Origin of the sequence: Mesorhizobium sp. M1396 (assembly GCF_040317725.1) — a bacterium.
In the GTDB taxonomy this organism is placed as follows: domain Bacteria; phylum Pseudomonadota; class Alphaproteobacteria; order Rhizobiales; family Rhizobiaceae; genus Mesorhizobium.
The window spans coordinates 1-45885 of the sequence record NZ_JAMYLA010000055.1; the positions used below are offsets into that span (position 1 = coordinate 1).

General features: G+C 62.6%; 41 protein-coding genes, 1 tRNA gene and 1 pseudogene. 20 read left to right on the top strand and 23 right to left on the bottom strand.

Annotated features, from left to right (window positions below; translation table 11 throughout):
- Positions 1 to 132: 132 nt before the first annotated feature.
- The 6 genes and pseudogenes from glyA to NKH02_RS27825 form a co-directional block, all read right to left on the bottom strand.
- Positions 133 to 1446, bottom strand: coding sequence for a serine hydroxymethyltransferase (gene glyA, locus NKH02_RS27800; protein WP_352882908.1), 1314 nt, complete (start codon positions 1444 to 1446; stop codon positions 133 to 135).
- A gap of 178 nt (positions 1447 to 1624) precedes the next feature.
- Positions 1625 to 1828, bottom strand: a pseudogene (locus NKH02_RS27805) (Na+/H+ antiporter); the annotation flags it as partial.
- Positions 1829 to 1918: 90 nt separating this feature from the next.
- On the bottom strand, positions 1919 to 3172 hold the full coding sequence (locus NKH02_RS27810; protein ID WP_352872860.1) for a L,D-transpeptidase family protein: 1254 nt from the start codon (positions 3170 to 3172) through the stop codon (positions 1919 to 1921).
- A 355-nt stretch (positions 3173 to 3527) separates the two neighbouring features.
- Positions 3528 to 4043, bottom strand: coding sequence for a transcriptional regulator LdtR (gene ldtR, locus NKH02_RS27815; protein WP_008875359.1), 516 nt, complete (start codon positions 4041 to 4043; stop codon positions 3528 to 3530).
- 238 nt (positions 4044 to 4281) lie between these two features.
- Positions 4282 to 4704: a DUF6163 family protein gene (locus tag NKH02_RS27820; RefSeq protein WP_352882909.1), complete on the bottom strand. Its 423-nt coding sequence runs from the start codon at positions 4702 to 4704 to the stop codon at positions 4282 to 4284.
- Positions 4701 to 5744, bottom strand: coding sequence for an enoyl-CoA hydratase/isomerase family protein (locus NKH02_RS27825; RefSeq protein ID WP_352882910.1), 1044 nt, complete (start codon positions 5742 to 5744; stop codon positions 4701 to 4703). The genes NKH02_RS27820 and NKH02_RS27825 overlap by 4 nt, the downstream gene beginning before the upstream one ends.
- 344 nt (positions 5745 to 6088) lie before the next feature.
- Here NKH02_RS27825 and NKH02_RS27830 point away from each other — a divergent pair, with 344 nt between their 5' ends.
- The 4 genes from NKH02_RS27830 to NKH02_RS27845 all read left to right on the top strand — a co-directional run bounded on the left by NKH02_RS27830 (position 6089) and on the right by NKH02_RS27845 (position 9241).
- Positions 6089 to 6919 carry a DUF2066 domain-containing protein gene (locus NKH02_RS27830; protein ID WP_352882911.1) on the top strand — a complete coding sequence of 277 codons (831 nt, stop codon included), beginning with the start codon at positions 6089 to 6091 and terminating at the stop codon, positions 6917 to 6919.
- An 86-nt stretch (positions 6920 to 7005) separates the two neighbouring features.
- Entirely contained in the window at positions 7006 to 8037 is a 1032-nt protein-coding gene (gene hemB, locus NKH02_RS27835; RefSeq protein WP_352872856.1) for a porphobilinogen synthase, read from the top strand.
- A gap of 47 nt (positions 8038 to 8084) precedes the next feature.
- Positions 8085 to 8381, top strand: a complete 297-nt coding sequence (locus NKH02_RS27840; RefSeq protein ID WP_352882912.1) for a nucleotidyltransferase family protein — start codon at positions 8085 to 8087, stop codon at positions 8379 to 8381.
- 215 nt (positions 8382 to 8596) lie between these two features.
- Positions 8597 to 9241 carry a dihydrofolate reductase family protein gene (locus NKH02_RS27845; protein WP_352882913.1) on the top strand — a complete coding sequence of 215 codons (645 nt, stop codon included), beginning with the start codon at positions 8597 to 8599 and terminating at the stop codon, positions 9239 to 9241.
- Positions 9242 to 9519: 278 nt separating this feature from the next.
- On the opposite strand, the gene ppk2 is transcribed toward NKH02_RS27845, so the two are convergent.
- Positions 9520 to 10440, bottom strand: a complete 921-nt coding sequence (gene ppk2, locus NKH02_RS27850) for a polyphosphate kinase 2 (RefSeq protein WP_352882914.1) — start codon at positions 10438 to 10440, stop codon at positions 9520 to 9522.
- 281 nt (positions 10441 to 10721) lie between these two features.
- Here ppk2 and NKH02_RS27855 point away from each other — a divergent pair, with 281 nt between their 5' ends.
- Positions 10722 to 11765, top strand: a complete 1044-nt coding sequence (locus tag NKH02_RS27855) for an aldo/keto reductase (RefSeq protein ID WP_352882915.1) — start codon at positions 10722 to 10724, stop codon at positions 11763 to 11765.
- 121 nt (positions 11766 to 11886) lie between these two features.
- On the opposite strand, the gene NKH02_RS27860 is transcribed toward NKH02_RS27855, so the two are convergent.
- Positions 11887 to 12858: a glycosyl transferase family 90 gene (locus NKH02_RS27860; protein WP_352882917.1), complete on the bottom strand. Its 972-nt coding sequence runs from the start codon at positions 12856 to 12858 to the stop codon at positions 11887 to 11889.
- 319 nt (positions 12859 to 13177) lie between these two features.
- On the opposite strand from NKH02_RS27860, the gene NKH02_RS27865 reads away from it, so the two are divergent.
- A complete protein-coding gene (locus tag NKH02_RS27865) occupies positions 13178 to 13330 on the top strand; it encodes a hypothetical protein (protein ID WP_352872849.1) in 153 nt (50 codons plus the stop codon).
- Positions 13331 to 13396: 66 nt separating this feature from the next.
- Here NKH02_RS27865 and NKH02_RS27870 read toward each other — a convergent pair whose 3' ends face one another.
- On the bottom strand, positions 13397 to 13630 hold the full coding sequence (locus NKH02_RS27870) for a DUF982 domain-containing protein (protein WP_244506945.1): 234 nt from the start codon (positions 13628 to 13630) through the stop codon (positions 13397 to 13399).
- Between the two features lie 123 nt (positions 13631 to 13753).
- A complete protein-coding gene (locus NKH02_RS27875) occupies positions 13754 to 14419 on the bottom strand; it encodes a GntR family transcriptional regulator (protein WP_352882919.1) in 666 nt (221 codons plus the stop codon).
- A gap of 192 nt (positions 14420 to 14611) precedes the next feature.
- Here NKH02_RS27875 and NKH02_RS27880 point away from each other — a divergent pair, with 192 nt between their 5' ends.
- Positions 14612 to 15868: a multidrug efflux MFS transporter gene (locus tag NKH02_RS27880; protein WP_352882920.1), complete on the top strand. Its 1257-nt coding sequence runs from the start codon at positions 14612 to 14614 to the stop codon at positions 15866 to 15868.
- A gap of 40 nt (positions 15869 to 15908) precedes the next feature.
- Positions 15909 to 16277 carry a DUF423 domain-containing protein gene (locus tag NKH02_RS27885; RefSeq protein ID WP_352882921.1) on the top strand — a complete coding sequence of 123 codons (369 nt, stop codon included), beginning with the start codon at positions 15909 to 15911 and terminating at the stop codon, positions 16275 to 16277.
- A 62-nt stretch (positions 16278 to 16339) separates the two neighbouring features.
- On the opposite strand, the gene NKH02_RS27890 is transcribed toward NKH02_RS27885, so the two are convergent.
- Complete coding sequence (locus NKH02_RS27890; RefSeq protein ID WP_352882922.1) at positions 16340 to 16744, bottom strand: hypothetical protein; 405 nt, start codon at positions 16742 to 16744, stop codon at positions 16340 to 16342.
- 105 nt (positions 16745 to 16849) lie between these two features.
- On the opposite strand from NKH02_RS27890, the gene NKH02_RS27895 reads away from it, so the two are divergent.
- Positions 16850 to 17929 (top strand): LacI family DNA-binding transcriptional regulator, encoded by a 1080-nt coding sequence (locus NKH02_RS27895; RefSeq protein WP_352882923.1) that lies wholly within the window; start codon positions 16850 to 16852, stop codon positions 17927 to 17929.
- Between the two features lie 14 nt (positions 17930 to 17943).
- Here the strand turns inward: NKH02_RS27895 and NKH02_RS27900 are convergent, their stop codons facing one another.
- Positions 17944 to 19155, bottom strand: a complete 1212-nt coding sequence (locus NKH02_RS27900) for an OpgC family protein (protein ID WP_352882924.1) — start codon at positions 19153 to 19155, stop codon at positions 17944 to 17946.
- A gap of 232 nt (positions 19156 to 19387) precedes the next feature.
- Here NKH02_RS27900 and NKH02_RS27905 point away from each other — a divergent pair, with 232 nt between their 5' ends.
- Positions 19388 to 20056 carry an alpha/beta hydrolase gene (locus tag NKH02_RS27905; protein ID WP_352882925.1) on the top strand — a complete coding sequence of 223 codons (669 nt, stop codon included), beginning with the start codon at positions 19388 to 19390 and terminating at the stop codon, positions 20054 to 20056.
- Between the two features lie 176 nt (positions 20057 to 20232).
- Here NKH02_RS27905 and sthA read toward each other — a convergent pair whose 3' ends face one another.
- On the bottom strand, positions 20233 to 21621 hold the full coding sequence (sthA, locus tag NKH02_RS27910) for a Si-specific NAD(P)(+) transhydrogenase (RefSeq protein ID WP_352882926.1): 1389 nt from the start codon (positions 21619 to 21621) through the stop codon (positions 20233 to 20235).
- 210 nt (positions 21622 to 21831) lie between these two features.
- Between sthA and NKH02_RS27915 the strand changes: the two genes are divergently transcribed.
- The 3 genes from NKH02_RS27915 (at position 21832) to NKH02_RS27925 (ending at position 24233) form a co-directional block, all read left to right on the top strand.
- Positions 21832 to 22302 (top strand): RDD family protein, encoded by a 471-nt coding sequence (locus NKH02_RS27915; RefSeq protein WP_352882927.1) that lies wholly within the window; start codon positions 21832 to 21834, stop codon positions 22300 to 22302.
- Between the two features lie 140 nt (positions 22303 to 22442).
- Complete coding sequence (locus NKH02_RS27920) at positions 22443 to 23207, top strand: arginyltransferase (protein ID WP_352872835.1); 765 nt, start codon at positions 22443 to 22445, stop codon at positions 23205 to 23207.
- Positions 23208 to 23336: 129 nt separating this feature from the next.
- The gene (locus NKH02_RS27925) at positions 23337 to 24233 is read left to right on the top strand and encodes a DMT family transporter (RefSeq protein WP_352872834.1); all 897 of its coding nucleotides are present in this window, start codon (positions 23337 to 23339) and stop codon (positions 24231 to 24233) included.
- A gap of 15 nt (positions 24234 to 24248) precedes the next feature.
- Here NKH02_RS27925 and NKH02_RS27930 read toward each other — a convergent pair whose 3' ends face one another.
- Positions 24249 to 25466 carry an AI-2E family transporter gene (locus NKH02_RS27930; protein ID WP_352872833.1) on the bottom strand — a complete coding sequence of 406 codons (1218 nt, stop codon included), beginning with the start codon at positions 25464 to 25466 and terminating at the stop codon, positions 24249 to 24251.
- 334 nt (positions 25467 to 25800) lie between these two features.
- Positions 25801 to 28053, bottom strand: a complete 2253-nt coding sequence (gene parC, locus NKH02_RS27935) for a DNA topoisomerase IV subunit A (protein ID WP_352872832.1) — start codon at positions 28051 to 28053, stop codon at positions 25801 to 25803.
- Positions 28054 to 28380: 327 nt separating this feature from the next.
- Here parC and NKH02_RS27940 point away from each other — a divergent pair, with 327 nt between their 5' ends.
- The gene (locus NKH02_RS27940; RefSeq protein WP_352882928.1) at positions 28381 to 29571 is read left to right on the top strand and encodes an aq_1923 C-terminal domain; all 1191 of its coding nucleotides are present in this window, start codon (positions 28381 to 28383) and stop codon (positions 29569 to 29571) included.
- A 113-nt stretch (positions 29572 to 29684) separates the two neighbouring features.
- Here NKH02_RS27940 and aspS read toward each other — a convergent pair whose 3' ends face one another.
- Positions 29685 to 31562 (bottom strand): aspartate--tRNA ligase, encoded by a 1878-nt coding sequence (aspS, locus tag NKH02_RS27945; RefSeq protein WP_352882936.1) that lies wholly within the window; start codon positions 31560 to 31562, stop codon positions 29685 to 29687.
- A 198-nt stretch (positions 31563 to 31760) separates the two neighbouring features.
- Here aspS and NKH02_RS27950 point away from each other — a divergent pair, with 198 nt between their 5' ends.
- Both NKH02_RS27950 and rnd read left to right on the top strand, forming a co-directional pair.
- The gene (locus NKH02_RS27950; RefSeq protein WP_352872830.1) at positions 31761 to 33005 is read left to right on the top strand and encodes an MFS transporter; all 1245 of its coding nucleotides are present in this window, start codon (positions 31761 to 31763) and stop codon (positions 33003 to 33005) included.
- A 75-nt stretch (positions 33006 to 33080) separates the two neighbouring features.
- Positions 33081 to 34232: a ribonuclease D gene (gene rnd, locus NKH02_RS27955; protein WP_352872829.1), complete on the top strand. Its 1152-nt coding sequence runs from the start codon at positions 33081 to 33083 to the stop codon at positions 34230 to 34232.
- Between the two features lie 62 nt (positions 34233 to 34294).
- Here rnd and NKH02_RS27960 read toward each other — a convergent pair whose 3' ends face one another.
- From NKH02_RS27960 to guaB, 3 genes are read right to left on the bottom strand one after another with little or no spacing between them, the layout of a single operon-like run.
- Complete coding sequence (locus NKH02_RS27960) at positions 34295 to 34714, bottom strand: MAPEG family protein (protein ID WP_352882929.1); 420 nt, start codon at positions 34712 to 34714, stop codon at positions 34295 to 34297.
- Positions 34715 to 34751: 37 nt separating this feature from the next.
- The gene (locus NKH02_RS27965) at positions 34752 to 35375 is read right to left on the bottom strand and encodes a hypothetical protein (RefSeq protein WP_352882930.1); all 624 of its coding nucleotides are present in this window, start codon (positions 35373 to 35375) and stop codon (positions 34752 to 34754) included.
- Positions 35326 to 36828 carry an IMP dehydrogenase gene (guaB, locus tag NKH02_RS27970; protein ID WP_352874037.1) on the bottom strand — a complete coding sequence of 501 codons (1503 nt, stop codon included), beginning with the start codon at positions 36826 to 36828 and terminating at the stop codon, positions 35326 to 35328. The genes NKH02_RS27965 and guaB overlap by 50 nt, the downstream gene beginning before the upstream one ends.
- A gap of 287 nt (positions 36829 to 37115) precedes the next feature.
- On the opposite strand from guaB, the gene NKH02_RS27975 reads away from it, so the two are divergent.
- A complete protein-coding gene (locus tag NKH02_RS27975) occupies positions 37116 to 38537 on the top strand; it encodes an MFS transporter (protein WP_352882931.1) in 1422 nt (473 codons plus the stop codon).
- Positions 38538 to 38543: 6 nt separating this feature from the next.
- Here NKH02_RS27975 and NKH02_RS27980 read toward each other — a convergent pair whose 3' ends face one another.
- Both NKH02_RS27980 and NKH02_RS27985 read right to left on the bottom strand, forming a co-directional pair.
- Positions 38544 to 39290 (bottom strand): RlmE family RNA methyltransferase, encoded by a 747-nt coding sequence (locus NKH02_RS27980; RefSeq protein ID WP_352874033.1) that lies wholly within the window; start codon positions 39288 to 39290, stop codon positions 38544 to 38546.
- Positions 39291 to 39460: 170 nt separating this feature from the next.
- Positions 39461 to 40900 (bottom strand): Ppx/GppA phosphatase family protein, encoded by a 1440-nt coding sequence (locus NKH02_RS27985; RefSeq protein WP_502913866.1) that lies wholly within the window; start codon positions 40898 to 40900, stop codon positions 39461 to 39463.
- Positions 40901 to 41201: 301 nt separating this feature from the next.
- On the opposite strand from NKH02_RS27985, the gene NKH02_RS27990 reads away from it, so the two are divergent.
- Together NKH02_RS27990 and NKH02_RS27995 are read left to right on the top strand one after the other, a co-directional pair.
- Positions 41202 to 42134 (top strand): lysylphosphatidylglycerol synthase domain-containing protein, encoded by a 933-nt coding sequence (locus NKH02_RS27990; RefSeq protein ID WP_352882934.1) that lies wholly within the window; start codon positions 41202 to 41204, stop codon positions 42132 to 42134.
- A 172-nt stretch (positions 42135 to 42306) separates the two neighbouring features.
- Positions 42307 to 42380 (top strand) — tRNA-Gln (locus NKH02_RS27995).
- Positions 42381 to 42793: 413 nt separating this feature from the next.
- Here NKH02_RS27995 and NKH02_RS28000 read toward each other — a convergent pair.
- Together NKH02_RS28000 and NKH02_RS28005 are read right to left on the bottom strand one after the other, a co-directional pair.
- Positions 42794 to 42997, bottom strand: a complete 204-nt coding sequence (locus NKH02_RS28000; protein ID WP_352882935.1) for a hypothetical protein — start codon at positions 42995 to 42997, stop codon at positions 42794 to 42796.
- A 634-nt stretch (positions 42998 to 43631) separates the two neighbouring features.
- The gene (locus NKH02_RS28005; protein WP_352869546.1) at positions 43632 to 44318 is read right to left on the bottom strand and encodes a D-lyxose/D-mannose family sugar isomerase; all 687 of its coding nucleotides are present in this window, start codon (positions 44316 to 44318) and stop codon (positions 43632 to 43634) included.
- 272 nt (positions 44319 to 44590) lie between these two features.
- On the opposite strand from NKH02_RS28005, the gene NKH02_RS28010 reads away from it, so the two are divergent.
- The gene (locus NKH02_RS28010) at positions 44591 to 45649 is read left to right on the top strand and encodes a D-TA family PLP-dependent enzyme (RefSeq protein ID WP_352882937.1); all 1059 of its coding nucleotides are present in this window, start codon (positions 44591 to 44593) and stop codon (positions 45647 to 45649) included.
- Positions 45650 to 45885: the final 236 nt, after the last annotated feature.

The window sequence follows — 45885 nt, forward strand, 5'->3', positions numbered from 1 at the left end:
GGCGTCCACACCCCCACCGAGGCCATGGTCGGCGACACTAAAAATTCTTATCATCACGGCTCGTGGCGCAGCCACGGGCGTTGCCGCCAGGGGGGTTGGGGGGGCGGCAAGACGATGAGACCTCCTATCGCGTCAACCGAGATAGGGATAGAGCGGGAAACGGTCGGTCAGCGCCACGACCTTGGCCTTGACCGCCGCTTCGACAGCGGCATTTCCCTCGTCGGAATTGGCGACCTTGAGACCATCCAGCACTTCGGCGATCAGCTTGCCGATCTCGCGGAACTCTGCCTGGCCGAAGCCGCGCGTGGTGCCGGCCGGGGTGCCGAGACGCACGCCCGAGGTGACGAAAGGCTTTTCCGGGTCGAACGGAATGCCGTTCTTGTTGCAGGTGATGTTGGCGCGGCCGAGTGCCGCCTCGGCGCGCTTGCCGGTGGCGTTCTTGGGCCGGAGGTCAACCAGCATCAGATGGTTGTCGGTGCCGCCGGAGACGATGTCGAGACCGGTTTCCTTGAGACTGGATGCAAGCGCCTTGGCGTTGGCGGCGACGCTTTCGGCATAAACCTTGAAGCTCGGCTTCAGCGCTTCGCCGAAGGCCACCGCCTTGGCGGCGATGACATGCATCAGCGGCCCGCCCTGCAGGCCGGGGAACACCGCCGAATTCATCTTCTTGGCGATGTCCTCGTCATTGCACAGGATCATCCCGCCGCGCGGGCCGCGCAGCGACTTGTGCGTCGTGGTCGTCACGACATGCGCGTGCGGCAGCGGCGACGGATGCACGCCGCCGGCGACTAGGCCAGCGATATGCGCCATGTCGACCATCAGATAGGCGCCGACCGCATCGGCGATCTCGCGAAAACGCTTCCAGTCCCAGACGCGCGAATAGGCGGTGCCGCCGGCCAGGATCAGCTTCGGCTTGGTCTCATGCGCGGTCTTCTCGATGGCGTCCATGTCGAGCAGATGGTCGTCCTTGCGCACGCCGTAGGATACGACCTTGAACCATTTGCCGCTCATGTTGACCGGCGAGCCGTGGGTCAGGTGACCGCCGGAATTGAGGTCGAGGCCCATGAAGGTGTCGCCGGGCTGCAAGAGCGCCAGGAACACTGCCTGGTTCATCTGGCTGCCGGAATTCGGCTGGACGTTGGCGAAGTTGCAGCCGAACAGCTTCTTGGCGCGCTCGATCGCCAGTTCCTCGGCCACGTCGACAAACTGGCAGCCGCCATAATAGCGCTTTCCCGGATAGCCCTCGGCATATTTGTTGGTCATGATCGAGCCCTGCGCTTCCAGTACGGCGCGCGAGACGATGTTTTCCGAGGCGATCAGCTCGATCTCGTGGCGCTGGCGGCCGAGTTCGTTGCGGATGGCGCCGAAAATCTCCGGATCGGCATCTTCCAGCGTGGTTTCGAAGAAAGATTCGAACTTGTTCGACACTGCCGCTGCTGTTGCCATGGGCTGAAATCCTCGGGGTTCGGGGGCAATTTTTGATTTATGCAAGTCGTTGTCCCAAAACCGCTGCACACTTTTGGGCGACTTGCATTTGCCGGGCCATTAACACAGTTGTTTTCGCCCCGCCACGTTTGCGGCGCGAAATTTGCTGGTCGGATTGCGCCAGCGAGGCAACAGGGGGCTATTTCCTCGCCTTGCGACCTTTCAGCAAGGCCTCGGTGAGCGTGATCTCGGTAAACAGCGCCCGCGACGTATGGTCGTTGATCTCGCCGACGCGAAACATGTCACGCACGGCTGCGCGCTCGGCCTCGATGCCGGCGAGCCGCAATTCCAGCTCCAGCCTTCAGGATTCGCGGGCCTCAGCGCGAGCCTCATCCGCTTCATCCCGCGAAAAGCGCAGCGGGACCCGAGCAACGAAAAGGCCGCCCTGAACGGCTGCCCTGAACGGCGGCCTTTTTTTAAAAAAATCAGCTGCTTAAAGCGACGACGTGATCTGCAGCTCGTTGGCGCCGTCGAGCGCGTAGACGTCGTCACGGAACTGCACGACGCCCGGACCAGTCGACCAGGCCGAAAGATAGAGGAAGTGGACCGGCACCGGGTTGGTGACCTGGACCGGCGTGTTTTCGCCGGTCTTGATCGCCGCCTCGAAATGCTGGCGGTCCCAGCCGGGCGTGTCGCGCAGGATCCAGGTGACGAGGTCGCGCACATTCTGCACGCGAACGCAGCCCGAGGAATCGAAACGCATCATCTTGCCGAATAGGCTCTGCTGCGGGGTGTCGTGCATATAGACGCCGTCGGGGCTCGGGAAGTTGATCTTGACCGAAGCCATCGCGTTGCCCGCACCCGGGTCCTGGCGGAAGCGATATTTGGCGGCATCGTCGGTCGACCAGTCGACATTGAGAGGATCGACCTCGCTGCCGTCCGGCGCGAACAGGCGGATGTGGCTGTCCTTCAGGTAATCGGGATTCTTCCGCATCAGCGGAATGATGTCCTTGCGCACGATCGAGACCGGCGCGTTCCAGTACGGGTTGACGATGATCTCGTTGATCTTGGAATTGACGATCGGCGTCTGGCGATCGATCTTGCCGACGATGGCGGTGTGGCGAAGCACGACGCGGTCGTTCTCGACGGCTTCGATCTGTGCCGCCGGAATGTCGACCAGCACGTAGCGGTTGCCCAACGTGCCGGCCTTTTCGCGCAGCCGCTGCAGATTGGTCTGCAACTGGCCAAGCCGGATCTGCGCCGAAACGTTCATCGCCGCGTACGTGTATTTGCCGAGCGCACCGTCGGCAGGCAGGCCGTGACGCAACTGGAAACGCTTGACCGCCGAGTCGACATAGGAATCGAAGGCCGTCGAAATGCCGGCGCCTTGTGCCAGGTCGCCGGAAACCATCAACCGCTTGCGCAACGGCACCACATCGGGATCATCGACGCCAAGCTGCAGTTTCTTGGTCGCGGGAACCTCTACCCAGCCGCCCTGCCCGACGATGTTCTGATATTGCGCGACCGCCTGCTCCGTGAAGGCGACGGTCTGCAGGCTGAAGATCGGCAGCGTCGAGGCCACCTTGCCGCCCTCGCTGGCGCGGGCGTCGAACTGATCGTCCCAATTGCCGCGCGCCGAGGACTTCAGGATATCACCGATCACATCCTGCGCATTGGCGCCGCCGGCAACCATCGCGGCTGCGAGCGCGGAGGCTCCGGAGAGGAAAAAACGACGGCTGGTTCTCATAGACATTCCAGACATTTGTAGCAGTTCGATCACTTGCTGCGTTGATCACCGGGCGATCTCGCCCGCACTCTAAAATTGGCAATCTTAACAATTAGCCAACCATGGTCCGTATCCCCTTGGCGTGACAACGCACGGGCGCGATACGGATTGCGGGTGAACGCATGGTCTTCACCACAGCATCACTGCCACTCTCGGTTCCATTGGAATATGGCGGCAACGTGGCCTTGCTCCCAAATCCGACCGGCCGGCATTCCGAAAAGAAACGGACCGATGCTTTTCGGCACCGGCCCTGACTGAAGGTCGATATTTCGGCCGCGCTTCTGTGGCGCGGGCCGTATCCGACGCGCCGGATGTCCTACATCCGGTAGGCGATGGTGTCGTTCCAGAAGCGGTCGAGCCGCTGCAGGGCACGATTCATCTGCTTGAACTCGTCGGTGTTGATGCCGCCGACCTGCTCGATCGAGCCGACATGGCGCTCGTAGAGACCGGCGACGACCTCCGCCACCTCGTTGCCCTTCGGCGTCAGCGAGACGCGGACCGAACGGCGGTCGATGCGCGAGCGCTGGTGGTTGATGAAGCCGAGATCGACCAGCTTCTTCAGATTGTAGGAGACGTTGGAGCCGAGATAGTAGCCGCGCGAGCGCAGCTCGCCGGCGGTCAGCTCGGAATTGCCGATGTTGAACAGCAGCAGCGCCTGGATGGCATTGATGTCGGAACGGCCGTTGCGGTCGAATTCGTCCTTGATCACATCAAGCAGGCGGCGGTGCAGCCGCTCAACAAGCTGCAGCGATTCCATGTACAGGGAACGGATAGCCTCGCGGCGATCGTCGGATACGTTGGCGGTCTTCGCCGCCGGACGCGAATTGATCATTGTCTTTGCCTCTCGTTTGTCGCCCTGGTGATTTTTTGTTTTTCACCTTGATCGCGACACTATCGAATACTCATAAAATTCGACTTAAACGCTAGGGCTAACAAGAGCTTACCGGTAATAGGTTTCGAAAGAGCCTTAACGAACGGTCACCCGAGCAAGGACAATTAACCTAAAGATTTCGGCAATGATTTCGCGGCTGAATTCATGCAGCCGCCGGGTCGCCAATGTGCTCAAGGGCTTAGTGGCGGACAGGGCGCTTCTGCAGGTAGATGACGACGCGGAAGACAATGTAGAGCACCGCCACCGCTGCATGCGAGACGACAATCAGCAGGCGATGCCCGAAAAGCTCGGGAAAGCCGGCATACATGACCGTCTCGGTCACCGCGCAAATGAACCAGATCACCGGCCCCCATGACGCCAGCATCCACAGGCCGGCAGCCGCGAAGGGAAAAAACACGGCGAGCACCACCGCGGCCACCTGCCAGTGCACGGGCATCAGGTCGAAACGCCACAGCGAGCCCGGATAGAAGCCGATCAGCTTGATCCAGTAGAGAATGCCGAACAGCAGGCAGTAACCGGCGATGACCCGCTGGAACCAGGCGAAAATCACCTCCACCCCGGAGGGCTGCAGCACGACGCGTCTCGAGGTCACCTCGCTCATATCAAGAGCTCCCGTTCGCCCAGCGGAGCGAAATAGGCGTCGACATCCGCCTCGCTGACCGCATCGAGGCTCGCCGGACGCCATTGCGGTTTTGAGCCCTTGTCGATCATGGCGGCGCGGATGCCTTCGTAGAAATCATGGCCGAGAAGCATGCGGTTGAGGATGCGAAACTCCATCTTCATGCAAGCGTCCATGGACAGTGTCAGCCCGGCACTGATCTGGCGCCAGGCGACGTGCAGGCTGGTCGGCGAGCGGGTGCGGATCGTGGCCAGCGTCTTTGCGGCGAACTCGTCGGCGTCCGCGGCGCGCTCCAGGCTGTCGATGACGCGTTTGAGGGATGGTTGTGAAAAATGGCGAACGATCGCCTCCAGCGTCGGCCTGTCGGTCTCTCGCCTTGCCTGAACGAAGAAGCCGCGCAGTACCGATTCCGGGTCGCCGGTCAGCGTCAGCCGGTCGAGGAAGCCGCCCTGGTCCTCGGCCTTGATGGCGTGGGTGGCCAGCCCCGACCACAGCGCATCGCCATAGCGGATGCGATTGCCGGTCAGCGCCAGATACATGCCGAAGGAGCCGCCGAGATCGGATAGCAGGTGGCTGGCGCCGACATCGGGGAAAAAGCCGATGCCGACCTCCGGCATGGCGAACTGGGCATTCTCGGTCATCACCCGGTGAGAGCCGTGGAAGGAAATGCCAACGCCACCGCCCATGACGATGCCGTCGATCAGGGCGACATAGGGTTTGTTGAAGCTGTTTATGCGGGCGTTGAGCCGGTATTCGTCGGCGAAGAACTCGACCGGCGGTTTTCCCGCCCGGCCGGCCTCATAGACGTGCAGGATGTCGCCGCCGGCCGAAAAGGCCCTGCCCTCGGCCTTGACGACGACGACATCGACGCCCTGGTCGGTCTCCCAGGCGGAAAGGGCAACGTCGAGCGCCCTGATCATGCGGTGCGTCAAGGCATTGAGCGCCAGCGGCCGCGTCAAGGTGACGACGCCGGCCCGGCCCAGATGTTCGAAGCGGATCTCGTCGCCTCCGCCAAAATCCATCGTGAAAGAATCCCTCCCCCGCGCCGCCGGGATTGAAGTGCTAAAGGGTGGCGCATGGGTGCGTCAATGCCAAGCCCTGCCGGGCGTGTATCAGTTTGGGCTCGGAAGTGGAAAGACGCCATCCTTTGCGTCCCGGCCAAATGGTGCGGGAGAAAGGCGCTTGCCGCGCTGTCACGCCAAGGCCTTCCAGCGGCGGGCATGGTCAGGAACACCGGCGGGCGAGGCCTGCCCACAGACAGCCGCTTCCTAGATCGCAGGCTTGAACTGAGCTTCGCACGATCTTGGCCGCCAGCGGCACTCGGTGTTAGAGATTGGCCGCCAAGCCTCGAACCGGATGGTGAGCCATGCCGCACTTTTTGCGCCTTGCCTTTGTTCTGGGTGGCTTCCTGGCCATCTGCTCCGCCAATGGCCTGGCCAGGGCGGCCGATGTCGAGGATCTCTACAGATCCCAGACCATCGTCACCGGCCAGGGCGAGCCAAACCGCCAGGCAGGTTTCAAGATCTGCCTCGACGCGGTCCTGGTCCGGGTTTCCGGCGACCAGCGTCTGCTGGCAAAACCTGAGCTGACAGCGCTGCGCGACAAGGCCGGCAGCTTCGTCACCGGCTTCCGTTACCGCGACCGCATGGAAGGCATTCCAGTGCATGACGAACAGGGCACCCATGACAGGCCTCACGATCTCTTTTGCCAGTACACGCCGGCGACGATCGACCCGGTTCTGGCTTCGCTCGGCAGCAAGCCCTGGCTGGCCGAACGGCCGACGCTCTCGGTCATCCTGGCTGTGGACGACTCGCGCCGACATTTCGTCCTTGCCAATGATGGGGACGAAAATCCGTACATGATAGAGTCTTTTCAATCGGCCGCTGACCCCATGGCGATGTCGATTGTCGTTCCGAACAAGGCCACGCTCGCCAAGGCCGGACTCACTTTCGAAGAGGTGGGGCCTATCTCACCCGAACTGCTAGGCAGTGTTGCAAGAAGTACTGGCAGCCGCCAGGTCTTGGGCGGCAGCCTCATGTGGAGCGACAAGGAGTTGGGCTGGATCGCCGACTGGCGGCTGGCGATGGCCGGCAAGACATATCAGTGGCAAGTGCGCGGCGTCAGTTTCGACGAGGCGTTCCGCGTTGCTGTCAAAGGCGCGGCGCAGATCCTGTCGGGCAACGGCCAACCGGAATAGAATTGGAACGGACTGCTGGCACAAACGTATCGCATTGGTCAGCGGCAAGGGCTCGTGATAAAAGCCGCCGATCTGGAGTTTTGGCGATGAACAAATTCACCCCCGCAAAGCCAGCCGGCGCTCGCAGCGTCGACGACATCACCGGCAGCCGCCGCCTGCGCCGCATGCGCAAGGCAGACTGGTCGCGCCGTCTGGTGCAGGAGAACCGGCTCTCGGTCGACGATTTGATCTGGCCGATCTTCGTCGTCGACGGCAAAAACGTGCGCGAGCCGATCGCCGCCATGCCGGGTGTCTTCCGCCTGTCCATCGATCTCGCCGTCAAGGAGGCCGAACGCGCGGCAAAGCTCGGCATTCCCGCACTCGCCACCTTCCCGAATGTCGACATTTCGCTGCGCGACCAGACCGGCTCGCACATTCTCGACCCCGACAACGTCATCAACCGCGCCACCCGCGCGATCAAGGACGCGGTGCCGGAAATCGGCATCATCACCGACGCCGCGCTCGACCCGTTCACCAGCCATGGTCATGACGGCATCCTGCGCGACGGCATCATCGTCAACGACGAGACGGTGGAACAGGTGACCGCCGCGGCTGTCATCCAGGCGGCGGCCGGCGCCGACATCATCGCGCCATCCGACATGATGGACGGCCGTATCGGCGCCATCCGCGACGCGCTCGACGCCAACGGTTTCCAGGACGTGGCGATCATGTCCTATGCGACCAAATTCGCCTCGGCCTTTTACGGCCCCTATCGCGAAGCGGTGGGCACCGCCGGCCTGCTCAAGGGCGACAAAAAGACGTATTACATCGACCATGCCAATTCCGACGAGGCGGTGCGCGAAGCCGAACAGGATATCACTGAGGGCGCCGACATGCTGATGGTCAAGCCGGGCCTGCCCTATCTCGACATCATCCGGCGGCTGAAGGACGAGTTCCAGATGCCGACCTTCGCCTACCAGGTGTCGGGCGAATATTCGATGATCAAGGCCGCCGCCGCCAATGGCTGGATCGACGGCGAGAAGGCGATGCTGGAATCGCTGCTCGCCTTCAAGCGCGCCGGTTGCGACGGCATTTTGACCTATTTCGCCCCCGAAGTGGCGATGATGCTGAAGGGATAGGCCACCAGGTCGTTTGGAATTTTAGCGCAATCCGCTAGAATGAATTCATGAGCAGGAATGAGGTCATAGAGCGATTGCAGAGAAATGCAGATGCCATCAAAGGCATGGGCGCGACTTCGCTTTATCTCTTCGGATCGACTTTGCCGGGCGACGCAGGGGCCGACAGCGATCTCGACCTCTTCATCGATTATGATCCTGGAAGGCGCTTTTCGCTGATCGATCTGGTCGGCATCAAGCAATTTCTTGAAGAGAAGATGTCAGCGGAGATCGATATCATCACCCGCGACAGCCTCAATCCCATGTTGAAGGCCGATATCGAACGATCTGTTATGCGCATATTCTGATGGCAGTGCGCCGGATCGAACCGATTCGCCGGATCTTTCTTCTCCGCACATGTAACTAGCGCGGCAGCAACGGCGGGTTCTCGCCGGCGAGGCTGCTGGCTTGTCTTCAGAGCCGACAGTCCGATCGTCGCTCTAAAAATACCGCTTGCAATTCGCAATCAGTCTGCTACGAAACAACTGCTTGCAAAATACAACTGGTTATCGAGGAGGCTCGCATGTCCAAACTACGTGTCAACGCTTTCAGCCTGTCGCTTGACGGCTACGGCGCGGGTCCTGATCAGGACCTGCAAAATCCGCTCGGTGTCGGCGGGGAATCCCTGCACAAATGGGCCTTTAGCACCCGCACCTTCCGCAAGATGTTTGGCGAGGAAGGCGGCGCGGACGGCACTGACGAGGACTTCGCGGCGCGCAGCTTCGAGAATGTCGGCGCCTGGATCCTCGGCCGCAACATGTTCGGGCCGATCCGCGGCGAATGGCCTGACGATAGCTGGAAAGGCTGGTGGGGCGACAACCCGCCCTATCACGTGCCGGTTTTCGTGCTGACCCACCACAAGCGCGAACCGATCGTCATGGAGGGCGGCACGACCTTTTATTTCATCACCGACGGCATCCATTCGGCGCTTGAACAGGCAAAAGCAGCGGCGGACGGCAAGGACGTGCGGGTGGGCGGCGGCGTCGCCACCATCCAGCAATATCTCCAGGAGAGGCTGATCGACGAGATGCATCTGGCGATCGCGCCGGTGCTGCTCGGCGCGGGCGAGAACCTTTTTGCCGGCCTCGACATGGTCAAGCTCGGCTATGTCTGCAGCGAGCAGGTTGCGACGCCGCTCGCCACGCACGTCGTCATCAAGCGTGCTTGAGCCTCGTGGTTATCAAACGGGCTTAGGTGGCGAAAGCTTCGGTGCAGGCCCCTTTCTCCCCGTCACTATACGGGGAGAAATGCCCGGCAGGGCAATGAATGGGCGGCGCAACCGGTCGAATATTGTGTTGCCGAGAATGCCACCGATGGCAATATGGGGGCAGAATAAGTTTCGCCCATGCAGCGATTTCACCGAGTTCAACTGTCTAAGTCAGCGCCGCCCCTGATCCGCCTGCCGGCACCTTCTCCCCGTATAGTGACGGGGAGAAGGGAGAATCTTCAGTACTTCTCCGGCACGTAGAGCTCGCGCGGCAGGGTCTGGCGCTCGTATTCGGGGTTGAAGACGCGCTCCGGCAGCGTGATCTCCTCGTGCGGCACCTCTTCATACGGCATCTGCTTGAGCAGGTGATCGATGCAGTTCAGTCGCGCCCGCTTCTTGTCGTTGCCTTCGACGATGAACCAAGGGGCTTCCGGGATGTTGGTGCGGATGAAGGTCTCTTCCTTGGCCTTGGTGTACTGTTCCCAGCGGACGCGCGACTGCAGGTCCATCGGCGACAGTTTCCACTGCTTCATCGGATCGTGGATGCGCATCAGGAAGCGCATCTGCTGTTCCTCGTCGGTGATCGAGAACCAGTATTTGACCACGGTGATGCCCGAGCGGACCAGCATGCGCTCGAACTCCGGCACGTCGCGGAAGAATTCTTCCACCTGATCGGGCTGGGCAAAGCCCATCACCCGTTCGACGCCCGAGCGATTGTACCAGGAGCGGTCGAACAGCACGATTTCGCCGCCGGCCGGCAAATGCGGGACATAGCGCTGGAAATACCATTGCGACTTCTCGCGTTCGGTCGGCGCCGGCAGTGCCACGACACGGCAGATGCGCGGATTGAGCCGCTGGGTGATGCGCTTGATGACGCCGCCCTTGCCGGCCGAATCGCGCCCCTCGAAGATCACCACCAGCTTCTTCTTGTGGTAGGCGACCCAGGACTGCAGCTTGATCAGTTCGGACTGCAAGGTGATCAGGTCGCGAAAATACTGCATGCGATCGATCGAAGGCGGATGCGCGTTCTTGTAGATCTTGGCGATCTCCATCGACAGCGCCGGCTCCGACATTTCGAGCTCATAGTCCTCGTCGAGCGTGTCGGCGAGCTCGGCCTCAAGCCAGTCCCTGGCTGGGGAATTCTGTTTTAGCTCGGTCATATCAGCTGCTCCACCTGCAAGCCCTGTCGATCCACGTCCGGCGCCCCAAACCCCTGGCTTACGTCTCGGAGCGCCAACACCTGAGCCGACTTCAATATAGGCCGGCAATGACGGTTTTATTGCAGCCTGGAACATGACGTCGCCGCTGCAAATCCCGTGAGGCATGATGGATCCGTTGTCTTGGCATGGCGACAAACCGCTCAAATTGTCCTACAAATAGCGGCCACATTCGGGGCGGCCTTCCCCAACGCCCCTTCCCCAATGCAATAGCGAGGGCTGACATGGAATACCGCACTCTCGGCCGTTCCGGCCTGAAGGTTTCGACGCTGACCATGGGCACGATGACTTTCGGCGGCGCCGGCGTGTTTTCGGCTGTCGGCAAGACCGATCTCGACGAGGCGCGCCGGATGATCGATCTCTGCATCGATGCCGGCATCAACGTCATCGACACCGCCAATGTCTATTCGAACGGCATTTCGGAAGAGATCATCGGCGAAGCGCTCGGCGGCAAGCGCAAGGGCGACGTGCTGATCGCCTCCAAGGCGCGGATGCGGATCGGCAACGGTCCGAACGATGAAGGCCTGTCGCGTCATCACCTGATCCGCGAATGCGAGAAGAGCCTGAAGCGGCTCAAGACCGACGTCATCGACATCTACTTCCTGCACGAATGGGATGGCGTGACACCGCTGGAGGAAACCATCGCCGCGCTCGACACGCTGGTTGCCCAGGGCAAGATCCGCTATGTCGGCTGTTCCAACTATTCCGGCTGGCAGGTGATGAAGGCGCTCGGCATCAGCGACAGCCATCACCAGCCACGCTTCGTCACCCAGCAGATCCACTACACGCTGGAAGCGCGCGAGGCGGAATATGAATTGCTGCCGATTTCCGTCGACCAGGGGCTAGGCGTTCTGGTCTGGAGCCCGCTTGCCGGCGGATTGCTGTCCGGCAAATACCGCCGCGACAGCCCCACCGCCCGCCAGCTCGCCGGCTGGTCCGAACCGCCGATCCGCGACGAGGACCGGCTGTGGCGGATCGTCGACGTGCTTGTCGAGATCGGCACGCAGCGCGGCGTTTCGGCGGCGCAGGTGGCATTGGCCTGGCTGCTCGGCCGACCTGCGGTCTCCTCGCTGGTGATCGGCGGCAGGACCGAAACGCAGTTCAGGGACAACATCGCGGCGGCAAGCCTGGTGCTCACCGGCGAGGAACGCGGTCGCCTCGACGCGGTCAGCCGGCCGCCTTTGCTCTATCCCTACTGGCACCAGCAGCTGACGGCAAAGGACCGCTTCGGCCCCGCCGATCTGGTTCTTGACCGCAGCGGCATCTGACGAGCGGGCGCCGAGGCACGCGACGTCCTAAAGCGCGTCGCGCTTGAGGCACCGCGCTTTAGATCTTCGTTTTCATGCATGTCGTTCTCCCAAAACCGGGACCACTTTTGGGCGACATGCATTAACCCTGGATAAATCGCCAGACCTCGGGATCAGGGTCGATCTGGCCGCTGAGGACAAAGTATTTGTAGAGGACGAGCAGGGAAATCGCCTCTTCGGCCTGCTCGTTGGAGAATTGGCGGCAATAGGCGTTGGCCGCGGCGATAATGCGTTCCGCCTCGGCCGGATGCCGCTCGAAATATGCCACGCGTTCCGCAAGGTTGGAGAAATCCGCTTCGAGCGGCACATAGTGGACACCAGCCTCAAGTTGCTTTTCCGCGAACCATGTCTCGTATGTCGGCGACGGCATCAGGCAGAGTGAATTCGAATTCAGGATCCATTTGAGGTTGGTCGCAACGTCGTTGCCTTCGAGCGAGACGATGTAGCGGTAACGCAGCTGTTGGCTGATGCTGAGAAAAGGCTTGCTGTACTCAGCCGGCGCGTACGACTTGTGTGACCCGGCGTCGCAGAACGGCAGATCGCGCACGGCGTCCAGGAACCTCGTCCGTTTCGGATTGTTGAGATCGCCGCGCCAGACCACCACCGGGCGCTTGTCGGCGAAGGCAATTGCGTCGGCCGGCATGTGGAAGTGCCGGAACTTGTTGAATTTCATGATGACCGCATCGCCGTTGTCGGCGCGGATCGGCCGATCCTTGACGAGCGTCGGCACCTTCGGCACCTCGATGACGTCGCCGAATTCGACGTCGACGAGCAACGCCGGGTCAAAATAGCGGGCGAACTCCCTGAGGTCGTAATAGTACATGGTCGGCGTGGGGGGCAAATTGTCGAGACGCACCGCCGCCGGGCTGGGCGAAAACGCGTCCTGCAGCTCGTTATAGTAATTCAGCCGCCGCCGCACCGCTTCATCCGAGAGCCTGGCCCGTTCGAGACGGCCCGCCAACCTCCAACGGAAGAGAGCCTGCGGTGCGATATCGCGCAAGACGTTTCGCGCATAGTAGAAAACCCTTGCCGTCGTTCGTTGTATGGTGGCCATAATTCACTATCAAAACAAACGGCAGATCGCGCCATCTCAGCGCCCCGGCTCCCCCTACACCATTGTGCCGCGCATCTTGCAAGCCCCGGACCATCATCGACGCCAACGGCCGGCACTATCGCTTCAGCTGTTGTGTTTGACGGCTAATGCTCCTAGGCAGGGTCAGAGCCGCTAAAAGCAATTCCAGGAAAAGTGTGAAACGGTTTTCCCGGGAAAAGCGCGTAGCGCTTTCCCTAGGGGATTGCGTCAAACAAAGAGATGGAGCGATTCTGCGTTTCCGTGAAACGACGAACCGGTCCAGCAGTGAAAAGGAGCCGATATGGCGCGACCACCAAATTACGATCAGGAACGCAAGGAACGCGACCGCCAGAAAGCGGCCAAGAAGGCCGAGAAGCAGGCGGCCAAGGTTGCGGCGAGGGAACGTTCGAAGCCCGAGGACGACACCGAAGGCGAAACCGAAACGGCAAAGTGACGGCAAAAGGCCCGCCGATGCGGGCCATGCCTCACTCCAGATCGCCGCCCAGATGGCCGGCTTCTGTCAGGCGGGCGCCTTGTCGCTGACAAAGACGTCCACTTCGCGTGCTGCCGCGATGAAGGCGCGCCTGGCGTTCATGGCCGGCTTGTCGCCGGCCAGCGCGTCATGGCAAGCCTGCAAGGCAGCGCGATGCTTGGGGCTGCGCTTGCCGGGCCAGCTGTTGAGGAGGTAGTCGGAAGCCTCACGCGCCGTCCGCAAGAGCTGAGTGCTTCCCGCCGCGACTGACTTCACAGTCACAGGTGTTTCAAATCGGTTGTTTTCCATCGCCGCTCCTTACGCCATCGGCGTCTGTGAAGCGAGGCCGAAAGTGCGCGTAGGGCGAGACGCCGCCTTTTGAGCGACCCGTGCCCTGTAGGCGCTTTAACCGGCGACGACGGCAAAGCCTCTGGCGCGAAGCCCACGGCGATCGTTGGCGAGCGACGTCACCAGCCGGTCGCGGCTGCCGACAATGTGGCCCGAAAGCAGGCGGGCGGCTTCATCGGCATCGCCGAGGCGTGCCGCCGCCAGAATGGCGCGATGTTCGGCCCAGGCGCGGTTGAGGGCCGCTTCGTCGCGAACCTCCAGCCAGCGCGCCCGCGACAGACGCGTCATCGCATCGCGGACAGCCCGGAACAGGAATTCGTTGCCCGACAGGCGCGCCAGTTCGATGTGAAAATCCATGCCGACACGATGCCATTCCTCGCGCGGCGTGTCCTTGTCGCAGGATTCGAGCATCGCCTCGATGACATCGACGGCGCTGCGGTCCGCCAAGCCGCATGTCAGGCGAACTGCCGCAACCTCGACCGCCTCCCTGTAGACGGCGATCTGCTCGAGCTCGGCCAAGTTGATGGGCGACACCGTCCAGCCACGTCCGTCCCTGCCGACAAGGCCCTCGGTCTCTAGCCGTAGAAGTGCTGCCCTGACCGGGGTTCGCGACGCGCCGAAGCGGCTTTCGATCCAGCGCTCGGTCAGCTTCTCGCCAGGACCGAGCTCGAGGCCCAGAATCATTTGTCGAAGCTGTTTTTCGACGCTCTGCATCTGCGACATTGTCGTTTCCATTTTCGGGCCGTTACGGCTTTGAACCGTTTGCGGGGCTTGCCGACTGCGTTTCCCGTTCACGTTTGACAGGGTTGCATTGACAGCGGCCAGGCTTGCGTCCATGACGGGTACCATCTTGGTATCCCAAATTGGTATCCGCAGCAACCCGCGGTTCGGCGTTGCCCGGACAGGACATATGACATGCAGGACACGCCTCCGGCGACCGACAGCACCTACAACATCCACTGGCGGCGCAATCTGTTCGTGTGTTTTGCCGGTTCGTTTTCGACGCTTGTCGCCATGACGCTGCTCCTGCCGTTCCTGCCGCTCTATATCGAGCAGCTCGGCGCCGAGGGCCACGCGGCGATCGTGCAATGGTCGGGGATCGCCTATGGAGCGACCTTCTTCGCGGCGGCACTGGTGGCGCCACTCTGGGGACGTCTCGGCGACCGCTATGGCCGCAAGGTGATGCTGGTACGCGCCAGCTTCGGCATGGCCATATGCATGTCCCTAACGGGCATGGTGCAGACGGTCTGGCAACTGGTGCTGCTTCGGCTGCTGATCGGTTTTGCCGGCGGCTATTCCTCGGGATCGACCATCCTCGTCGCCATGCAGACACCAAAGGAGCGTTCCGGCTGGGCGCTGGGCCTGCTGTCGGCCGGCATCACCGGTGGTGCACTGGTCGGCCCGCTGGTTGGCGGCGCCCTGCCTCCGCTGATCGGCATCCGCGCCACCTTCCTCTTGTCCGGCGGCGTCATCTTCCTGGCGTTCCTGGCGACCACCTTTCTGATCAAGGAAAATCCCCGGCCGAAAACAGCAGATGCGGCTGCGAAGCGGAAGCCGAAAGGCGGCTGGGCACAAATACAGGACAAGCGTCCTGTTATCGCCATGCTGGCGACTGGCATGCTGTTGAGTTTCGCCACCATGTCGATCGAGCCGATCATCACCGTTTATGTGCAGCAGCTCATCGAAGACCAGAGCCGCGTGACGCTGATCTCAGGCGTCGTCATGTCGGCGGCCGCGCTTGGCGCCATCCTGTCGGCTTCGCGTCTTGGCAAGCTCGCCGACCGCATCGGTCACTGGAACGTCGTCATCGGCGCGCTTGCCGTCTCGGCGCTGCTGCTGATCCCGCAGGCCGTCGTGACGCAGAGCTGGCAACTCATCGGCCTGCGCTTCCTGATGGGCCTGGCGCTGGGCGGGCTGTTGCCCTGCATCACCAGCGTCATCCGCCACAATGTTCCCGACGGTGTCGGCGGCAATGTGCTCGGGCTGTCGATCTCCGCCCAATATGTCGGGCAGGTCGCCGGCCCCTTGCTGGGCGGCTTTGCCGGCGGCCATTTCGGCATGCGCTCGGTGTTTCTGGGCACATCCGTCTTGATGGCGGGCGGCGCGGTGTATAACTGGCTGGCGCAGTCACGCCGCGAGCAGGACATGCTCGCCAACGTCGGCAAGCCCTGACGGGGTTGGCGTATCTCTCTGATCTCACGGAGCCCTGGACATGGCCGAGCAATCTTCCGTCAACAGCGGCCGTATCCTCGTCCTGGCCGGCGGCCTCTGCGGTGCCGCCGGCGTGGCGCTGTCAGCCGCGGCGGCGCATCTGGGCGGTGCCTTCGTCGGCACCGCCGCTTCCTTCCTGCTCATGCATGCGCCGGTCTTCCTTGCCGCCGGATTGCTTGGGCCGAACCGGATCCTGCGCACCGGCAGCTTGGTCCTGCTGATCGGGCTTCTGTTGTTCTGCGGCGATCTGCTGGCCCGCGATTTCCTCGGCTCACGGCTGTTCCCGCTGTCGGCGCCGATCGGCGGCACCTTGCTCATCGCCGGCTGGCTGGCGATCGCTGCCTCGGCGCTGGTGCGGGCGCGTTCCTGACGCCTCTCGGCGCCTGCCCGATACCCGAGCCTGCGCCCGTCAAACGTCGTTCTGTGATGCGGTTAGTCCTGCCGGCGCCCGGGTTGGATGAGCAATTCGCGATTGCGCCGCCGCAGCCTCGCCAACCGACGCCCCTCCGGCCGCTCGGAGGCCGGCGCGATGCCCCAGTAGTTGCGATAGATGTCTTCGAACAGATAGCTCACGGGATGCATGATGTGCACTCCTTTCAAAACTTGAATCGATCCAATCCGTCGCCACGAAAATGCAGCGCCGATCAGCTCCACTTGCGCTCCACGAGGAACCGCGGCTCGCGAACCCATGGGCTGGCCTTGCCACGGCGCCTCCGCGTCGCGGCGCTTGACGAGACGCTCCAGTCGTTGCGGTAGATGTCTTCGAATAGAAAATTGACGGGATGCATGATACGTCTCCCTGGGGATTGAATCGATCCAATCGAGCAGCAGAGTCATTCATTTGGATCGATTCAAACATACACCTCGCCTGGCCTGCTTATCAAGCCAAAATTTGAACCGATCCAACGAAAGTGTTAGATGGGATGGAGTCAGGAGACGAAGATGGCGCCATTGACCTCTGCAAAGACAAGACCGGTTCGGCTGGCGGACATTGCAAAAGCGGCCGGCGTGTCGCACGGCACCGCGTCCAATGTGTTTGCCCGCCCGGAGATCGTGCGCGAGGAGGTTCGCGAACGGGTCAAGGCGGCAGCCGAGGCGATGGGATATGGCGGACCCGACCCCAAGGGTCGGCTGCTGCGCGCCGGCAAGGTCAACGCCATCGGTGTCGCCACCGCGGAACCGTTGTCGTATTTCTTCGACGACCCTTTCGCCCGCGTGATGATGGCCAGCATCTCGCAGGCTTGTGACGCCACCGGCGCGGGGATCTCGCTGGTCTCGGCCGCCAACAGCGAACAGCTCGCCTGGAACATCCAGAGTGCGCTTGTCGATGGCTTCATCGTCTTCTGCGTCGAGGGCGGTTCAAAGCTGGTCGAACTGGCGCGCGACCGCAAACTCCCCTTTGTCGCACTCGATCTCGATTCAGACGACGACGAGGCGGTCGCGGCGATCGGCGTGGACAATATCGCCGGGGCAAGCCTGGCGGCGCGCCATCTGACCGAGCTCGGGCATCGCCGCTTTGCCGTGCTTGCCCTGCCATGCGCCGATTCCGGCTTTGGTCCGACCACGCAGGAGCAGATGGAGAAGGCCCTCTATTCCGGGACGCGCGACCGCCTGCGTGGCTACTTCGCGGAACTCTCGCGCGTCGACATCGACGTCTCGCGTGTGCCGATCTACGAGACGGAAAACAACGAGGAGAGTGTGTGGGCCGGCCTCGATCATATTTTCGCCGGCGCCGAGACACCGACCGCCATCCTGGCCATGTCGGACAGGATCGCACTCCATGCGCTGGACTGGCTGCGGCAGCATGACATCACGGTGCCGGGCGACGTTTCGATCGTCGGCTTCGACGGCGTCCCGGAAGGAGCGGTTTCCAAGCCGCCCCTGACCACAATCGTCCAGCCGATCGCCGAGATGGGCCGCCTTGCCGTCAAGGCGATCCTTGAAAATGACGGCTCGTTCAGCCGGCGATTGCTGCCGGTCGACCTCGTGGTGCGGGCCTCATCCGGCCCCTCACCCGCCTGACGCCTCGAGCCCCATCACCGGCCCATTCTTGCCGCCATCGACATACCGAAGGACGGATGGACGGGCGGTGCCGCGTTGCGAACCGGCCTGCTTTTGCCGGACCAGCCAAGGCCCGAAATCCATTCGAGATAGTAGGCAAGCGCGAACTGCATGGCGATGCCGGCTGATATCAGCAGGCTGTCATAGGCAAATCCGCCCGGATTGATCAGCTTCAGCACCTGCGCCGCCATTGCAAGCACCGTGCCGGCAATGAAAACCGGCAGCGATCGTTTGCCCAATATGGCAAGCGGATGATCGCGGCCGGTGCGGAAAAGGTTCGAAACGACCGGGAACGCAACGATCAGGTAGCTCACAGCCAAAATATGAAGCAGCCTCGGCAGTGACAGGAAGGTCTTGTCGAAGCCGGTCAGCACCGGGGGCAGGCCAAACCAGGAGATATGGCCCCAGAGCGGGCTGTGCACCCAGACCAGCGCCACAAAAGTGTAAGCCAAGGCAGCGCCGACCAGCCAGCGATTGACCGGAATTGTGCCACCGCGACGCACATGCAGCGTGCCTGCCAGGCCGATGTTGAAAAGGAACTGCCACGACAGCGGGTTGAGGAACCAGAAGCCGGGCTCCGGATAGTTCGCCGGAGCGATCTGGTAAATCCCCGCGACCAGCCACAGCGCGCCGGATGCGACCAGCGCCAAGACCGGCCGATAGCTGACGCAGAGCAGGAAGACCGGCGCCAGCAAGAGCAGCACCGCATAAACCGGCAGGATGTTGTTGTAGCCGAGCTGGTGGCCAAGCGTCACGATGCCGATCAGCACTTGCGGCGCATTCTTGATCAACGGCTCGATGTTGATCATCGTCAACAGCTCCGGTCGCCTGGCGAACACCGCCGCCGCGCAGAAGATCGCCATCACCACCATGGTGGTGACGATGTGGGCGGTATAGAGCACACCGGCGCGGCGCCACATCTTCAACGTCGCCAGCAGCCGGTTTCCAGGCTGGAATTTCTTGCCATAGGCAAGCGCGACCGCCATGCCGGATATCAGAACGAAGACCTCGGCCGCATCCGAAAAGCCGAAATTCTTGTAAGTCAGATACTCGAAAGCGGTACCCGGCACATGATCGACGAAAATGGTCAGCAGCGCGAGAGCGCGGAACACATCGATACGCGTGTCGCGCTCCGAGATGCGCTCAGCGCGATCCGGCACACGCGAATCGCGGTCTGGGACACGCATATGGCGGTCCGGGGAAATCTGGGTGGTCATCGGAAAAAAGGCCTCAAAGCTGGTTGTTCATACCGGCAATGCGACCCCCGGCGCACCGCATCGATTCCTCCCGGAGAATGTTATCGGCGAGGAAACGGACTGTAATGCGCCCGGTTCAATCAACTTTCGCGGAGCTTGAAAATATTGCGTTTTGAAGCCGGCAAACTGACCGAAGTCACCATGAAATCAAAAGGATGAGGCCATGACTGGAGAGACCTCACAGGATGGTGCGTTACAGCGTGATCTTGCCTTCCGCTACCGCCTTTACTGCCCGGCGGATTCTACCGGCGAATGCTTCTTCCTGCTGCATGGGTCGGGTGTCGACGAGACGACATTGGTACCGCTGGCAAGAGAGATCGCGCCGCGTGCGATGCTGATCGCGGTGCGCGGCCGCATTGTCCAGGATGATGGTTTCCGCTGGTTCGCACGCATCACGCCGACCCAATTCGAGCAGCACAGCATCCGCACCGAGACCGATGCCTTTGCGGGCTTCGTCACCGACGCGGCCACGCGCCACCATCTCGACCTTTCCCGCACGAATTTCCTTGGCTATTCGAACGGCGCCAATCTGGTTTCGAGCCTGATGCTGCTGCATCCCGGCCTAGTCGAACGCGCCGCACTGCTGCGGCCGATGCCGGTGCTCGATGACGTGCCGGCGGCGGATCTGTCAAAGGCGCGGGTGCTGATCATCGCCGGTGCCGCGGATCTCACCTACGCGCCCTTCGCGCCGGCACTCGTCACGCTCCTCAGCAAGCACGGCGCCGAGATCGATGCCCGGATTGTCCCATCGGGTCACGAATTCGGCAGCGCCGACGCGGCAATCGTCAGGCAGTGGCTGGCGAAATCGGCGGCGGTGGCGAAGGCAGGCTGATGGGCCCTCGAAAACGATTGCGGGTCTCGATCAGCGGGCGGTCGCCATCCGGGCCATCCCCGCCGATAGTGCTGCCCAAGTGTCCACGATCCTGGCTACACAAGGGGCCGGTGTGCCGCCACTCGCCGCCGGGCCGCGCCGGTGGGTACATACACCTGCCGCCGAATGGAGGTTGCTTACGCCCGTCCCATCCTGTTCCAGGCATCCAGCCCGGCGATCTTGTAGGCTTCGGCGAGCGTCGGATAGTTGAAGGTGTTGTTGACAAAAAAGTCGACCGTGCCGCCGAGATTGATCACCGCCTGGCCGATGTGAATGAGTTCGGTGGCGCCCTCGCCGACGATATGCGCTCCGAGCAGGCGGCGCGTCTCGATCGAGAACAACAGCTTCAGGAAGCCGGTGTTGACGCCCATGATGTGGCCGCGCGAGGTCTCGCGAAAACGCGCCACGCCGACCTCATAAGCCGCACCGCTCTCGCGCACTTGTTCCTCGGACTGGCCGACCGTCGAAATTTCCGGCACTGCGTAGATGCCGTATGGAAAGGTCTCCGGCGGCGGCGGCAAGGGCACGCCGAAAGCATGGCAGGCCGCCACCCTGCCCTGCTCCATCGAAGTCGAGGCTAGGCTCGGAAAGCCGATGACGTCGCCGGCGGCATAGATGTTGGGCACGCTGGTCTGGAAGGATTGCGAATCGACCTTGATACGCCCCCTGGAGTCGGCCTCGATACCGACGATATCCAGACCAAGGCTGCCGACATTGCCGGTGCGGCCGGCGGCGTAGAGCACGACCTCGGAACGGATGGTGCGGCCATCGGCCAGTTCCACCTCGGCAGCGTCCGGCTTGGAGCGGATTTCCTTCACCGCGCTGCCAAGCCGGATGGTCATGCCGCGATCGCGCATCTGGTGGATGAAATCATCGACGATCTCGCGGTCGACGAAATCGAGGATGGAGCTGCGCGGCTCGACCAAGGTCACCGGCACATCGAGCGCGGAAAAGATCGTCGCGTATTCGACGCCGATGACGCCGGCGCCGATCACCGTCAGCGTGCGCGGCAAGCGGTCAAGCTCCAGCATCTCGTCGCTGTCGAAGACGCGGGCCTTGTCGAAAGGCACTTCACTTGGCCGGTGCGGCCTTGTGCCAACCGCGATCAGTGCATTGGCAAAACCGACCTCACTGTAATCGCCTGTGTCGGTGGTCAGGCTGACCTTGTTGGGGCTGAGAAATTTTACCGCGGCGCGGGCGCTCTTGACCGTGTTGCGCATGAACTGGTGCTGCAGCACCTCGACCTCGTGGTCGAGCGTCTTGTGGAGGCGCTCGACCAGATCGCCGACCGAGATATCCTGCTTGACCCGGTAGCCGCGCCCGTAAAAGCCACGCTCGCGCCAGCCGGACAGGTTGAGCACCGTTTCACGCAGTGTTTTCGACGGAATGGTGCCGGTATGCACGGAGACACCGCCCAGGCGCCGGCCGCGGTCGACCACCAGAACCGATTTGCCGAGCTTGGCCGACTGCACCGCGGCGCGGCGGCCGGAGGGGCCGCTGCCGATGACCAGCATGTCGTAATCCATATTGCCCCGTTCCCCCGCCCCTGAGCGCTTTGTTGCGCCGCAGCAAGCTAATGCCATCCGCACCGCAAATTCAACCAATTCGGATTGCATCTGACGCCGAATGAGCTTGCGCGCCGCAAAAAGCCCGATCTTGATTCCGCTACAAGTCTTCACCATTTCATTGGTGAGCGGCCCGCACCCTATGCCTGGCCCCTATTACGAGGAAATGACATGAACGCGCGCGTTCTCGACGGCGAAATCATCACCAGCAGGCTCGACGATGTCAGGGCCTATGACGGCGTGCGCACGAAGCGTATCCTGGCCTTCGTGATCGACTATATCATTGTCGCGCTGCTTACCATTCCGTTTGCCATACTGGTGTTCTTCCTCGGGCTTTTGACGCTCGGCCTTGGCTGGATGCTGTTCGGCATCCTGGTGCCGGCCGTTGCCATCCTCTACATCTGGAATACGCTGGGCAGCGCCGACCAGGCCACCACGGGCATGAAGTTGATGGGCATCCGGCTCGACCGGCTCGACGGCAGGCCGATCGACGGTCTCACCGCGGTCGTCCATTCGGTGCTGTTCTGGGCCGGCAACGTCATCCTGTCGCCGCTGGTGCTGCTAGTGACGCTGTTTTCCGACCGCAAGCGCACCTTGCACGACCTTTTGCTTGGTACCGTCGTCAGCCGCACCGACCGCTGAAACGGCCCTCTGAAGAGCAGTCGCAATCGATTAAGCGCAAATGTGAAGGCGTCGAGTCGACCACGCCCTCACAATCCTGTTGAATTTTTCGCCGTCCGCGCCAAAGGTAGAGCGATTCGAAGGAGTGTTTCCAAGGCTCGATGACGCAGCATCCGACCCAGTCGCCGCAGTTCTTCCTGACCGCGCCATCGCCGTGCCCCTATCTCGACGGCCAGTTCGAGCGCAAGGTGTTCACGCATCTGGTCGGCGACAAGGCCGCGGAGATGAACGACCTGTTGACGCAAGGCGGCTTCCGGCGCTCGCAGAACATCGCCTACAGGCCAGCATGCGAGACCTGCCGCGCCTGTGTCTCGGTACGCATCCTCGCCCAGGAATTCGTCGCCAGCCGCAACATGAAACGCGTGCTGCAGCACAATTCCGACCTCGTCGGCCACATGCACAATGCCGAGCCCTCGACCGAACAATATTCCCTGTTCCGCAGCTACCTCGATGCCCGCCACCGCCGTGGCGGCATGTCCGACATGACGGTGCTCGACTATGCCATGATGGTCGAGGACACCCATGTCGACACCAAGGTGATCGAGTATCGGCGGCGCGGGCCCGACACGTTCATCACCGGCAAGGGACAGGGCGAGCTGATCGCGGTGGCGCTCACCGACAAGATGGCCGACGGCCTGTCGATGGTCTATTCCTACTTCAATCCCGATTTCGAGGAGCGGTCGCTCGGCACGTTCATGATCCTCGACCACATCGCCCGCGCCAGGGCGATGGGCCTGCCCCATGTCTACCTCGGCTACTGGGTCAACGGCTCGCGCAAGATGAATTATAAGATGCGCTTCATGCCGCAGGAGCATCTCGGCCCGAAAGGCTGGGAGCGCTACACCAACGAAGCGGTTTTACGCTAGTTACTCTTTCCCAAGTCCGGGCCTAAACATTTCAACCGAGATGATGCTGGGTCTTTCCGCTGCTTGGCGGAGAGTGTGCAATTGCGCCGATCCGCCATCCGCTCACGAATTCATTGCGAAAGCCGCCGCATGTCGTCTCATGATGCTCACACCAAAGGACTTCTGCTCACCGCGCTTGGCGGGCTGACGCTGACCGTGGACATCCCGCTGATCCGGCTCGCCCACGGCGAGGCGTGGACGATCTTGCTGCTGCGCACCGCCTGCACCTTGGCCGCCGCACTGATCGTGTGGACCATCTGGCGCTCGTTCAGCAAAAATGCGCCACAGCTCATTCCGGGCTGGTCGGGCCTGATCGTTTCCGCGATCTACGGGCTCGGCGCGATCGCCTTCATCACCGGCGTCTACAACACCTCGACCGCCAACCTGGTTTTCATCCTGGCCTTCACCACCATGTTCGCCGCGCTGCTGTCGTGGGTGTTCCTGAAAGAACGGCCGCGGCCACTGACCCTTGCGGCATTGGCAACGATGATAGTCGGCGTCGCCATCATCGTCGGCGATTCCGTCGGCACCGGATATCTGTTCGGCGACCTGATGGCATTGTGTTCGGCCTTCCTGATCGCTTGCGCCATCACCATCTCGCGTGCCAGCGGCAAGGACATGGGCTTTACCGCGCTGATCGGCGTCATCCTGCCTTTCGGGCTGGCGGCGTTCATGGTCTCCAAGACCGGCTTTCAGGTGGAGGCGCCATGGTGGATCATCCTCAACGGCGCCGTCATCATGCCGATCTCGTTCTTCTGCCTCGCCAACGGGCCTAAATACATTTCGGGACCTGAAGTGGCGATGTTCTACCTGCTCGAAACGGTGCTGGCGCCGGTCTGGGTGTGGATGATCTTCGACGAAACACCGACCCGCAACAGCCTGATCGGCGGCGGGATCCTGATCGTCACGTTGATCGCGCATTCGTTCTGGCAACTGAACGAGGGCCGCAGGCGTCGTAGTGACCTTGCGGTGCATCATCCGGTGTAGCGCAACCTTTCGGGATCAGCCGCTGGCCTTCTTCTTGGCCAGGTCGGGTTCCGGCAGGGCCTCGATTTGCGGGCCAGCTTCGATTTCGGCCGGCGAACCAAGCGCGATTTCGTCGGCCAGTTCCACCTCGCGCAGCCATTCGCGCCAGATTGCGACCAACAGGGCCATCAGCACGGGGCCGATGAACAGGCCGAGGAACCCCATGGTCTTGACGCCGCCGATCAGGCCGAAGAACGTCGGCAGGAAGGGCAGTTTTATCGGCCCGCCGACCAGCTTCGGACGCAGTGTCTTGTCGACGATGAACAGTTCGACCGCGCCCCATAGAAACAGCGCCAGCCCGGCCATCGGCGATCCGCTGGCGGCGAGATAGATCGAGACCAGCGTGAAGGACAGTGGCGCACCGCCGGGGATCAGCGCCATGACGCCGGTCAGGGCGCCGAGCGTTACCGGCGACGGCACGCCTGCCAGCCAATAGGCAATACCCAGCACCAGCCCCTCGCCGATGGCGATGACGGTCATGCCGGTCACGGTCGACGATATCGTCGCCGGCACGACGCGCGAGATCCGCTCCCATCTGGTCGGCAAGATGCGTTCGCCGAGGCGGTCGACCTGGCCGGCAAAGTGCTCGCCGTCGCGATAGGCGAAGAACAGCGCGATCATCATGAACAGCAGCGTCAGGAGCAGGCCGAAGGCACTGCCGCCAGCCGCCAGCACGCCGCGGTAGATGCTGCCGATGTTGGCGCCGCTGACCAGCTGGATCAGCTCACCAATGCCGCCGGGATGGCCAAAATTGGTCGTCCATTGCTCGTTCAGCCACTCGCCCACGACAGGCATGGTGGCGATCCAGTGCGGCGTCACCGCGCCATGCCGGTTGGTCTCGATCGCCCAGGCGACCCACTCGCGGACCTCGTTGATCGCATAGGTGCCGGCGAAGGCGATCGGAATCACCAGGAAGGCGAGGATGAAGAGGATGGCAAAGGTCGCGGCGATGGTGCGGTTGCCGCCGACCGCGACAAGCAGACGGCGGTAGAGCGGCCAGCTGGCGAAAGCGATGACGAGCGCCGCCAGCACCGGAAACAGGAAGCCGTGGAAGAAATAGACACCGGCGGCGACGATCAGCACCAGCAGCCAGCGCGCCGCTGACAGCGGCGGAATGACGGCGGCCCGCAGCGGCGTCGACAGGCCGAACAGGCGCTGCTGCCGTTCCGGTTTCTGGATTTTTGCTTCCTTCAAACGCCTGCCTCTCCCAAACACCCTTCCCGCTTATGCACTGACATAGTGCAGCAATCGTGACGATAGTCCAAATGGTTGGGATCTCCCCCCTTGAGGGGGTGAGCAGCCGGTTCGCCGAAGGCGAATTCATCGTGCCGGTGGCACGATGAAAGGCCCGCGAACGCCGGGACGCTGCAAAGCAGCGGGGACCCGGCAGGGCTCTGTCAGTTGGCGATCCAGCCGGCCCTCGGCTATGGCCTCGGGCGTTCGAGCCCTTTGAAAGGTCCACTGGACCTTTCAATTTGCCTTCGGCAAACCGGACTCTCACCCCCCTCGAGGGGGGAGATCAGCAGCGTCATCCAAACTTCCCAGTCCTCGGAAACCCCTTCGGCACCATGCGGCCGGCCGAGGCGCGGGCGCCGATCCATTCGGCCAGTTCCTCACGCGACCGGGTGAAGGTGCGGTCGGCTGAATCCTGCCAGGTGAGACCGCTCTCCAGCGTGAACGGCTTAAGGTCGAGAAGGCCGCCGTCCTTGTATTTCTGCAGGCGTACGCCCTTGCCGCGGCCCATCTCCGGAATTTCGGAGAGCGCGAACACCAGCATCTTGCGATTCTCGCCGACGATGGCGAGGTGATCGCCCGTAACTGGAATGCAGCGCTTGGCCTCGTCTGGCGACTTGACGTTCATCACCTGCTTGCCCTTGCGGGTGTTGGCGACGACTTCCTCCTCGGGCACGATGAAGCCGTTGGCGTCATGCGAGGCCAACAGCAGCTTGCGCTTCGGATCGTGAACGAAGGCGGTGACGATGTCCTGATCATTGTCCATGTCGACGATGATGCGGATCGGCTCGCCATGGCCGCGCCCACCTGGCAGCCGGTCGGCGCCGATGGTGTAGAACTTGCCGCCGGTGGTGAAGACCAGCACCTTGTCGGTGGTCTGGGCATGGAAGGCGAGCTTGAGGCTGTCGCCCTCCTTGAAGGTCAGCGTCGAGAGATCGGCCAGATGCCCCTTCATCGCCCGCAGCCAGCCCTTTTCCGAGACGACCACGGTGACCGGTTCGCGCTCGATCATGGCATGGGCAATGTCGGTCAGATCGTGCTCGGGCGCGTCGGCGAACTGGGTGCGGCGTTTGCCGAGTTCGGTCTCCGGACCGAACTTGTCGCGGATGTTGGTGACTTCCCACTTGATCGTCGCCCACTGCTTCTCGTTCGAAGCAAGCAGCGCCTCGATCTGCTTCTTCTCGGCGCTCAGGCCGTCGAATTCCTTGCGGATCTCGAATTCTTCCAGCTTGCGCAGAGCGCGCAGCCGCATGTTGAGGATGGCTTCGGCCTGCGTGTCGGTGAGCGACCAACGGGCCATCATGACCTGCTTTGGCTCATCCTCCTCGCGGATGATCCTGATCACCTCGTCGATGTTGAGGTAGGCGATCAGGTAGCCGGCAAGGATCTCCAGCCGTCTTTCGATCTCGCCAAGCCGATGTTTCGAGCGGCGGACCAAAACCTCGCGGCGGTGCTCGAGCCACTCCTGCAGCACGCCCTTCAGCGACAGCACGTTGGGCACCTTGCCGCGCGACAGGACGTTCATGTTGAGCGGGAAGCGGCTTTCGAGTTCGGTCAGCTTGAACAGCGATTCCATCAGGATGCCGGGATCGACCGAGCGGCTCTTCGGCACCAGCACGACACGGATGTCTTCCGCGCTCTCGTCCCTGATATCCTCGAGCAGCGGCAGCTTGCGTGCCATCAGCAGCTCGGCGATCTTCTCGATCAGCCGTGCCTTCTGCACGCCATAGGGAATTTCGGTGACGACGATGCTCCAGGTGCCCCTGCCCTGGTCCTCCTGGATCCATTTCGAGCGGACGCGAAAGCCGCCGCGACCGGTTTCATAGGCTTCGAGGATCGAGGCGCGGCTGTCGACGATGATGCCACCGGTCGGGAAATCCGGGCCCTGGACGAAATCCATCAGCTTCGCCACCGGCGCGTCGCGATGCTCGATCAGGTGAAGGGCCGCGTCGCAGAGCTCGGCCGCGTTGTGGGGCGGGATCGAGGTCGCCATCCCGACCGCGATGCCGGACGAGCCATTGGCCAGCAGGTTCGGGAATGCGCCGGGCAAAACCACCGGCTCCTCGTCTTCTTCATTATAGGTCGGCCGAAAGTCGACGGCGTCCTCGGTGATGCCGGACAACAGTTCGGTCGCCACATCGGTCATGCGCGCTTCGGTGTAGCGCATGGCGGCGGCGTTATCGCCGTCGATGTTGCCGAAATTGCCTTGCCCGTCGACCAGGGGATAGCGCATCGAAAAATCCTGCGCCAGCCGCACCAGCGCGTCATAGATCGACTGGTCGCCATGCGGGTGGAACTTGCCCATCACCTCGCCGACGATGCGGGCGCATTTGGCAAAGCCCTGGTCCGGATTGAGGCGCAGCAGGCGCATGGCGTGCATGATGCGGCGATGGACCGGCTTCAGTCCGTCGCGCACGTCGGGCAGCGCCCGGTGCATGATGGTCGACAGCGCATAGGCAAGATAGCGCTCTTCCAGCGCCTTCTTCAGATCGACCGGCTCGATATGATCGCCACCGCCATTTTCAGGCGGCAAAAGCCTTTTTCCCATGGGCTGGGACTAGCCGAGCGGGTGATTCGCGGCAAGAGGCAGACGGCTATGCCGGACCTTCTGCAACATGAAACCGTACGCCAAGGGATGTCGACCAACATCAGCCTGTTACATGCGGGTTCTAAGGCCAAGCGCGATGATATCCGGCAGCCGGCTCTTCATGACAAATTCACCGGTTTGCGCAAAGACGGTGGGATCGGGTTTGCCTTTCGCCGGGATTTTCGACCAATGTGCCGGGATACGCCTTTTTCCGGTCCAGTTCGTCACGGAATGGTGATGGCGCAAAGAATTGAAAAAGAATTTCAGAACACTCTCAGGGACCTTGCGATGACAATCAAACGCTCAACTCTCCAGAAATTTGCCTTTTCGACCTTTTTGCTCACGCTGCCGCTGAACGCCGCCCTTGCACAGGACGCGGCAGTCGCCGACCGGCTGAAGGCAGCCCTTGCCGCCCAGGGTGTCGACATTTCCTGGACCGGGGTGACCGGTGACAACGCCAGCATGGTGCTGCAGGGCGTTGCCATCAAGCCGGCGGCGGAAAAGGAAGCCCTCACCATCGGCGACGTCAAACTCGAAGGCATCACCGAGGCCAATGGCGGCTATGACATCGCCACCGTGTCGACGGCCGCCTTCGAACACAGCAAGGACGGCGTCACCCTCGATCTCAGCCCGTTCGTCATCCACGACATGACCGTTCCGGCCGACGGCGCGACCAGCCCCTTGGGCTCGCTGATGATGTACAAGTCCGCCGAACTCTCGAACATGACCGTCAAGGTCGCCGACAAGACCGCCTTCTCGATGGACGGGCTCGCCATCGAGATCACTCCGCCGGCGGACGGCAAGGCGATGGAATTCAGCGCCACCACGGAAAAGTTCAACGCCGACCTGACGCTGGTCGACGATCCCAAGTCCAAGGAAGTCATCAACGCGCTCGGCTATCAGAACATCGCGGGCAATCTCGAAATGGCCGGTACCTGGCAGCCCTCGGACGGCAAGATGGAACTGTCGAAATACGACATCTCGGTCGAGAATGCCGGCACGTTCGGCATGACCTTCGATCTCGGCGGCTACACTATGGACTTCATCAAGTCGCTGCAGGAAATGCAGAAGAAGATGGCGGCACAGCCGGAAGGCGCCGACAATTCGGCGCAGGGCATGGCGATGCTCGGCCTGTTGCAGCAGCTTTCGTTCAACAGCGCCTCGATCCGCTTCGACGACGATTCGCTGACCAACAAGGTGCTGGACTATGTCGGCAAGCAGCAAGGCATGTCCGGCAAGGACATCGCCAACCAGGCCAAGGCGATCGTGCCGTTCGGCATGGCGCAGCTCAACAACCCGGAGCTGACGGCACAGGTGACGGCCGCGGTCAGCAAGTATCTCGACGATCCGAAGAGCCTCGAGATCTCGGCCGAGCCGCCGGCATCGGTGCCGTTCGCGCTTATCATGGCGGGCGCCATGTCCAACCCGCTCGACCTGCCGAAGACGCTCGGCGTCACCGTCAAGGCCAACGAAGACTGATCGAAGCGATCTCAATATGCGAAAAGCCCGGCAGCGATGCCGGGCTTTTTATTGGGATTAGCGAATCGAAAGAACCGGTTCGGGCGGTTCTTTAAAGCATCGCCCGAGCGCGATCAGGCGTCCTTCTTGGGCACAGCAACGCGCAGCGCCAGATCGCGAAGCTGCTGCGGGCTCGCTTCCGACGGCGCACTCATCAACAGGTCGTAGGCCTGCTGGTTCATCGGGAACATGGTGATCTCGCGCAGGTTCTTCGCCCCGACCAGCAGCATGACGACGCGGTCGACGCCGGCAGCCATGCCGCCATGCGGCGGCGCGCCATACTGGAAGGCGCGGTAGAGGCCGCCAAAGCGCTCCTCGACCGTGGCGCGGTCGAGCCCGACCGTCTCGAACGCCTTGACCATGGTTTCGGGCAGATGGTTGCGGATGCCGCCGCTCGCGATTTCGAAGCCGTTGCAGACCATGTCGTACTGGAACGCCTTGATGCCAAGCAGATCCTCGCCATTCAGCGCGTCGATGCCGCCTTGCGGCATCGAGAACGGGTTGTGGGCGAAGTCGATCTTCTTCTCTTCCTCGTTCCACTCGAAGAACGGGAAGTCGACGATCCAGCACAGTTCGAAACGCTCGCGGTCGACAAGGTTCAACTCCTCGCCGGCACGGGTGCGCGCGGCACCCGCGAAAGATACGAACTTCTTCGGATCGCCGGCGACGAAGAAAGCGGCGTCGCCATCGGCAAGGCCTAGCTGAAGGCGGATCGCCTCGGTGCGCTCCTCGCCGATGTTCTTGGCGAGCGGGCCGGCGCCTACAATATGGCCGGTTGTAGCGATCATACTCTCAGCTTCTTCCTTGGTGAAAGGACCTGGACCGAACGCAGGATCGCCAGGGTTGGCCACGTGAACCGCCGACTCCTTGCGCCAGAAAATGTAGCCCAGCCCCGGCTGGCCCTCGCCCTGCGCCCAGGAGTTCATGCGATCGCAGAAGGCGCGCGAACCGCCGGTCTTGGCGGGAATCGCCCAAATCTCGGCCTTCGGATCGTTGGCCAGGATGTTGGCGAACACCTTGAAGCCGGAATCGCGAAAATGGTCGGAGACGGCTTGCATCTCGATCGGGTTACGCAGGTCCGGCTTGTCGGAACCGTATTTGCGCATGGCGACATCATAGGGGATGCGCTGGAACTTCTGCGTCACCGGCTTGCCGTTGGCGAAGGTCTCGAACACCCCACGCATGACCGGTTCCATGGTCGACAGCACGTCGTCCTGCTCGACGAAGCTCATTTCAAGGTCGAGCTGGTAGAATTCGCCCGGCAAACGGTCGGCGCGCGGGTCCTCGTCGCGGAAACATGGGGCGATCTGGAAATAGCGATCGAAGCCCGACACCATGATCAGCTGCTTGTACTGCTGCGGCGCCTGCGGCAGCGCGTAGAAAGTGCCGGGATGAATGCGCGACGGCACCAGGAAGTCGCGCGCGCCTTCCGGCGACGAGGCGGTCAGGATCGGCGTCGAGAATTCGGTGAAGCCGACCTCGCCCATGCGCTTGCGCATCTCGGCGATGATTTTCGTCCGCGCGATGATGTTCTTGTGCAGCGTCTCGCGACGCAGGTCGAGGAAGCGGTATTTCAGCCGGATATCCTCGGGATAGTCAGGCTCGCCGAACACCGGCAGCGGCAATTCCTTGGCCGCCGACAGCACTTCGATCTCGCGGGCGAAAATCTCGATCTCACCGGTCGGCAGGTTGGCGTTCGCCGTCTCGGCCAGGCGCGCCTTGACCTCGCCGTCGACGCGGACGACCCACTCGCCACGCACCGTCTCGGCAACCTTGAAGGCCGGCGAATCCGGATCGGCGACGATCTGGGTCAGGCCATAATTGTCGCGCAGGTCGATGAAGAGCAGGCCGCCATGATCGCGCACGCGATGCACCCAGCCCGACAGGCGAACGGTCGAGCCGACGTCGCTCTTCCTCAACTGGGCACAGGTATGGCTGCGGTAACGGTGCATTGTCATTGGTAAGGTCCGGGGTGCTGGGTTGCGGGCCGAAGCATTACAGCCCGGCCGGAAAATTTGCGCGAAAAGCGCATGAGAGGCCGGATTTGTCAAGGCAAGCGGGCTGGCGGCAGAGGTCTTGCCGGGAATTGCCGCTGGCATTGGGCAAGGCGATGGTTCAAGAAGGGATCACCGACACGTGATTGCCTCTTCATGTCCTCCATCCGCCCGATGATCCCGCTCCTTCTAGCCGCCGGCATTCTGCTTGGCGGCAATGGGCTGCAGAGCACGCTGATCGCGCTGCGCGGCGCGCAGGAAGGTTTTTCCGCCTCCGGCATCGGGCTGATGGGCACGTTCTATTTCGCCGGCTTCCTGCTCGGTTGCCTGGCCATCACCCGCATCATGAAGGCCGTTGGCCATATCAGGGCATTTTCGGCGCTGGCTGCGATCGCCTCTGTCGGCACCCTTTTGCTGGTGCTGGTTCTCAATCCGGTGATGTGGTGCGCGGTGCGCTTTGCCGGCGGTTTCTGTTTCGCCGGGCTGTTCACGATCGTCGAAAGCTGGCTGAATTCCGGCGTCGGCAATCATGACCGCGCGCGCGTGCTGGCGATCTACCGGATGGTCGATATTGGTTCGGTGACCGGCGCCCAGTTCCTGATCCCGATCTTCGGCGCCGGCGGTTTCGCCATCTTCGCCATCATGTCGATGATGATCACGTTCTCAGTTGTGCCGGTCTCGCTCGGCGACCGCTCCAATCCGACGCCGCCCGAGGACGTCAAGCTCGACCTGGCGCGCGTCTGGCGGATTTCGCCGTTGGGCTGCTTCGGCTGCATCGCCGTCGGCGTCACCAACAGCGCCTTTCGCACGTTGTCGCCGGTCTATGCCGAGCAGATCGGCATGTCGGTCGCCGATGTCGTCACCTTCGTCAGCGTCGGCATTTTCGGCGGCGCCATCATCCAGTATCCGCTGGGTTACCTCTCCGACCGCTGGGACCGGCGCAGGGTGCTGTTGATGACGACCTGCTGCGCGATGCTTTCGGCATTGGCGCTGGTGTTCATCGCCGGCAGCAATCCGGCGCTCAACTTCGTCCTCGTCTTCATCTTCGGCTGTTTCGCCATGCCGCTCTATTCGCTGTCGGCGGCGCACTCCAACGACCGCGCCGATACCGGCGAGTTCGTATTGATCAACGCGGCCTTGATGCTGTTCTATTCCTTCGGCGCCATTGGCGGCCCGTTCGCCGCCTCGACGGCGATGCAGTATTTCGGACCGGGCGCCCTGTTTGTATTCAGCGCGGTGGTCTATGCGATCTTCATCGCCGTCATCCTCTACCGGATGCAGGCCCGGTCCGGCGTGCCGGCAGGCAGGCGCCGCCGTTTCACCGCGCTGTTGCGCACCTCGACGGTTTTCTCACGGCTAGCCAGAAGAAACACCGATTCCGACGAGCCGGCTGGCTCGTGAAGATGGCGCCAAAGCTTGACGAAAGCCCCGCCGGCTGAAATCTAGGAAGACCTTACTCCTGCCAAAAGCGATTTGATGCACGTCATCACCACCCAGAAAGAACTCGAGACCGTTCTCGCCGCTTTCGAAAAGTCGGCGTTCGTCACCGTCGACACCGAATTCATCCGGGAAACGACCTTCTGGCCGATCCTGTGCCTGATCCAGATGGCCGCGCCCGGCGTGACGGCGCTGATCGACCCGCTGTCGCCCGATATCGACCTGAAGCCCTTCTTCAAGCTGATGGCCAACGAGGCGGTGGTCAAGGTCTTCCACGCCGCGCGGCAGGACATCGAAATCATCGTCCATCTCGGCGACCTGGTTCCGCACCCGGTGTTCGACACGCAAGTCGCGGCGATGGTCTGCGGCTTCGGCGACAGTGTTTCCTACGACCAGCTGGTGCAGCGGATCACCGGTGCGCGGCTCGACAAGTCGTCGCGCTTCACAGACTGGCGCCACAGGCCGCTTTCCGACAAGCAGCTCGACTACGCGCTGGCCGACGTCACCCATCTGATCGAGGTCTATCAGCACCTCAGCGCCGAGCTGGAGCGGGAAAACCGCGCCCATTGGCTCAACGAGGAAATGGATGTCCTGACCTCGCGCGAGACCTATGATCCGCATCCCGAGGACGCCTGGAAGCGGCTGAAGATGCGGCTGCGCAAACCGCAGGAACTGGCGATCGTGCAGGCCGTGGCCGCGTGGCGCGAGCGCGAGGCGCGCGAACGCGACGTACCGCGCGGCCGCGTGCTCAAGGACGATGCGATCTACGAGGTGGCGCAGCAGGCGCCGCGCGACACGGCAGGCCTTGGCAAGCTGCGCACCACGCCGAAGGGTTGGGAACGCTCCTCGACGGCCACCGCGCTGCTTGGCGCGGTCAATACCGCCCTTGCCTTGCCGAAGGAGCAGATGCCGAAACTGCCGAAGAATTTTCAGCCGCCGGAGGGCTCGAACGCTGCTGCGGAACTGCTGAAGGTGCTGCTGCGGATCGTCGCCGAAAAGGAAGGTGTCGCCTCGAAAGTGCTGGCCTCCAGCGACGACATCGATCGCATCGCGGCCGAAGGCGAGGACGCCGACGTACCGGCCCTGCAGGGCTGGCGGCGCGCGGTGTTCGGCGAGGCAGCGCTCAAGCTGGTGCGCGGCGAGATCGGCATCAAGTTCGACAATCGCAAGATTGCACTGTTTGATCTTTAGGCGAGCGGACTTCCCTTCTCCCCTTGTGGGCCCCTTGTGGGAGAAGGGAGAACTGCCCCGGCTCAAACAACTCCGAGCAGGTGCAGCGCGAACCAGATCCATCCCAGCAAAAGAATCACCGCGCCGAAGAAGAAGGAACGGCTGCGCAGCTGCAGATTGTTGCTGGTCAGGTGAATCCAGGCATGGAAATAGCGCGACGCAACAAAAATCCACATGAGCGCCAGGGTCAGGTAGTTGACGCCGTTGGTCAGGTGCAGCGTCAGGCACAGCACATAAAACAGCACCGGCAGCTCGAACTGGTTGATGAGATTGGCGGCAACGGTAGTGCTGGAGGTCGGCTCGGTCGAGCGCGCCTTGTACTGGCCGGCTCTGGCCTCACCTGATTTGACCGCACCGTATCGCCGCCGACCCAGGACGGCGTAGACGATGTAGATCAGCAGCACATGCGCCAGAACAGGCCAGAAGATCGTGGTCTGGTTCACGAATTGCCCCCTGCCCGGTTGGACTTTCCGCGCGACATCAAGCCTGGTGTCTCTGGCCTCTCAGCCAGAAGGCGGCAATGACGAACACCGGAATGGCGAAAAGCGCGAATTTGGTGACGATCAGCGCCGAGGCGAAAGACAGCGAGTCCGGGTTGGCCGACAGGAAATCCGACAGAAGCCGCGCCACCGCGATGTTCTGGGCGTAGTCGGCAAGCGTGTAGGGCAGCACCAGGACCACCGCGAAGATCGACTGCAACTGCCCTGGCAGCACGCGGAAGTTCTTCAATCGCCGGCCCGTGGCCAGGATCAGGCTGACCAGCGTCACCGACAGCAGCGCCGGGAACAGGAGATCGAAGGTCAGATAGTGCCAGACGAGAATGATCTCGCCGCCGCGCCGGCCGAGCGCCGTCAGCCAGGCCATGCCTTCGTCGGGCGTGAAGCCCAAAACGCGCATGTCGAGTGACGACAAGCCGCCACTCAACTGGCGGAAGTAGAAGAATTCCATCGCAGTCATGGCGATGAATACCGCCGCCGACAGGAAACAGAGCGCGGCCGCGTGTCGCGACAGCCGCAGGATCGTCGCGGTGAGGTTCCGCCCGATCCCGTACTGGTCAGGCTCCGCCGGGATAGTTCGGGCTTTCGCGGGTGATCGTGACGTCATGGGCGTGGCTTTCACGAAGTCCGGCATTGGATATGCGCACAAAAGTGGCGCGTTCACGGAAATCGGCAAGGTCGCGGCCACCAACATAACCCATAGCGGCTTTCAAGCCGCCCGCAAGCTGGTGCAGCACGCCAGACACAGGTCCTTTGTAGGGAACCTGCCCTTCGATGCCTTCGGGGACCAGCTTCAGCGTGTCTCGCACCTCGGCCTGGAAATAGCGATCGGCGGAACCGCGGGCCATGGCGCCGACCGAGCCCATGCCGCGATACGCCTTGAAGGAGCGGCCCTGGTGCAGATAGACCTCGCCCGGGCTTTCGTCGGTTCCGGCCAGCAGCGAGCCGATCATGGCGGCGCTTGCACCGGCGGCGAGCGCCTTGGCGAGATCACCGGAGTACTTGATGCCGCCGTCGGCGATCACCGAAACGCCGGATTTGTACGCCGTTTCGACCGCCGACATGATCGCCGAAAGCTGCGGCACGCCGACGCCGGCAACGATGCGGGTGGTGCAGATGGAACCCGGACCGATGCCGACCTTGACGGCGTCGGCTCCGGCATCGATCAGCGCCTGCGTGCCTTCGGCGGTAGCGACGTTGCCGGCCAGGATACGAACCGAGTTGGAAAGCTTCTTGGCGCGCGTCACCGCGTCCAGCACGCGCTGCGAGTGGCCATGCGCGGTGTCGATCACCAGAAGGTCGACGCCGGCATCGATGAGGCGCTCGGCGCGCTCGAAACCGTCATCGCCGACGCTGGTGGCGGCGGCGGCGCGCAAGCGGCCCTGCACGTCCTTGGTGGCGTGCGGGTTGAGTTGCGACTTCTCGATGTCCTTGACCGTGATCAGCCCGACGCAATTGCCCTGCCTGTCGACGACGACCAGCTTTTCGATCCTGTGCTGATGGAGAAGCCGCTTGGCCTCGTCCTGGTCGACGTTCTCCTTGACCGTGATCAGGTTGTCACGGGTCATCAGTTCATGGACCTTCTGCGCCGGATCGGACGCGAAGCGCACGTCGCGATTGGTCAGGATGCCGACCAGCCGCCCGACCTTGTGTCCACCGGCACCGCCGTTCTCGACCACCGGAATGCCCGAGATCGAATAGCTGCGCATCAGGCCCAGCGCGTCGGCGAGCGTCGCGTCGGGGCCGATGGTGACGGGATTGACCACCATGCCGGATTCGAACTTCTTGACCTGGCGCACCTGCTCTGCCTGTTCGGCCGGCGAGAAATTGCGATGGATGACGCCAATGCCGCCGGCCTGGGCCATGGCGATGGCAAGCCGCGCCTCGGTGACGGTGTCCATCGCCGCCGAGAGGATCGGCACGTTGAGGTCGATGTCGCCGGCGATGCGGGTGCGGACATCGGTCTCGCCGGGCATGACCTCGGAATGACCGGGCTGCAGCAGCACGTCGTCAAAGGTCAGCGCCAATGCGCCGGTGGACGTTTCGATGATTTTTGCCATGGCCAGCCCTCGGAATACAAAAAAGCGCTGGACCGGAATGGACAGCGCCGACTCGTTTCTTCCCTTTCAGGATTGGCGCTGGCTGGTACCACGTCCCGGCGCCAATGAAAAGCCGATGATTTCACGCTCCCGGAAAGGTGATTTTTCGCCCAGGGGATGCCACCTGGGGTTGCCGGTCGCATAAAAGTGACAGCAAATTAATGCGACATCCCGGCGAAGGCCTGATAACCGTCCGCCTCAAGCCGACAAGCAAGCGGCGACGCAACATTCACCTCTGGACGCGTTCCTTGAACCGCACCATCCCGCTCATACTGGCGGTCGCCCTTTTCATGGAAAACATGGATTCGACCGTCATCGCCACATCGCTGCCGGCGATCGCAATCGACATCCACACCAGCCCGATCGCGCTCAAGCTGGCGCTGACCGCCTATCTGGTGTCGCTGGCGATCTTCATTCCGATCAGCGGCTGGATGGCCGACCGTTTCGGCGCCAAGAATGTCTTTCGTGCCGCGATCGCGGTCTTCATCGTCGGCTCGATCGCCTGCGCGCTCTCCGGTTCGCTGCCGGCTTTCGTGGTGTCGCGCTTCCTGCAAGGCATCGGCGGCGCCATGATGACACCGGTCGGGCGGCTGGTGCTGGTGCGCGCGACACCGAAGAGCGAACTCGTCGCGGCAATGTCCTGGCTGACCGTTCCGGCACTGGTCGGGCCGCTGGTCGGGCCGCCCGTCGGCGGCTTCATCACCACCTACTTCACCTGGCACTGGATTTTTCTGATCAATGTGCCGATCGGCGTGGTCGGCATCTGGCTGGCGTCGCGTTTCCTGCCGGAGACCGAACCCGCACAGACCCCGCCACTTGATTTCATCGGCTTCGTGCTGAGCGGGCTGGCGGCATCCGGCGTGGTGTTCGGCCTGTCGGTAGTCAGCTTGCCCTATCTGCCGCCAATCGTCGGTGTCATCACCGTGACGGTTGGCCTCGTGTCGGGCGCGCTCTATCTGCTGCATGCGCGCCACGCCAAAAACCCGCTGCTGGCGCTCCAACTTTTCCGCAACCAGGTGTTCCGCTCCTCGGTGCTTGGCGGCGGACTGTTTCGCATCGGCATTGGTGCCGTGCCGTTCCTGCTGCCGCTGATGTTCCAGATCGGCTTTGGGCTGACGCCGTTCCAGTCCGGCATGATCACCTTCGTGTCGGCGATCGGCGCCATCGGCATGAAATTCGTCACCGCGCTGATCTTCCGCGTCGCCGGCTTCCGCCGCGTGCTGGTCATCGGTTCACTGGTCGCCGCGGCCTCGATCGCCATCAACGGCCTGTTCACACCCGACACACCCTATCTGCTGATGCTGGCCATGCTGCTGGTCGGCGGCTTCATCCGCTCGATGTTCTTCACCGGCGTCAATGCGCTCGCCTATGCCGATGTTTCGGCTGAAGACACCAGCAAGGCGACGCCGATTGCCGCCGTCTTCCAGCAGCTTTCGATCGCGCTTGGCGTGGCGGTGGCCGGCGGCATCCTGGAGGTGTCCACCAGCCTGCGCGACCGGTCGCTGACGCTGGCGGATTTTCACACCGCGTTTTTCGTCGTCGCGGCGATCTCCGCCGCCGCGTCCCTGTCGTTCATGCGGTTGGCGCCCGACGCCGGCAACGCCGTCTCCGGCCATGGCCGGCTGACGACGCCCAAGACGCTGGAAACGGTGAGCCCGCCCGGCAATTGATGCGGCTTAAGTTTCGGGCTCGCCCTCTGGACGTTCCGATCCGCCTGACGGCGGCTCTCGCCCCTTGAAGTCCTTGGCCAACAGATAAAGCTCTACCGATTCATCGCGCGACGCCGGCGGCTTCACATGATGCACCGAGCGGAAGTTCTTCTTGAGCATGGAGAGCAACTCGTTTTCGGCGCCGCCCTGGAAGGTCTTGGCGAGGAAATGCCCGCCCGGCTTCAGAACCGACAGCGCGAAATCGGCCGCCACCTCGCACAGATGCATGGTTCGGATATGGTCGGTCCGCTTGTGGCCGGTGGTGGGTGCCGCCATGTCGGACAGCACGATATCGGGGTCGCCGCCCAGCGCCTCGGCGAGCTTTTGCGGCGCCAGCGGATCGAGGAAATCCATCAACAGCACCGGCGCGCCGGGCACGGCGTCCATCTCGAGATAATCGATGCCGATGACATGCGGCTTGTCGGCCGTCGATTTCGTCCGCGCCGCCGCGACCTGGCACCAACCGCCGGGAGCGGCACCGAGATCGATCACCTTCATGCCGGGCTTCAACAGATGGTGCTTGTCGTCGATCTCGATCAGCTTGTAGGCCGCGCGCGAGCGATAGCCGTCAGCCTTGGAGCGCTGGACATAGGGATCGTTGATGTGGCGCTGCAGCCAGCGGCGCGACGATTCCTTCAGGCCGCTCTTCTTCTTGATCCGCGTCTTCAGCACGCGAATGCTGGCGGATCCTGGTTTTTCCGGTTTCTTGATCATTGCCTGATTTCTTGTCTGAGTTTTGTCGCTCGCTGAGGTGTGGCCGTTTTTCGGCGGCTACGCGTTTCGTGAATGGCTTCCCCCACTCCGTCGCTGCTTCGCAGCGCCAAGGTGTCGAGCAAAGCTCGACGGAGTGGGGGTCGACTGTTCACCAAAGCAACGCTTCCGGATCATGCTCTGCCGCGCCCATCGTTGCGCCAGACGCCGTCATCGGCCATCAGTTCGCTCAATATGCCTTCGCGCAGGCCACGATCGGCGACGCGCAGCCGCTCCGACGGCCATACCGCGCGGATCGCTTCGAGGATAGCACAGCCGGCCAGCACTAGATCGGCACGATCGGCGCCGATACAAGGGCTGGCGCAGCGCTGCTGGAAATCCCAGCCGACCAGTCGTTCGACCATGCGGTCGACGCTGTCGCGGTCCATCCACAGCCCGTCGACACGGCGGCGATCGTAGCGTTCGAGGTCAAGGTGAACGCCGGCCAGCGTCGTCACCGTTCCGGAAGTGCCGAGCAGATGGAAATTCGGGCTGGCCTTGAGATGGCTCAGCCGGTCGCGGCCGTCGAAGCTGGCCAGCCGGCCGGCGACGTCGTCGACCATGGCGGCAAAAATCTCGCGCGTCACCGTGCGGCCACCGAAACGCTCGGCCAGCGAGACGACGCCGACCGGCAGCGACGTCCACGACACGATATGGTTGGCGAGCCTCGGCGAGCGGCGGCCGGCGAGATCGATCAGCGCAATCTCGGAGGAGCCGCCGCCAATATCGAACAGCACGACGCCTTGCGTGTCGCGCTCGACCAGCGAGCCGCAGCCGGAAACCGCCAGCCGCGCTTCGGTCTGGCGATCGATGATCTCGAGCTTCAAGCCGGCTTCGCGTTCGACGCGGTCGAGGAACTCGACGCCATTGTCGGCCGTGCGGCAAGCTTCGGTGGCGATCAGCCGGGCCTTTCGAATCTTGCGGTTGCGCAATTTGTCGCCGCAGATCTTCAGCGCCTCGACCGCGCGGTCCATCGCCGGCTGGCCGAGCCTGCCATTGGCGGTGAGCCCCTCGCCCAGCCGGACGATGCGCGAAAAGGCGTCGATGACGCGGAACTGGCCATGCCGAGTCGGCACGGCAACCAGCAGCCGGCAATTGTTGGTGCCGAGGTCGAGGGCCGCAAACACGGGAAGTTCGTGCATTGGCGCCCGGCGGGCGCCCTGTTCGAAGCGCGCCGGCACAGCCGCGGGCGAGGCCACCGATTCCACGGGTCTGTGCGCCTCCGCCGCCGGGGCACTGGTTTTGCTTGGCGCCGGCGATCGATTCTCCGTGGGACGCGCTTCGTCGCGCGCAAAAACCTTGCGCCCGCGCCTTCGCTTGCGCCGCTTCTTGGGCTTGCCTTTCTGGGGCGCGTCGCCCGCCTGCCCGTCGGCGGAGCGGGGCTCCGTCGGGCGGCGTTGCTGCCAGCTGGCGGTCCTCGGGCCAGGTGACCCCAGGGAAGTGCTGGACACGCCCACCTCCGGCGCGCCGGCGCCGGTGTCGTGGTCTTCCACTGTCGTTCCTTCCGGCGCCGCGCGAACCGATGACGGACGCAGCAGGCGCTTCAGTGTTTTAAGTTGCCGCCAGACTAACAGTGCCGCGCCCGATCACCAAGAGCCGCGTGCCGAATTTTGCCGGCTGGGTCCGCAAACCGCCGTTCCGGCCCTGTCGCGTAATGTATCCGCAAGCCCGGATTGGCAGGTGCAACACCGCTGGCGTCTCGTTCAGCCGCTTGCACGAACAAAGCTGGCCGTTTGTCGCCGCGAAAAACGTTCGCGGTTGAATAGCCGGCTTCAATGAGGCATTTCTGAAATGGGCGGAAGAATCCGGCGCAGCCGGCCTCCCCCTATCACCAGCAGAAGAGGAAGCGGATCCGCAACGCATGGCAAGCAGGCAATGAACTGGAGACGCTATTTCTGGCCGGTCATCGGCATCGCGGCGGTGATCTTCTCGCTGGCGCTGCTCTGGCACGAACTGCGTGGCATTTCGCTCGACGATGTCTGGGACGGCATATCAGCCATTCCGGCCCGCGGCTGGATACTCGCCGCACTGTGTTCGGTCATCGCCTATGCCTCGCTCGCCGGCTACGACCACATCGCGCTCCTGCATATCGGCAAGCGCGTGTCATGGCTGTTCGTCACGCTCTGCTCCTTCACCACCTATGCGCTGTCGCACAACATTGGCGGATCGGTGTTCTCCGGCGCCGTCATCCGCTACCGCGCCTACGGCACCAGGGGCCTGACCGGGCAAGATGTCGGCGTGCTGGTGGCGGTCTGCTGGATCACCTTCGTGCTGTCGACGATTCTCGCCTCCGGCCTCGTATTGGTCTTCGAGCCCGAGATACTCGACCGGTTTTCCGGCATTGCCCATCATGGCCTGACGGAGGCAGCGGGGATCGCGATGCTGCTGCTCGTGGCCGCCTACATCTTCGGGAGTTGGCTGCACCTGCGCCCGCTGAAGATCGCTGGCTTCCAACTGCACTATCCGGCGCTGCCGATCGTCGCGCGACAGCTGCTGATTGGCCCGATTGAACTCCTTGCGGCCGCCGCGATCATCTTCTTTGCCCTGCCCGAAGCCCACAATCCCGGCTATTTCGTCGTGCTGGGCGTCTTCCTCGTATCCTTCTCGATTGCGCAGATCTCGCACGCGCCGGGCGGCCTCGGCGTGTTCGAAGTCGTCTTCCTCGCCGGCCTCTCCGATATGGAACCCGTCGGCGTGCTGGCGGCGCTGCTGGCGTTCCGGCTGTTCTACCTGATCATTCCGTTGTTCCTCGGCCTGGGCATCGTGCTGTTCTTCGAGCGCTCGCAGTTCAGCCGGACAGAAAGCTGAGCACGAGATTGAACTCGGAGCCTGCGCGACGTTCGAAACGCGGCATCTGAACTGGCTGACGAAACCTGCCGTTTGAAGCGCTCAGCAGGCTTGACTATTTTCCGCTGGCAGCTACAAGGCAGCGCTCAAGCGGCTCAGCCGCTCGGCCCGCACGGTTCATGACCGCGCCTGCTGGGGAATAGGTTAACGGTAGACCCACGGACTCTGACTCCGTTAGTCCTGGTTCGAATCCAGGTTCCCCAGCCAACCGTTCGTCTAATGATATCAAGAGCTTAGGAAGATCGGTCCCGGCACAACCGTGTTGCATGGGTTTTCCCCTTGTGTCACGCGCAAACCCTTGCATTCCGGGCATGTCCCGTCCTGTACCTTGTTGTCGGTGCAACATGACTGCAACACGGAATCGCTGATTTGTTCCTGCCATGTTCACGCTAAAAAGCCCGCCACCGTGAGGCAGCGGGCGCTAGTTCGGGAGGAAATGAAACCGCGTCGCGGTCAAGGGGCGTCCCCTTTGCCCCTTGACGACGGTACGCCTCGCTTAGCTGGATAATAAGCTCGCGCCGGTTGCATCTCTGCATATTCAAGCTGCGTGACTTTTCTGCCACAAGATAAAGAAAGCCCCGCCACCAACGGCAGCGGACCAAATGCGATGGTCGCGTATGTCAGCGGTTGTGCTTCGTTACGAGGACGTAACCGCAGCGCTGGTTGACGTCGATCCGATAGCTGTCACCGTGAAGGCTCTGCATTTTCTCCATGATGATGCGAGCCAGCACTTCGACCTCTTCCACCGTTGATCTCGCCTGCGTCTCGGCATCGGTCGCTATGCGGTTGAAGACACCAAGGCTGTCACGGCTGGTCATAGCCACACCAGCACTTCCTGCGACTTCATATCTTCCGGCCACATGACGCTTTCGATTGGAGTGCGCCCCTAGGGGTGGACACTGATCAGGATTCTTTTGAACAGATTCGGAAAATCCGTAGCGGCTGTCACCGGACATTTCGGTCGCCCGATAATTGACGCCGAACGCAGCGGAATGCTTCACGCGGGTTTCGCTTCTTGGCTCGGTCGGCCTAGCGTAGGGAACGGAACATGATTTTATATTAAATTAGCAGAAATGCATAAAATAGCTTATCATTCGGACAGCCGGCACTGTCCCCCGTAAGCCGGTCAGGCTCGGCGCCAGTCCTCTACACACCCCTCGACGCCGGGCCGCCGCTCTTAAGCCGCTGGTCCGGATGAGCGCGCGAGCGTGAGCGATATGACGTTGTCCCCTAAGGTGCGGCGCTGCCCCCAGCCATCCGAACAATGTCTGGGCGCTGCACAGGCTGGTGGAATTCCTGAAACGACGCGGCGAGAGTGAAGGGCTGCCGGCGCTGCAGGCGGGCCTTGCGTTGGCCAGGGCGGACGTGCCGATCAGTTCATCCTGCCTGTGCGGGACGAGCGTACAGCCGATAGCAAGCCGCTGTCATTGAGGCGCCGGGCGGCGCCGGCGTTGCCTCTCAGCCCAGCCACTTCTCATAGTCGGACACCAGCAGGTGCACGGGGGCGACATCCTCCTCGATATTGGAAAAGCGGCCGATCGGCTCGCGAAAGACGTTGTCGGTGAGATCGTCATTGACGGTCGACACCTCGCCGATCAGCACATCCTTGCCCTCGGCCCAGAAGGCATGCCAGACGCCGGGCAAAAGCGTGACGCTCTGGCCGGGGTCGAGCTTCAGGAGCCCGCCGGCCGGCAGCCTGTGGATGGTTCCGTCGACAGGCACCGAGACCTCGGCCTTGGGATCGATGCCGCCGTCGCGATCGTGCATGAACAGTTCCAGCACCAGCTTGCCGCCACCACGGTTGATGATGTCCTCGGCCTTGATGTTGTGGCGGTGCATCGGCGACAGCTGGTCCTTGCGCGAGATCATGATCTTCTCGGCATAGAGCATGCCCATGCCCTTCTTCATGTCCTCGTAGCGACCGTTGCGAACGGTGAACAGGAACAGGCCGAGCTCCTTGAACTTTTCCTGGCCGTAATCGGTGATGTCCCAGCCGAGCCGCGAGGTAAACACGGCCGACGAGTCGACCTGACGCGCCTTCGCCTCCTCGGGCGACCAATAGGCGAAGGGCGGCATGATGTAGCCGAACGAGCGGATGAAAGCGTCGGCTTCGCGGATGATATCGTTGATGGCGGAGCGTTTCATGATCATGATCCTTCGTGTCGATTTGGCCAAAGCGTGTCGCGTCTGGGACGCGACGCGCTTTAGGGTTGTTAGCGCGCATGTCGTGATCCCAAAACCGCTGCACGCTTTTGGGCGACATGCATTGGCAAATCGCATAGCCGAACGCCGATGCGGTGTCGATCCTGCCAGACCTTCCGCCTCGAGCACATGGACCACAGATCGGTTCCGCTGGCCGCGTGACATCACGCTCGTTCGAGGCCATAACCCTGCGGATTTTCACAGGATGACAGATGATGCCGACCATCCATGATCTCGACACGCCATCGATCCTGATCGACGCCGCGCGCGCCGAAGCCAATATTGCCCGCGCGCAGGCCCATGCCGACAAGAACAGGCTGAAGCTCAGGCCGCATATCAAAACGCACAAATTGCCCTACTGGGCGAAGAAGCAGGTCGCGGCCGGCGCCGTCGGCATCACTTGCCAGAAGATCGGCGAAGCCGAGGTAATGGCCGATGCCGGGCTGACCGATATTTTCCTGCCCTACAACATTCTCGGGCGCGCCAAACTGGAGCGGCTTCTGGCGCTGCATGGCCGCGTCACCCTGTCGGTGACAGCGGACAGTATGGAGACGCTGGAAGGGCTGGCGGCGACCTTCACCGATGCCGGTCATCGTTTGCAGGTGCTGGTCGAATGCGACACCGGCATGGGCCGCTGCGGCGTGCAAACGGCGGATGAAGCGGTTGCGCTGGCAAGACGGATCGACAGAGCCGGCGGCCTCGCCTTCGGTGGGCTGATGACCTACCCCGCCGCCGGCCGCGCCGCGGAGGCCGAAGCCTGGCTTGCCGACGCCAAGCAGACGCTTGCCGCGTCGGGTCTGGCCTGCGAACGCATCTCCAGCGGCGGCACGCCGGACATCTGGCGCTCCAGCGACGCATCGGTCGTCACGGAGTATCGCCCCGGCACCTACATCTATCTCGACCGCTACCAGGTCGCCAAAGGCGTTGGCAGCCTCGACGATTGCGCGCTGACGGTGCTGTCGACGGTGGTCAGCCATCCCACGGCAACGCGCGCCATCCTCGATGCCGGCAGCAAGGCGCTGTCCAGCGATACGCTGGGGCTCGCCGATTTCGGCGAACTGCTGGGCATTTCCGGAGCGCGGGTGACGGGCTTGAGCGAGGAGCATGGCACCGTCACGCTTTCGGACCAGGCCAGGCTGCGCATCGGCGAACGGGTGCGCGTCGTGCCCGACCATTGCTGCGTCGTCACCAATTTGTTCAACGAGGTCAATCTGATCGACGGCGACGAGGTGCTGGAAACGCTGCCGGTGGCGGCGCGCGGAAGGATGGGGTGAACTAGGAATCGCCTTCCCTTCTCCCCTTGTGGGAGAAGGTGGATCGGCGCGCAGCGCCGAGACGGATGAGGGGTGTTCCAGCGGAGTGAGACGTTGGCGTTCCCTGGAACACCCCTCGTCCGTCGCCTTCGGCGACACCTTCTCCCACAAGGGGCTAGCGTGCGCACACATTTGCTTCGGGGTCAGTTTGGTTTGGCAAGGGCGAAGCCGTCTGCGATGGCGTGGAAGCGCCTGAG

Excerpts from the sequence above, each read along its gene's own strand:
- NKH02_RS27925 (WP_352872834.1), top strand. The coding sequence starts at position 23,337 with ATGTCGTCTCATGATGCTCACACCAAAGGACTTCTGCTCACCGCGCTT.
- NKH02_RS27845 (WP_352882913.1), top strand. The coding sequence starts at position 8,597 with ATGTCCAAACTACGTGTCAACGCTTTCAGCCTGTCGCTTGACGGCTAC.
- NKH02_RS27840 (WP_352882912.1), top strand. The coding sequence starts at position 8,085 with ATGAGCAGGAATGAGGTCATAGAGCGATTGCAGAGAAATGCAGATGCC.
- sthA (WP_352882926.1), bottom strand. The coding sequence starts at position 21,621 with ATGGATTACGACATGCTGGTCATCGGCAGCGGCCCCTCCGGCCGCCGC.
- ppk2 (WP_352882914.1), bottom strand. The coding sequence starts at position 10,440 with ATGACCGAGCTAAAACAGAATTCCCCAGCCAGGGACTGGCTTGAGGCC.
- NKH02_RS27855 (WP_352882915.1), top strand. The coding sequence starts at position 10,722 with ATGGAATACCGCACTCTCGGCCGTTCCGGCCTGAAGGTTTCGACGCTG.
- NKH02_RS27965 (WP_352882930.1), bottom strand. The coding sequence starts at position 35,375 with ATGACGTCACGATCACCCGCGAAAGCCCGAACTATCCCGGCGGAGCCT.
- NKH02_RS27915 (WP_352882927.1), top strand. The coding sequence starts at position 21,832 with ATGAACGCGCGCGTTCTCGACGGCGAAATCATCACCAGCAGGCTCGAC.
- NKH02_RS27880 (WP_352882920.1), top strand. The coding sequence starts at position 14,612 with ATGCAGGACACGCCTCCGGCGACCGACAGCACCTACAACATCCACTGG.
- rnd (WP_352872829.1), top strand. The coding sequence starts at position 33,081 with ATGCACGTCATCACCACCCAGAAAGAACTCGAGACCGTTCTCGCCGCT.
- aspS (WP_352882936.1), bottom strand. The coding sequence starts at position 31,562 with ATGCACCGTTACCGCAGCCATACCTGTGCCCAGTTGAGGAAGAGCGAC.
- NKH02_RS27900 (WP_352882924.1), bottom strand. The coding sequence starts at position 19,155 with ATGCGTGTCCCAGACCGCGATTCGCGTGTGCCGGATCGCGCTGAGCGC.
- NKH02_RS27865 (WP_352872849.1), top strand. The coding sequence starts at position 13,178 with ATGGCGCGACCACCAAATTACGATCAGGAACGCAAGGAACGCGACCGC.
- NKH02_RS27885 (WP_352882921.1), top strand. The coding sequence starts at position 15,909 with ATGGCCGAGCAATCTTCCGTCAACAGCGGCCGTATCCTCGTCCTGGCC.
- NKH02_RS27940 (WP_352882928.1), top strand. The coding sequence starts at position 28,381 with ATGACAATCAAACGCTCAACTCTCCAGAAATTTGCCTTTTCGACCTTT.
- NKH02_RS27990 (WP_352882934.1), top strand. The coding sequence starts at position 41,202 with ATGAACTGGAGACGCTATTTCTGGCCGGTCATCGGCATCGCGGCGGTG.
- NKH02_RS27950 (WP_352872830.1), top strand. The coding sequence starts at position 31,761 with ATGTCCTCCATCCGCCCGATGATCCCGCTCCTTCTAGCCGCCGGCATT.
- NKH02_RS27810 (WP_352872860.1), bottom strand. The coding sequence starts at position 3,172 with ATGAGAACCAGCCGTCGTTTTTTCCTCTCCGGAGCCTCCGCGCTCGCA.
- NKH02_RS27905 (WP_352882925.1), top strand. The coding sequence starts at position 19,388 with ATGACTGGAGAGACCTCACAGGATGGTGCGTTACAGCGTGATCTTGCC.
- NKH02_RS27890 (WP_352882922.1), bottom strand. The coding sequence starts at position 16,744 with ATGACTCTGCTGCTCGATTGGATCGATTCAATCCCCAGGGAGACGTAT.
- NKH02_RS27860 (WP_352882917.1), bottom strand. The coding sequence starts at position 12,858 with ATGGCCACCATACAACGAACGACGGCAAGGGTTTTCTACTATGCGCGA.
- glyA (WP_352882908.1), bottom strand. The coding sequence starts at position 1,446 with ATGGCAACAGCAGCGGCAGTGTCGAACAAGTTCGAATCTTTCTTCGAA.
- NKH02_RS28005 (WP_352869546.1), bottom strand. The coding sequence starts at position 44,318 with ATGAAACGCTCCGCCATCAACGATATCATCCGCGAAGCCGACGCTTTC.
- NKH02_RS27980 (WP_352874033.1), bottom strand. The coding sequence starts at position 39,290 with ATGATCAAGAAACCGGAAAAACCAGGATCCGCCAGCATTCGCGTGCTG.
- NKH02_RS27830 (WP_352882911.1), top strand. The coding sequence starts at position 6,089 with ATGCCGCACTTTTTGCGCCTTGCCTTTGTTCTGGGTGGCTTCCTGGCC.
- NKH02_RS27825 (WP_352882910.1), bottom strand. The coding sequence starts at position 5,744 with ATGGATTTTGGCGGAGGCGACGAGATCCGCTTCGAACATCTGGGCCGG.
- hemB (WP_352872856.1), top strand. The coding sequence starts at position 7,006 with ATGAACAAATTCACCCCCGCAAAGCCAGCCGGCGCTCGCAGCGTCGAC.
- parC (WP_352872832.1), bottom strand. The coding sequence starts at position 28,053 with ATGGGAAAAAGGCTTTTGCCGCCTGAAAATGGCGGTGGCGATCATATC.
- NKH02_RS27820 (WP_352882909.1), bottom strand. The coding sequence starts at position 4,704 with ATGAGCGAGGTGACCTCGAGACGCGTCGTGCTGCAGCCCTCCGGGGTG.
- guaB (WP_352874037.1), bottom strand. The coding sequence starts at position 36,828 with ATGGCAAAAATCATCGAAACGTCCACCGGCGCATTGGCGCTGACCTTT.
- NKH02_RS27875 (WP_352882919.1), bottom strand. The coding sequence starts at position 14,419 with ATGTCGCAGATGCAGAGCGTCGAAAAACAGCTTCGACAAATGATTCTG.
- ldtR (WP_008875359.1), bottom strand. The coding sequence starts at position 4,043 with ATGATCAATTCGCGTCCGGCGGCGAAGACCGCCAACGTATCCGACGAT.
- NKH02_RS27895 (WP_352882923.1), top strand. The coding sequence starts at position 16,850 with ATGGCGCCATTGACCTCTGCAAAGACAAGACCGGTTCGGCTGGCGGAC.
- NKH02_RS27920 (WP_352872835.1), top strand. The coding sequence starts at position 22,443 with ATGACGCAGCATCCGACCCAGTCGCCGCAGTTCTTCCTGACCGCGCCA.
- NKH02_RS28010 (WP_352882937.1), top strand. The coding sequence starts at position 44,591 with ATGCCGACCATCCATGATCTCGACACGCCATCGATCCTGATCGACGCC.